Origin of the sequence: Streptomyces flaveus (genome assembly GCF_014647675.1) — a bacterium.
Taxonomy (GTDB): Bacteria; Actinomycetota; Actinomycetes; order Streptomycetales; family Streptomycetaceae; genus Streptomyces; species Streptomyces flaveus.
This window is the reverse complement of the sequence record NZ_BMPQ01000049.1, coordinates 1-48679: the sequence shown is the minus strand read 5'-3', so window position 1 is coordinate 48679 and position 48679 is coordinate 1. Positions and strand designations below refer to the sequence as shown.

The 48679-nt window shown below is 69.8% G+C and carries 37 protein-coding genes and 2 pseudogenes; 24 read left to right on the top strand and 15 right to left on the bottom strand.

The window, feature by feature from the left end:
* Nucleotides 1-1012: 1012 nt before the first annotated feature.
* The 3 genes from IEZ21_RS44160 to IEZ21_RS44150 are packed head-to-tail and all read right to left on the bottom strand — an operon-like array spanning nt 1013 to nt 1877.
* A complete protein-coding gene (locus IEZ21_RS44160; protein WP_033327906.1) occupies nt 1013-1225 on the bottom strand; it encodes a helix-turn-helix transcriptional regulator in 213 nt (70 codons plus the stop codon).
* Nucleotides 1222-1641 carry a hypothetical protein gene (locus tag IEZ21_RS44155; protein ID WP_051745383.1) on the bottom strand — a complete coding sequence of 140 codons (420 nt, stop codon included), beginning with the start codon at nt 1639-1641 and terminating at the stop codon, nt 1222-1224. The genes IEZ21_RS44160 and IEZ21_RS44155 overlap by 4 nt, the downstream gene beginning before the upstream one ends.
* A 44-nt stretch (nt 1642-1685) precedes the next feature.
* Entirely contained in the window at nt 1686-1877 is a 192-nt protein-coding gene (locus IEZ21_RS44150; protein ID WP_189327448.1) for a hypothetical protein, read from the bottom strand.
* A gap of 157 nt (nt 1878-2034) precedes the next feature.
* Here IEZ21_RS44150 and IEZ21_RS44145 point away from each other — a divergent pair, with 157 nt between their 5' ends.
* Nucleotides 2035-3099 (top strand): LacI family DNA-binding transcriptional regulator, encoded by a 1065-nt coding sequence (locus tag IEZ21_RS44145; protein WP_189327444.1) that lies wholly within the window; start codon nt 2035-2037, stop codon nt 3097-3099.
* Here IEZ21_RS44145 and IEZ21_RS44140 read toward each other — a convergent pair.
* Genes IEZ21_RS44140 through IEZ21_RS44125 form a run of 4 tightly spaced genes read right to left on the bottom strand, consistent with a single transcriptional unit; the run spans nt 3062 to nt 7783 of the window.
* The gene (locus IEZ21_RS44140; RefSeq protein WP_189327447.1) at nt 3062-4462 is read right to left on the bottom strand and encodes a glycoside hydrolase family 32 protein; all 1401 of its coding nucleotides are present in this window, start codon (nt 4460-4462) and stop codon (nt 3062-3064) included. The two genes, IEZ21_RS44145 and IEZ21_RS44140, sit on opposite strands and share 38 nt — an antisense overlap.
* 5 nt (nt 4463-4467) lie before the next feature.
* Nucleotides 4468-5328 (bottom strand): carbohydrate ABC transporter permease, encoded by an 861-nt coding sequence (locus IEZ21_RS44135; protein ID WP_033327945.1) that lies wholly within the window; start codon nt 5326-5328, stop codon nt 4468-4470.
* Nucleotides 5329-5381: 53 nt separating this feature from the next.
* Complete coding sequence (locus IEZ21_RS44130; RefSeq protein ID WP_189327443.1) at nt 5382-6377, bottom strand: carbohydrate ABC transporter permease; 996 nt, start codon at nt 6375-6377, stop codon at nt 5382-5384.
* Nucleotides 6374-7783: an extracellular solute-binding protein gene (locus tag IEZ21_RS44125; RefSeq protein ID WP_189327442.1), complete on the bottom strand. Its 1410-nt coding sequence runs from the start codon at nt 7781-7783 to the stop codon at nt 6374-6376. Before IEZ21_RS44125 ends, IEZ21_RS44130 begins: the two co-directional genes overlap by 4 nt.
* A 209-nt stretch (nt 7784-7992) precedes the next feature.
* Here IEZ21_RS44125 and IEZ21_RS44120 point away from each other — a divergent pair, with 209 nt between their 5' ends.
* From IEZ21_RS44120 to IEZ21_RS44050, 15 genes are all read left to right on the top strand, one after another.
* Nucleotides 7993-9570, top strand: coding sequence for a glycoside hydrolase family 32 protein (locus IEZ21_RS44120; protein ID WP_189327441.1), 1578 nt, complete (start codon nt 7993-7995; stop codon nt 9568-9570).
* A 1468-nt stretch (nt 9571-11038) separates the two neighbouring features.
* Nucleotides 11039-11722 (top strand): TetR/AcrR family transcriptional regulator, encoded by a 684-nt coding sequence (locus IEZ21_RS44115; protein ID WP_246568849.1) that lies wholly within the window; start codon nt 11039-11041, stop codon nt 11720-11722.
* Between the two features lie 264 nt (nt 11723-11986).
* On the top strand, nt 11987-13567 hold the full coding sequence (locus IEZ21_RS44110) for an ABC transporter substrate-binding protein (RefSeq protein ID WP_189327440.1): 1581 nt from the start codon (nt 11987-11989) through the stop codon (nt 13565-13567).
* 126 nt (nt 13568-13693) lie between these two features.
* The gene (locus tag IEZ21_RS44105; protein WP_189327439.1) at nt 13694-15121 is read left to right on the top strand and encodes an amidase; all 1428 of its coding nucleotides are present in this window, start codon (nt 13694-13696) and stop codon (nt 15119-15121) included.
* Nucleotides 15118-16149 (top strand): ABC transporter permease, encoded by a 1032-nt coding sequence (locus IEZ21_RS44100; RefSeq protein WP_189327438.1) that lies wholly within the window; start codon nt 15118-15120, stop codon nt 16147-16149. Before IEZ21_RS44105 ends, IEZ21_RS44100 begins: the two co-directional genes overlap by 4 nt.
* Entirely contained in the window at nt 16139-17995 is a 1857-nt protein-coding gene (locus IEZ21_RS44095; protein ID WP_189327437.1) for an ATP-binding cassette domain-containing protein, read from the top strand. The genes IEZ21_RS44100 and IEZ21_RS44095 overlap by 11 nt, the downstream gene beginning before the upstream one ends.
* Entirely contained in the window at nt 17995-18819 is an 825-nt protein-coding gene (locus IEZ21_RS44090) for an ABC transporter ATP-binding protein (RefSeq protein WP_189327436.1), read from the top strand. Before IEZ21_RS44095 ends, IEZ21_RS44090 begins: the two co-directional genes overlap by 1 nt.
* 89 nt (nt 18820-18908) lie before the next feature.
* Complete coding sequence (locus IEZ21_RS44085; protein ID WP_189327435.1) at nt 18909-19127, top strand: hypothetical protein; 219 nt, start codon at nt 18909-18911, stop codon at nt 19125-19127.
* Nucleotides 19128-19266: 139 nt separating this feature from the next.
* Nucleotides 19267-19971 carry an urease subunit gamma gene (gene ureA, locus IEZ21_RS44080; protein ID WP_189327434.1) on the top strand — a complete coding sequence of 235 codons (705 nt, stop codon included), beginning with the start codon at nt 19267-19269 and terminating at the stop codon, nt 19969-19971.
* A complete protein-coding gene (locus IEZ21_RS44075; protein ID WP_189327433.1) occupies nt 19968-21677 on the top strand; it encodes an urease subunit alpha in 1710 nt (569 codons plus the stop codon). The genes ureA and IEZ21_RS44075 overlap by 4 nt, the downstream gene beginning before the upstream one ends.
* 25 nt (nt 21678-21702) lie before the next feature.
* Entirely contained in the window at nt 21703-22752 is a 1050-nt protein-coding gene (locus IEZ21_RS44070; RefSeq protein WP_189327432.1) for an agmatine deiminase family protein, read from the top strand.
* 9 nt (nt 22753-22761) lie between these two features.
* Nucleotides 22762-23031: a hypothetical protein gene (locus IEZ21_RS44065; protein WP_189327431.1), complete on the top strand. Its 270-nt coding sequence runs from the start codon at nt 22762-22764 to the stop codon at nt 23029-23031.
* Nucleotides 23028-23639: a TetR/AcrR family transcriptional regulator gene (locus IEZ21_RS44060; protein WP_189327430.1), complete on the top strand. Its 612-nt coding sequence runs from the start codon at nt 23028-23030 to the stop codon at nt 23637-23639. Before IEZ21_RS44065 ends, IEZ21_RS44060 begins: the two co-directional genes overlap by 4 nt.
* A gap of 543 nt (nt 23640-24182) precedes the next feature.
* The gene (locus tag IEZ21_RS44055) at nt 24183-24623 is read left to right on the top strand and encodes an Lrp/AsnC family transcriptional regulator (protein ID WP_189327429.1); all 441 of its coding nucleotides are present in this window, start codon (nt 24183-24185) and stop codon (nt 24621-24623) included.
* 50 nt (nt 24624-24673) lie between these two features.
* The gene (locus IEZ21_RS44050) at nt 24674-27643 is read left to right on the top strand and encodes an aminotransferase (RefSeq protein WP_189327428.1); all 2970 of its coding nucleotides are present in this window, start codon (nt 24674-24676) and stop codon (nt 27641-27643) included.
* Between the two features lie 155 nt (nt 27644-27798).
* Here the strand turns inward: IEZ21_RS44050 and IEZ21_RS44045 are convergent, their stop codons facing one another.
* Nucleotides 27799-29133 (bottom strand): pyridoxal phosphate-dependent decarboxylase family protein, encoded by a 1335-nt coding sequence (locus tag IEZ21_RS44045; RefSeq protein ID WP_246568847.1) that lies wholly within the window; start codon nt 29131-29133, stop codon nt 27799-27801.
* Between the two features lie 149 nt (nt 29134-29282).
* Between IEZ21_RS44045 and IEZ21_RS44040 the strand changes: the two genes are divergently transcribed.
* Nucleotides 29283-29753, top strand: a complete 471-nt coding sequence (locus IEZ21_RS44040; protein ID WP_119104742.1) for an Lrp/AsnC family transcriptional regulator — start codon at nt 29283-29285, stop codon at nt 29751-29753.
* Nucleotides 29754-29842: 89 nt separating this feature from the next.
* Here the strand turns inward: IEZ21_RS44040 and IEZ21_RS49045 are convergent, their stop codons facing one another.
* Both IEZ21_RS49045 and IEZ21_RS44030 read right to left on the bottom strand, forming a co-directional pair.
* Nucleotides 29843-30031: a helix-turn-helix domain-containing protein gene (locus tag IEZ21_RS49045; protein ID WP_444544984.1), complete on the bottom strand. Its 189-nt coding sequence runs from the start codon at nt 30029-30031 to the stop codon at nt 29843-29845.
* Between the two features lie 595 nt (nt 30032-30626).
* Nucleotides 30627-31259 carry a TetR/AcrR family transcriptional regulator gene (locus IEZ21_RS44030; protein ID WP_165343704.1) on the bottom strand — a complete coding sequence of 211 codons (633 nt, stop codon included), beginning with the start codon at nt 31257-31259 and terminating at the stop codon, nt 30627-30629.
* Nucleotides 31260-31434: 175 nt separating this feature from the next.
* Between IEZ21_RS44030 and IEZ21_RS44025 the strand changes: the two genes are divergently transcribed.
* The 4 genes from IEZ21_RS44025 to uidA all read left to right on the top strand — a co-directional run bounded on the left by IEZ21_RS44025 (nt 31435) and on the right by uidA (nt 36500).
* Nucleotides 31435-32727 (top strand): sugar ABC transporter substrate-binding protein, encoded by a 1293-nt coding sequence (locus tag IEZ21_RS44025; RefSeq protein ID WP_189327425.1) that lies wholly within the window; start codon nt 31435-31437, stop codon nt 32725-32727.
* The gene (locus IEZ21_RS44020) at nt 32724-33677 is read left to right on the top strand and encodes a carbohydrate ABC transporter permease (protein WP_189327424.1); all 954 of its coding nucleotides are present in this window, start codon (nt 32724-32726) and stop codon (nt 33675-33677) included. Before IEZ21_RS44025 ends, IEZ21_RS44020 begins: the two co-directional genes overlap by 4 nt.
* 1 nt (nt 33678) lies before the next feature.
* Entirely contained in the window at nt 33679-34554 is an 876-nt protein-coding gene (locus IEZ21_RS44015; RefSeq protein ID WP_189327423.1) for a carbohydrate ABC transporter permease, read from the top strand.
* Nucleotides 34555-34709: 155 nt separating this feature from the next.
* Nucleotides 34710-36500, top strand: a complete 1791-nt coding sequence (gene uidA, locus IEZ21_RS44010) for a beta-glucuronidase (RefSeq protein ID WP_189327422.1) — start codon at nt 34710-34712, stop codon at nt 36498-36500.
* Nucleotides 36501-37422: 922 nt separating this feature from the next.
* On the opposite strand, the gene IEZ21_RS44005 is transcribed toward uidA, so the two are convergent.
* From IEZ21_RS44005 to IEZ21_RS43990, 4 genes and pseudogenes are all read right to left on the bottom strand, one after another.
* Nucleotides 37423-37884: a hypothetical protein gene (locus IEZ21_RS44005; RefSeq protein WP_246568845.1), complete on the bottom strand. Its 462-nt coding sequence runs from the start codon at nt 37882-37884 to the stop codon at nt 37423-37425.
* On the bottom strand, nt 37881-38147 hold the full coding sequence (locus tag IEZ21_RS44000; protein ID WP_189327421.1) for a hypothetical protein: 267 nt from the start codon (nt 38145-38147) through the stop codon (nt 37881-37883). Before IEZ21_RS44000 ends, IEZ21_RS44005 begins: the two co-directional genes overlap by 4 nt.
* A gap of 592 nt (nt 38148-38739) precedes the next feature.
* Nucleotides 38740-38889 (bottom strand): annotated as a pseudogene (locus tag IEZ21_RS43995) (IS5/IS1182 family transposase); the annotation flags it as partial.
* 92 nt (nt 38890-38981) lie between these two features.
* Complete coding sequence (locus IEZ21_RS43990; protein ID WP_189327420.1) at nt 38982-39431, bottom strand: DUF2690 domain-containing protein; 450 nt, start codon at nt 39429-39431, stop codon at nt 38982-38984.
* A 266-nt stretch (nt 39432-39697) separates the two neighbouring features.
* Here IEZ21_RS43990 and IEZ21_RS43985 point away from each other — a divergent pair, with 266 nt between their 5' ends.
* The gene (locus IEZ21_RS43985) at nt 39698-42844 is read left to right on the top strand and encodes an AfsR/SARP family transcriptional regulator (protein ID WP_189327419.1); all 3147 of its coding nucleotides are present in this window, start codon (nt 39698-39700) and stop codon (nt 42842-42844) included.
* 105 nt (nt 42845-42949) lie between these two features.
* Here IEZ21_RS43985 and IEZ21_RS43980 read toward each other — a convergent pair whose 3' ends face one another.
* Nucleotides 42950-43753, bottom strand: coding sequence for a GOLPH3/VPS74 family protein (locus IEZ21_RS43980; protein WP_189327418.1), 804 nt, complete (start codon nt 43751-43753; stop codon nt 42950-42952).
* Nucleotides 43754-44582: 829 nt separating this feature from the next.
* Here IEZ21_RS43980 and IEZ21_RS43975 point away from each other — a divergent pair.
* Entirely contained in the window at nt 44583-46019 is a 1437-nt protein-coding gene (locus IEZ21_RS43975; protein WP_189327417.1) for an alpha/beta hydrolase, read from the top strand.
* Nucleotides 46016-48679, top strand: a pseudogene (locus IEZ21_RS43970) (tetratricopeptide repeat protein); the annotation flags it as partial. The gene IEZ21_RS43975 and the pseudogene IEZ21_RS43970, both read left to right, overlap by 4 nt.

The window sequence follows — 48679 nt, the reverse complement described above, 5'->3', positions numbered from 1 at the left end:
CAGAAGCACCTCCGGCGCGCGCCACGGCATTTACCACGCCCCCGGCGCGCACCGAAGGTGCGCTGAGTCGCTGACCTGCGGAAACGTTCATTTTTGGGTGCCGGAGCGTCAACTTTGCCTGAACGGACTGAATCCGCTGCTCGCGAGTTTGACGCCAGGTTGGTCTGTGTCGGCTGATGTTGCTCTGACCTGCATGTATGCGCCCGGGTACGTAGCCGGTGAGGCGTGTTCTGGTCGGCTCTGCTGCGGCGTTGAGGCCATTCTGAGGCCGAAGGTATGGGGAAGTACCCGGGAGACTGGGCTCTGACGAGTCGTCTGGGTATGGCTCAGGGCTTTGGAGGGTGTGTCTCGTACATGGCGGACGGCGACGATCAGGCCGGAGGCGGCGGTGAGGGCGGCGACGGTCCAGATCGCGGTGGTGATGTCGTAGGCGTCGGCGAGGAAGCCGGAGAGGAGGGCGCGACGGCGAAGCCGCCGTCGCGCCACAGGCGGTAGACCCCGACGGTGCGGGCGTGCCTTCCCGGTCCCGTCTCCGGTGCGCACTTCAACCCTCAGCACGTCGAGCGCCCGCCGGTCCGGCGTCAGCATGCGGTCGAAGAGTTCGATGGGGGGCCTCTGGGTTGTGGACCGCCCGGGATGTGCCTTGGCCGTGGCCGGTAAGTGGTGAGGAAACGGCCCCGAGAGAAAGCGGCCTCGCAGGGAGCCCTCGACGGTTGTCGAGGGCGGTCGAGGCCGAGTCTCGTTGAGGCATGCTGACAGCCGCGAGGGACGGCGGTTGGACGTCCACGGTCGCACGGCGACCTGCACCCCGGCGTGCCGAGGTCAGCGGCTGTTCCACCGCGGTGTCCCATTCGTGCCCTTTGGCAGCGAAGTCAGTCGCTCGGGTCGCACTGCCCTGCATCGACTGGATTGGATGGCAAACGATCACATGGGGGTTGCTGGTGTTCCTGAGGGACGTGTCAGGAGCCGCAGACCGCAGCCTCAGCTGCCCGGGTTGCACGCGTCCCGGCGTTCACGGCTTGGAGTCCGTGTCCTCGTCCGGGGAGAAAAGATCCTCGATCGGTTCGCCGAACACGGCGGCGATCTTGAACGCGAGCGGCAGGCTCGGGTCGTAGCGGCCCGTTTCGATGGCGTAGACCGTTTGCCGGGAGACGCCGAGGCGGTCGGCGAGGTCGGCCTGGCTCCAACGACGCATCGCCCGCAGTTCCCTGAGCCGGTTCTTCATCGGGTTCGCGGGGTCTTGAACAGCAGGGCTGCGATCCAGATCAGGATGCTCACGATGAAGCTGATCTGGACCAGCTGCCGCAGGTCGCCCACGCCGGCTGCCTGGAGAAGCCCGACGGTGTGGATCGACATGACCAGCACGCCGAACCCGATCGCCAGGGCCTCGAGTTGGCAACGGCGCTGGTACTCGTCGGCGCGGCGCAGGCTCCTGATCACGGCCCGGACGACCCACAGCGCCGGCGCGAGATTCAGCAGCGACCAGAACAGTTTCCACGAGCCCGCCGAACCGAAGAGGCCGAACTCCGAGATCAGGCTGAGCAACACGAGGCCGATGACCGCCGGCAACCAGTCGACGAACCAGGCGCGGGCGCGGACTATGTCGCTTCGGCTCTGGCGGTTCTCCTGCGATTTCTCCATGCGGCAAACGTAAAGGTGACTTGTCTTAACGTCAAGGACCCTTGTCACGCGGCGGTGGACGTGAGCATCGACCACCGCCCCTGAGGCTCCGCGCGCCGCACGAAATAGCCCGGAGCGTGCCGACGCTCTCGCTCACCGTCGTGCCAGTGCAGCCACGCCTGGTCGTTGCCGACCAGTACCAGCCCGGGAAGTGCGCAGTCGCTGCGGCCACCCAGCACCCCCCGGGTGCTCCTCACGCGACTAGGTTCGCTGGCAAGGAGGCCGAAACGACTGGGTTCGCTGTCAAACGACTCGATTGGATGGCAGCGGACAATTCGGTCTGCGGCGGCGGGCTCTGCAACATCTCCCGCGGGTAGGCTTTGCCTGATCAGGCAAAGTCGGCGGGGACGAGGCATGGGCGGGGTCGAGAAGACGCGGGGTGGCGGGGCTGAGCGGGCGACCTCGCGGGATGTCGCCCGGCTTGCCGGGGTGTCGCACACTGCCGTGTCCTTCGTCTTCAACGGGCATGCCCAGGGCAACCTCTCCGCCGAGACGCAGGAGAAGATCCGCAAGGCGGCCGAACGGCTCGGCTACCGGCCGAACGCGGTCGCCCGTGGCCTGCGCCGGAGTCGTACCGCCGTGATCGGTCTGGTCACGGACGAGATCGCCACCTCGCCGTTCGCCGGGCGGCTGCTGCGCGGGGCCATGGACATGGCGTGGAGCAGTGAGCACCTGGTACTCACCGTCGACTCCGGGCAGGACCCGGTCGCCGAGGACGCGGCCGTCGCCGAACTGCTCGACCGGAGGGTCGACGGGATTATCTACGCCGCGCTGTCGCTGCGCCGCGCCCGAGTCCCGGAAGGGCTGCACCGCACGTTCGCCGTGTTCGCCAACTGCCTCCCCGAGGACGGCTCCCTCCCGGCCGTCATCCCCGCCGAGCGGGCCGGCGGCCGCAGCGCCGCGCGCGTCCTTCTCGACGCGGGCCACCGCCGTGTCGCCCTGGTGGGCGGCCTGGACGACATCGCGACCGCGGAACGGCTGCGCGGCTTCCGGGACGCGCTGCGGACGGTGGGGCTGACCGCCGAGAAGGACTGGATCATGCGGACGGGAGGGGAGATCGCCGCCGGGTACCAGGGCGCGCTGCGGCTGCTGGACGGTGTGCCCGCCCACCGGCGGCCCACGGGGATCGTCTGTTACAACGACCGGGTCGCCGCGGGCGTCCTCCACGCCGCCGCGCGCCTGGGCCTCGACGTGCCCGCCGAGCTGTCCGTCGTCGGCTATGACGACCAGGAACACATGGCGGCTTTCCTCAGCCCGCCCCTCACCACGGTCGCTCTGCCCCATCGCGCGATGGGAGAGACGGCCGTCCGCCTGCTCCTGGACGCCATCGACAGCGGGACCGCGCCGCCGGTCACCACCCGGCGGCTGGAGTGCCCCGTCGTCACGCGGGGTTCGGTGGGACCAGCTCCCAGCCCGTGACCTCGACGTCCATCCCCGTCACGGTCAGCTCCGCGATGTCGTCGTCCCGTCGGTACACCCGTTCCGTGGCCGTCGCCCGGTCACCCGCGAACAGTTCCAGCAGGGAGCCGTCCACGAGGATCCGTACGGTGAGGGTCTCGCCCGGCGGGGTCGGCAGGACCAGGGGGGCCGTGCCGTCCGGGCGGGAGCGTGGCCAGGCCGTGCGGTCCAGGGTCACCGTGCCGGACGCCGGGTCGAGTCGCACGGTCAGTTCGGCCCCGGACGTGGCCCGCAGCAGACTCACGGTCGCCGCTGAACGGGCAGTCACCAGCAGGTCGTACGCGAGGGGGAGTGGCCGGTGCGGTCCTGGTGCGGCCGTGAACGGGACGGCCGCTCGCAGCAGTTCGAGCTCCGGAGCCGGTACGACCCGTAGCGTGCCGTCCTCGTGGGTGTCCATCACCCGGGGTGCCGTGAGGACGCCGGACCAGCCCGCGCGGTCCACCTCCTCGGGCGGGCGTGACTCCCAGGACCAGCCCCAGAGCAGGGCGCGGCCGGGCTCCGTGTCCTGGAGGACGGAGGGGGCGTAGAAGTCACGGCCGAGGTCCAGCGGGCCGCCGCCCGTACCGGCCGCGAACCTCGGTCCACCGTCCGCCTGCTCCACCAGACGGCCCGTGACGTACGCGGTGCTCAGCGGGTCGCCGTCCCACAGGGCCACCGCCAGCACCCAGTCGCCCCCGGGGGTCGCCCACAACTGCGGGCACTCCCAGCCGATCGCCCGCTTGCCGAAGGCGCGGGCCGCCGCCGGGTCCCGGCCGTCCAGCAGGACCCCGGCGAACCGCCAGTCGTACAGGTCCTCACAGTCGTACACCAGGACGGACGGGGTGCCGTCGGCGTGGCCGGCGCCCATCAGCGCCCAGCGGCGTCCGGTGAAGCGGAAGACGAAAGGGTCCCGGAACATCGTCACGTCCAGGCCGGGTGGTGGGCCGGCGACCACCGGCACCGGCAGTTGCTTCCACTTCTGGAGGCCGTCGTCCTCGGTCACGGCGAGACAGATCGCGCTCAGGCCCTGGTGGTCGTGGTCGATCCCGGAGTACACCGCTGTCGGTACACCACCGTCGTCCACCACGCAGCCGGACCAGCAGCCCGCCTCGTCCGGGCCGTCGGGCGTGGGGCGCAGGGCGATCCCGTGGTCGTCCCAGTGGGCGAGGTCGGGGCTGGAGGCGTGGCCCCAGTGAACGTTCGTGTGCACGGGGGCGTCGGGGTTGTGCTGGTAGAAGAGGTGGTATCGATCGCCCCAGCGGAACGGGCCGTTCGGGTCGTTCATCCAGTTGGCCGGCGGGCGGACCCTGAAACGCGGGCTGTTGGCGTCGGTCGACCGGCTCACGGAACTCAACGATTGACTCCTGCGGATGTGATGCCCTCGCGCAGAGGGCGCTGGCCGACGACGAACACGACGACGGCGGGGATCATGGAGAGGACGACTCCGGCGAGGACGACGGAGATCGAGCCGGTGCCGAGGTTGCCCTGGAGGGAGACCAGGCCCAGGGGCAGCGTGAGGTTCTCGGTGGAGGTTTCGAGGATCAGCGGCCGGAAGAACTCGTTCCAGTGGTAGTTGAAGGCCAGCACGCCGACGATGGCGAGACCGGGGGCCGCCAAGGGGGCGTACACCGACCGGAAGACGCGCCACGGACCCGCGCCGTCGATCATCGCCGCCTCGCCCAGGTCCTTCGGCATGCCCAGGAAGTACTGGCGCATCAGGAAGGTGCCGAAGGCCGTCGGGAAGGCCGGGACGATGAGGCCGAGCAGGGTGTCGGTCAGACCCATCGTCTTCAGTTCCAGGAAGACCGGGACCATCGTGACCTGCAACGGCACCATCATCGTGGCCAGGACCAGCGCGAACAGCGGCTTCTTGAAGCGGAATTCGAGGCGGGCGAAGGCATAGCCCGCCAGGCCCGCGGTGATCATCTGGCCGGCCGCGATCAGCGCGGTCACCAGGGTGGAGTTCAGTGCGTACAGCCAGACGTCGATCTGGTCGAAGACCCCGCGGTAGGCGTCGACGGTGGGGTCCGTGGGGATGATCTTCGGCGGCAGGTCGAAGGACTCCGCCGGCGTGCGCAGTGACGTCGACACCGTCCAGATGACCGGGCCGAGCGTCAACAGGGCGCACAGTGCCAGGCCTGCGATCCGGCCCCAGGGCGCCAGGCCGTGCCGTACGCGTGACGCGGTGGGGCTCGTGCGGGGACCCGGCATCGAACCCGATGCCGAACCCGAGAGGGAACTCGTACTCATCTGACTCACCCGGCTCACTGGTAGTGGACGTAACGCCGGCTGAGCCGGAACTGGAGTGCGGTGACCGCCATGATCAGGGCGAAGAGCAGGACGCCCACGGCGGACGCCTCGCCGAAGCGGAGCTGCTCGAAGGCCGTCTCGTAGATGACCATCACGACCGTGCGCGTCGAGTCGCCGGGACCGCCCGCCGTGAGGACGTACGGCTGCTCGAAGACCTGGAGGGCGTTGATGATGCCGACCACGGACGCCACCAGCAGCGTGGGCGACAGCAGCGGCAGGGTGATGGCGAGGTGTTTGCGCACCCCGCTCGCGCCGTCCAGCGAAGCCGCCTCGTGCACCTCTTTCGGGATGTTGTTCAGGCCGCCGACGAACAGCAGGAACGAGAAGCCGAACTGCTGCCAGACGTACGCCAGGACCACGGCCGCCATCGCCCCGTTCTCCGAGGTCAGCCAGGGGACCGAGGGGATACCGACCGTGCCGAGCAGCCAGTTCACGGGGCCGAAGTCCTGGTTGAACAGGTACTTCATCACCACCGAGATGGACGCGGCGGACAGCACCAGCGGGAAGAAGAACGCCGAACGGAACACGGACCGCAGCCACTTGGGCATCCGGCCGTTCACCGCGATCGCCAGCACGAGCGCGATCAGCAACTGGAGTGCGACCGCGAGCACCATGAAGACGAGCGTGTTGCGGAAGGAGACGAGGACCGTCGAATCGGTCAGGATCTCCCGGTAGTTGGCCGCTCCGGTCCACCGCGGGTCGTCGATCACGTCCCACTGGAAGAGGCTGAGGACGACCGAGCCGACGATCGGTACGACCGTGAAGACGACGATGCCGACGACGGTGGGCGCGAGGAACAGTACGGCCAGGAGGCGGGTGCCCCGGGTGCGGATGGTGGTGGCGGCCGTGGACTCGGATGCCTTACGGGTCTGACCGGTCCTGCGGTTCCTGCGGCTCTTGCGGGTGCGGGCGGGCTCCGGCCCCACGGGCCTGATCTCGGTGTTCGTCACACTTCACGCTCCATGGCCTGCTCCAGGTCCCCCTGCAGCCGGCGCAGCGCGGGACGCACCGCGCCGGGGCTCGCAAGGGCGGTTCCGGTGTGCTTGATCAGCAGCTGCTCGACCTCGTTGACCTGCGGCGGGGCCGGGATCGGGCCGGTGGTGGGGATCTTGTCGAGGGTGTCGTAGAAGACCTGCCAGTGGGCCGGTCCTGTCTCCCGGTAGCGGGCCTCGTCGACCATGGAGCGGCGGGCCGGAGTGGTCTGGTTGGCCGCGAAGAGCTGGGTCATCACGTCCTTGCGGGCGGTGTACTTGATGAACTCCCAGGCCTCGTCCCGCATCTTCGACGTGCGCAGCATCGCGTACCCGGCGGCGCCGAACTGGTGACGCCGGGTACGCCAGCGCGGGAAGTACCGCACGTCGTAGTCGGCCGGTTTCATGCCCGCCTGATGCAGGCCGCCCGCCCAGAAGCCGCCCGCGGGCGTGACACCGACGCGGCCGGTGGAGAAGACGCCGACGAGGTTGCGGCCGTCGCCGCCCTCCGGCCGGGTGCACAGGTCCTCCTGGACGAGGGAGGAGAGGTAGTCGTAGACCTCTGCGACGCGGTCGGAGTCGGCCAGGGGTGTCGTCCACCGGTAGCCGCCGCCCCGGCCGCGCCGCTGTGCCTCGGGATAGAAGGAGTTCCAGAGCCAGTCGCCGCCGGGGGCCTTGGACTCGGTGAGGAGGTTGGTGTCGTTGGCGAAGAGCCAGGGGACCACTCCGCCCCACAGCCGGTTGGTCCAGAAGTACGGGGTGAACCGGTCGCCGTTGCTGCGTTTCATCGCCCGCAGCAGCGTGGTGAAGTCGTCGTGGGTCCAGTCGTCGTCGGGGAGGTCGGCACCCGCGCGTTCGAGGACCCGGCTGTTGAGGTACATGTCGGCCGCGTTGAACTCGACCGGCAGCTGGTAGAGGCTCCCCTCGTACATCATCGACTCGACCAGCGAGGGATGGACGTCGGCGAAGTACGTGCGCAGCTCGGCCGCGTCCCGCTTCGCCCACCTGTCCAGCGGTACGCCGAGCCGCTGGGCGAAGAGCTGCACGCCCTCGGTGGCGACGTACACGAGGTCGGGTGCCGTGCCCGCGGCGATCTGGGTGAGGATCTTGGAGAAGAAGTCCGACCAGTCGTAGGCCTGTACGGGGTTGATGCGGATCCTGATGTCGGGGTGGACCTCGCGGAATCCGTCGCGCAGGGCGCGCTGCGCCTCGGGGTTGAAGGCGGAGCCCAGGGTGGCGATGACGAGCGAGCCGTCGTCGCGGCCGGGGATGTCGGCGGCGGTGAGGCGGTCCCAGCCGGCCGCGACACCGGCGAGAGCGGCGGCTCCGGCGCCGTATGCGCCGTAGCGCATCAGGGCCCGTCGGGAGAGGAGCGAGTCGGTCATCGGCGAGCCTAACTCGTGTTAGCCGAAGTTTGATTTCATGATGATGAGAACCCCGCTGCGGCTCTGTCAAGGGATGTGCGCGGATGGGAAGTTGGGGAACGGTCGGGTGTGCGAGGGCTTGACCTTTAACGAGTTAGGTATACGGTTCCGGTCCCATGAGCCGCGTCCCGACGACGACGTCGGGGGAAGGGAGCCGCACGATGCGTGGCATGAAGAGGAGTTCGCTCGGCCCGGGGGAGACACTGTCCAGGCGGTCGCTGCTGACGGCCTCGGCCTTCGGTGCCGCCGGTGTTCTGCTGCCGGACCTCGTGGGACCGGCGGTGGCGGCGGCCCGCGAGGCGACGGCCGTGTGCACGGGCAGCTACCGCGCCGAGTACCACTTCACGGTCCCCGACCAGTGGATGAACGACCCGCAGCGCCCGGTCTGGATCGACGGCGAGTACCACTACTACTACCTCTACAACCCCGACTACTCGACGGGCGGCACGACGGCCGGGACCGCCTGGCGCCTGGCCACCAGCACCGACCTCGTCTCCTTCACCGACCGGGGCATCGCCGTGCCGAAGGACACGACTCCCAACGGTGATGTCTGGTCGGGCTCGGCGGTGGTCGACACTGGCAACACCGCGGGCTTCGGCGCGGGCGCGGTGATCGTCCTCGCCACCATGGCGCCCGACGACGTCACCCAGGCCCAGTACCTGTACTACTCGACGGACGACGGCCGCACCTTCACGAACCACGGCACCGCCCCGGTCCTCCCCAACCCCGGCGTACGGGACTTCCGCGACCCCAAGGTGATCCGCGACGAGGAGCGCGGGCGGTGGGTGATGCTGCTCGCCGAGAACGACAAAGTCGGCTTCTACCACTCCGCCGACCTCAAGGCGTGGACGTACGTCGGCGGCTTCGTCAAGGGCGGCATCGGCGTCCTGGAGTGCCCCGACCTGTTCCGGATCAGGGCGGACGACGGGACCTGGAAGTGGGTGCTGGGCGTCAGCGCCAACGGCAAGGGCTCCGGGCTGCCGAGCACGTTCGCGTACTGGACGGGTTCCTTCGACGGTACGACCTTCACCGCCGACGCGTCCGATCCCCAGTGGCTGGACCACGGCTGGGACTGGTACGCGGCGGTCACCTTCGACAAACGTGACGCGAGCGGGGTCGTGGACCCGGACGCGCGGTATGCGATCGGCTGGATGAACCACTGGGACTACGCGAACACCACGCCCACCATCGAGTGCGACGGCTTCAACGGCACCGACTCGATCGTCCGCGAGGTACGGCTGAAGCACGTGTCGGGTACGTATTACCTGGCGTCCCAGCCGGTGGCGGCCCTGGACGACCATGTGTCGCGCACGGTGGACCTCGGCGACATCGCGGTCGACGGCACACGACCGCTCGACTACACGGGTACCGCGTACGAGCTGACCTGTGAGATCACCTGGGACCAACTGGTGGGCGCCGGCCTCCAGTTGCGGCGGTCGTCGGACGGTGGGCGGCACATCGACGCGGGAGTCTACGGCGACTACGCCTTCGTCAACCGCGGTTACACCGTGAGCCCCGACACCTCCGGCCGCTGGCAGGAGAGCCGCACGCCGTTCGACCTGTCCGCCGGCACGGTCCGCCTGCGGATCCTCGTCGACCGCACGTCCGTCGAGATGTTCGTCGGCGACGGCCGGTACGTGCACTCGACCGAGGCCTTCCCCGACCCGTCCGACACCGCACTGGCGCTGTTCACGATCGACGGGCAGGCGGTGTTCCGGAACGTGGTGATCCGGGAGTTCACGGTCTGATCCGACGGGGAGGCGGCCGGGGTGGGCCGAGAGGCTGCCGACGACCGGCGCGCCAGGGCTCTCTATCCCGAGGCAAGCTAGACATCGGCACCGCGGAAACGGGCACGAGATTCCACGCCCGCACATGTGATGGAGCCTCGCCCGTCGGTAGGGGAATCCGCCGCGTGCGAGTTCGAGAGGTCCTATCCAGCTGGCGAGATCACTCTCGACGCCGTCGGTCTTGCCCCTTGCGGCCTCATTGAGGCCGCGTTGAGGCCACAAGGAAGGGAACAGACCGACAAGTGTTGACGAGCACCGACACCACTCACCTCGCCTGACCTGCTGAAACGTCATGGATGAGCACTGATCGGCAAGAGCCGCCAAGATCCCGAATGGACTCATAATCCGTCGGCCGTGGGTTCGAGTCCCACCCGCCCCGCTGTGCCGGTCTGTGACCTGCGGAAACGTCTCATCAAGGGCGCGGATTCAGTCTGTTGGGTCAACGGACAGAATCCGCTGCTCGCGAGTTCAACTCCGTTGCCATCAGCGTTAGTTCGAACCGCTCTGACCTGCGCAGATGTGGTGGTCCGGCGTTGGGGTAGGTCTCCGCGGGTGGCGTGTACAAGGCCTTGGACGCCGGATTCGGGACGCTGGCAGGACACGACGATCCGGAAGTGCTGTCTGGTGATCTTCGAGTACGCCCCTTTGTCGGGGTCGGCGGGTGAGTACGGCCGTCCGCCCGAGCGCGTCGCGCCCCGAGCTGAATGCGGGGGAAGCAGCTCAGTCCGTGGGGCGGGTGCCAGTACGGGGAACGAGGGCCCTTCGTCGGTGGGTGTTGCCGCGATATCACTGTGGCGTGTGCGGCCGACCAGAGGCTTGGTGCCCGTCCGCGCGTCCGTGAGGGCTCTACTGTCTGAGGCCGATCATGCGGACGGGTTGCCCTGGGGTGCGGGCGATGGTTTCGAAGTCGTGGTCGTAGGTGTCGCCTTCGCGCGGGGCGATCCGCGGTGAACCGTCCCGGGTTCGGTAGAGATCTCTCCATTCGAGCCGGAGCGGTTCAGTGCCGAGCGGCTGTCCTCCCTGGAGGACCCGGAGGCGCGGGCAGCCGAGCGGGGCGCGCGGGCCACGCCGACGGCCATAGAGCTGTTGCTGATCGGTCCGGAGTGCGTGCTTCCTGGGCGGATGGTCCGAAATCGACGGGCGGTTTTTCGCCGACCGCGCTGTGGCGCCGTTCGGTGTCGTGAAAGTCCGTGATCCACGTGGCGGTTTCCGGACGGGCCCGCGCCCGCGTGGGGGAGACGGCGCTGAGCTTCCCCTTCTCCTGTGGAGACCGTGACCGGCGGGGTATGTGGGGGTCATGGCCACCCCGGTGACCGAGCCCAGGACGATCCGCTCAACACCAGTCGCTTAGGCTGGTTTCCTTGTCGCCGGTAAGGAGGCGCAGGCCGCGGCAGCGTGTGCTCGCCGTCCGTCCGAGGGAGGCGTTCGCGTGGCAGTTGCCGGAGGCCGGTCGACGAAGCGGCTCCAGCGGGGAACTCTTTCCCGGGGGCTCATCGTGGGGACCGCGCTGCGGATCCTCGACGAGGACGGGCCGGACGCGCTGACCTTCCAGCGACTTGGCAAGGAGCTGTCCTCCTCCGCGACCGCGGTCTACCGGTACTTCGCGAGTCGCGACCACATCATGGTCGCCGTCGCGGATGAGCTCGACAGGATCTCCCTGGAGGGGTACGAGCCGCACGAGTCGTGGGCCGAGTCGCTGCGGGACCTGGCGACCCGTGCCTGGAACACCGCGCTGGACCACCCGGCCGCCGCCGCGCTCTGCATGGGGAGAGTCACCCGGGGCGTTCACGAGTTGCGTGCCGTCGACGCCGTCCTGGAAGCGTTCCACCGCGGCGGCTGGCGCGGCCGGGCGGCCGTCCTGCACTACCAGGCGTTCTCGAACTTCATCCTCGCCGTCGCCAGCAACAACGCCTGGCGACTGGTCAACCAGCGGTTCGGCGCCGAGGTGAACTGGGTGCAGGAGTACCAGCCGGCGGATCCTGACGCGTACCCCTACGCCGAGGCGGCGAAGGAGCACCTGCGCAGCATCGACATGACCGACGTCTTCCACCGGCAGACGGACCTCCTCCTCGCGGCCCTTGAGGCGGAGGCGGCGACGCTCCCGCACGACTGACACGCGTCAGTCTTCGCGGTCACCGTCCAGCAGCGTTTTCGCGGCCGAAATCGGCGGCAAGGGTGGCGTGCGCAAAGATAGTTAACGCTATTGACTATGCCGTTCACTGGCTGCATCCTCTCCACACCGAGTACTCCACGGCTCGCTCCCAAGCGGCGTCCACCGAGCGCCGCGCGCACCGCCTCCACCCCGAACTGCTCGCGCTCGTCCCGCCCGATTCCGTGCGACCTGCGCAGAGCGAGACATCCCTCTCCAGGAGCACCCATGCGCCAGACCCGTACCCGCGCGGTCCCTGTGACCGCAGCCGTCGCCATGACGGCCGTACTCGCCGGCTGTACCACCACGGGATCGACGTCCGGAGACCCGAGCGGCGGCGATGCCGCCACGGCGACGAAGATCCGGACGACGATCGACGTGCCGGCCGGCTTCGACCCGGCCAAGGCTCTGTCCCTGCCGGATTACCTGCTCGCCCGGAACAGTTACGACACCCTCGTGCGCAAGGACGACGGCGGGCTCGTCGGCGGGCTGGCCACCAAGTGGAAGAACACGCCGACCTCGGCCACGTTCACCCTGCGCGCCGACGCGACCTGCGCCGACGGGACGCCGATCACGCCGACGGTCGTCAAGGACTCCCTCGACCGCTACATCGACCCGAAGACGGCGGCGCCCGATCTCCCCACGGTCTTCGGCCCCGGCAACACGGTGAAAGTGACCGCCGACGACGCGGCGCGGACGGTGACGATCACGCTCGCCAGGCCGTGGGGCGACATGGTCACCGGCCTGTCGGTCGCGAGCACGGGCATCGTCTGCCCGGCGGGACTCAAGGACCTCAAGGCCCTTGCCGCCGGTAAGGCCAAGGGTTCCCAGTCCGGCCCGTACCTTCTTGAGAAGTCCCAGTCCGGCGTCTCGTACTCCTACACGCTTCGCCCGGAGTACAAGGCATGGCCGGCCTGGCGCACGAAGATTTCCGGCAAGGTCGCCGCGACGATGGAGTACCTGGTCTCGCCCGACCCGACGGCGACCGGCAACCTCGTGACGAGCGGCCAGCTCGACATCGGCAAGATCGACGCCTCCGGCATCCCGCGCTTCGACGGCGTGGGCGGCCACAGCGTGAGCATCAGCCGGTTCTCCGACTTCTACCTGCTCTTCAACGAACGCCCCGGCACGGTCTTCGCGGACGTCGCCACTCGCCGGGCGGTCGCCCAGGCCGTCGACCGCGCCGCCTTCACCAAGGTCGTCTCGAAGGACACGGGTGAGCCGTCGACGATGTTCGTGCAGAAGGGCGTCCCCTGCAACGAACCCGGCTCCTCCTTCCTCGTACCGACGGACAAAGCCGCCGCGGCAGACGTGCTCAAGGGCAAGAAGATCCGCCTCGTCGGCCCCCAGGTCGTCGGGCCCGCCGGCGCCGGAAACCAGTACATCCAGGAGGCGCTGCGGGCCGCGGGCGCGGACGTCACCCTCGCCAACGTCGACGTCGGGGCCTGGGTCGGGACCGTGTTCGGCAAGCCTGACGCCTGGGACCTCACGGTCTTCGCCGACCTCAACTTCCTCGGCAGCCTCGCCAACCCGCTCGCCCACTTCGTGGGCCCGACCGTCCCCGAAGGCGGCGGCAACCTCGGCGCGGTGAAGAACCCCGTGGTGAACAAGGCCTTCGCCCAGGGCGCCGAGGCGACGACCGACAAGGCCCGCTGCGCCGCCTACCAGACGGCTGCCAAGGCCCTGATCTCGCAGGTGGACGCGGTGCCGCTGGTCAACGACCCGTTCATCTACGCGCTGCGCAAGGGATTCAGCGCACAGATGCTCGGCGGCTCGCTCGACGACCCCATCCTGCGCATCACCGGCTGACGGACAGGCCGTCCGCACGCGGCGGAGACCCACGCGTGCCGGACCGGCCGTCCGGCACGCGGAATCCCCGCGCTGAATCCGGCGCCCCGCACCGAGCCCCTCGCACTTTCCGACAGGAGCCTCCTGGTGATCGACCCTTTCAGCACCGCCCAGCAGATCGCCGACCTCGTGCGCACCAAAGAGGTCAGCCCGGTGGAGGTGGCCGAGACCTACCTCGACCGCATCGAGCGGATCAACCCCGCCGTCAACGCCGTCGTCTGGCTCGACACCGACGCCGTGCGCGCGGCGGCCGTCAAGGCCGAGCGCGCGGTGCTGAGCGGCGAACCGCTCGGCCCGCTGCACGGCGTCCCCGTCCCCATCAAGGACCTCAGCTCCCTCGCGGGACAACCCAACACGATGTCCTCACTGGCGATCCGGGACACCCCGCAGACGGTCACGGACCCCGACATCCAGCTCCTCCTCGACGCCGGCGCGATCCCCCTCGGCCGGACGAACTCGCCGGAGTTCGGCGCGCTGACCGTCTCCGAGAACGCCCGGCACGGCAAGACGCGCAACCCGTGGAACCTGGCGCACACCTCCGGCGGGTCGAGCGGCGGCGCGTCGGCGGCCGTCGCGGCCGGGCTCGCCCCGGTGGCGCACGCCGGCGACGGCGGCGGATCGATCCGGGTCCCGGCGTCCGTCACCGGCCTCGTGGGCCTCAAGCCGAGCCGGGGACGCGTGCCCGCGTTCGTCCGAGGCTGGGAACACTCGACGACCGAAGGCGCGATCACCCGCACCGTGCGCGACGCGGCCCTCATGCTCGACGTCATGGGCCGTGCCGACCCGCTCGCCTGGTACAGCGCGCCCGAACCGGGTCGCCCGTACATCGAGGAGGTCGGTGCCGATCCCGGGCGGCTGCGGATCGGCCTGCTCCTCGACGCACCGACCGGGCTGCCGGTCGACGAGGAATGCCGCACAGCGGCGCTGACGGCCGCGCAGGCACTGCGCGACCTGGGACACGACGTCGTCGAGGCCCGCCCGAAGATGTTCTCGTACGAGGCGATCATGGGCTTCACCTGGACGATCATCAGTGCCTCCACCTACGCCATCGAGGTCGACGATCCCGACGCGGTGGACCCCTACATCCGGCGCCGCCGGGAGACCGCCCTCGAGGTCACCGCGGGCGACTACGCCCGGACGGCGGCGCGCCTGCAGGCCGAGTCACGTGACGTGGTCGCCCAGTGGGGCAGGGACTTCGACGTTCTCCTCACCCCGACCACGGCGGTCGTGGCGCCGCCGGTCGGCCCCGTGTACGACGAGGCGAACTCCGACCCGGACGGCCCGCGGGCCACCGAGACCCGGATGGTCTCGTTCACCGCGTTCGTCAACATCGCCGGGCTGCCCGCCATCTCGCTGCCCGTCCACACGACCGCGGACGGACTGCCGGTCGGTGCGCAACTCGTCGGCGCACCCTACGACGAGGCGACGCTGCTGCGCCTGTCCGCCCAGCTCGAACCGCGGTTCCGCTGGCACGAGCGGCACCCGGACGACGCGGCACTCGCGGGGGCGCTGTGAGCGCCGGATCCGCGGTCCCGACCGGACCGCTGCCCGCCGCACCCGTCCGGCGCGCTCCCCGGCTGCGGCTGGGCGGTGGCTGGGCCGGGTTCGCCGTCCGCCGGGCGGGCGGCCTGCTGATGTCCGTGCTGCTGCTCGTCCTCGTGACGTTCCTCATCGTGCCCCTGCTGCCCGGGGACCCGGCCCGCGCGATCGCCGGCACCAACTCGTCCCCGGCCACGCTCGCGGCGATACGCGAACGACTGGGCCTCGACGAGCCGATGGCGACGCGGTTCGTCCACTACCTCGGCGACATCGCGTCCGGGCGGCTCGGCACCTCGTTCCGGTTCGACACCCCGGTCGCGGACATCGTCGCGACCCGGTTGCCGTACACCGTCCAGCTCGTCATCCCGGCCGTCCTGCTCTCCCTTGTCATCGCCGTCCCGCTGGGCATGACCGTCGGTGTCCTCACCCGTGACGGACGCCGCCGCCGGCTCGGCGTCGGCTTCGGCACGGTCGCCGGGCTCCTCGCGTCGGCGCCGGTCTACGTCGTCGCGACCCTCCTCATCGTCCTGTTCTCGATCAGCCTCGGGCTGCTGCCGTCCGGCGGCGCCACGACACCGAGCGCGCTCGTCCTGCCGATCGCCGCGCTCTGCATCGGCCCGGCCTTCGCCATCGCCCGGGTCGTCCGGCAGGAGACGGCCTCGGTGCTCGCCCAGGACTACATGAGGACCGCCCGCGGCCACCGTCTGGGATCCGTGCGTCTCCACCTCCGCCACGCGCTGCCCAACCTCGTGACGAGTGTCCTCACCCTGAGCGGTCTCGTCCTCACGTCCCTGCTCGGCGGGACGATCATCCTGGAGAACGTCTTCACCTACCCAGGGCTCGGCACCGAGGTCGTCCAGGCGATCATCTACAAGGACTATCCGGTGATCCAGGGCATCATCCTCGTCGTCGGCATGCTCGCCCTGCTCGTCAACCTCCTCGTCGACGTCGTCCTCGGCATCGTCGACCCCCGCACTCTTGAGGGAGGTCGTCGTGGCCACTGACACGACCGTGCGCCGATGGCGCCGCAACCCGTCGCTGCTGTCCGGCGCGGTGATCCTCGGACTGCTCCTCGTCGTGGCCCTCGTGGCCCCGCCGCTGCTGAGCGGCTCCGCCGAGACCCTCACCGACGACGCCCGGCTGGGGCCCGGTGCCGAGCATCTCCTCGGCACCGACGCCTTCGGCCGTGACGTCCTCGCCCGGGCGCTCGTCGCGACCCGCCTCACCCTGCTCATGGCCGCCGCCGCCACCGCCGCCTCGTTCGTCGTCGGCGTCGCGATCGGCGCGCTGGTCCACCTGGCCCCCGGGTGGCTGCGCGAGACCTGTCTGCGGCTCATCGACTCGGCGGTGGCCTTCCCCTCGCTCGTGCTCGCCCTCGTCATCGCGGCGGTGCTCGGGCCGGGCATGGGGTCCGCGATCGTCGCGATCGCCGTCGCCGGCGTCCCCGGGTTCGCGCGGTTGACGGCGAATCTCGCTGCGACCGTCGCGGACAAGGACTACGTGCTCACCGCGCGCCTGCTCGGCGTTCCCGGCCTGCGCATCCTGGGCCGGCATGTCCTGCCGAACATCAGCGGGCCTCTGCTGGTGCTCCTCAGTTCGAGCTTCACCCTGTCCCTGCTCGACATCAGCAGTCTGTCGTTCGTCGGCCTCGGTGTGCAGAACCCGCAGTACGACTGGGGCCGGCTGCTCAACGAGGCGCTGCCGTCGATCTTCGCCCAGCCGTCGATCGTCCTCGCTCCGTCGATCATGCTCATCGTCACCGGTGTGGGCGCCATGCTCCTCGGAGACGGCGTGGCCTCACTCGTCGACCCGCGAACCCGCGGCACAGCGCCCGCACCGGCCAAGACGGCGGACGCGGCGGGACCGGCCGCCCCGGCACAGGACGGCGCGGCGCAGGCGCCTCAGGCGCTTCAGGCGTCGGGCAGTGCGGGGGCAGCGGCCGGCACGGAGCCGGACGGCCTGCTGACCGTCGCCGGGCTGACCGTGCGGGCCGGCGACCGGACACTCGTCGACGACGTGTCGTTCACCATCGGGGCCGGCCAGATCGTCGGCCTCGTCGGGGAGTCGGGCTCGGGCAAGTCCACCATCGCCATGGCGGTCGCGGGCCTGCTCCCCGAGGGCGTGCGGGCGAACGCGTCGCGCCTCGCCCTCGGCGACCTCGACCTGCTCGGAACACCGCCGGAGCGACGCCTCGCGACCGAGATCGGCATCGTCTACCAGGACCCGATCGGCACGTTCAACCCCGCGCTGAGGCTCGGCACCCAGCTCACCGAGGTGGCCAGGGTGCATCTGGGGACGCCCCGGCGTCAGGCCGCGCAGGACATGGTCCGCGCCCTGGCCGACATCCACGTCACAGAGCCGGACCGGCGGCTGCGTCAGCACCCGCACGAGCTGAGCGGCGGCATGCTCCAGCGCGCCTCGATCGCCTCCGCGATGACGACGAATCCGCGGCTGCTCATCGCCGACGAACCGACGACGGCCCTCGACGTCACCGTCCAGGCGGAGGTTCTGCGGCAGTTCCGGCGCATCAACCGCGAGCACGGCACGGCGATGCTGTTCATCTCGCACGACATCGGCGTGGTCGGTGTGCTCTGTGACACCGTCCTGGTGCTCCACGGCGGCCGGGTCGTCGACCGGACGACGGGCGGCGACCTGCGCCGGGGGACGGTCACCCACCCGTACACCCGCGCATTGCTCGCGGCGACGCCCGCCGCGGCCGAGGCCGGCGGAGCCCTCAGCGCCGTCCGGTGGACGGCCGGCGCGCATGCGGCGCAGCCGAGCGGGGCGCCGTCTGACGACCTTTCCGACAAAGCCGCGGACCGCCCCCCGGCCGCGGAAGGGAGCCGCTGATGTCCGCCACCGCCACCGCACCGGACCCGCAGACGGCCGCCCCGCTGCTGCGCGTCAACGACCTCACCGTCGAGCTCGGCCACGGCGCCGCGGCCCGCAGGGTGCTCAAGGGAGTCTCGTTCGACATCCCCCGGGGCAGCACCCTCGCACTCGTCGGCGAGTCCGGGTCGGGCAAGACGACGCTCGCGCGGACACTCGTCGGTGTCCACAGGCCGTCGAGCGGCCGGATCCTCGTGGACGGCGCCCCGCTGAGCACCTCGCGCGGACGGGCGGGAGCCGCGACGGTCCAGATGATTCCGCAGGACCCGTACTCCTCGTTCGACCCGCGGCGCACCGTCGCGCAGTCGCTCGCCGAGGCACTCGATCCGATCCGGGCCAGGGTCAAACCGGTCCGGACCCGGATCGCCGAGCTGCTCAGCCAGGTGAGCCTCGACCCGGACGCCATGGACCGCTACCCGCACGAGTTCTCCGGCGGTCAACGGCAGCGGCTGGCGATCGCACGGGCCCTCGCACCGCGTCCCCGGTTCGTCATCGCCGACGAGATCACCTCGGCCCTCGACCTGACGACCCAGGCCGAGATCCTCAACCTGCTCGCCGATCTGCGCCGTCGGCTCTCGCTGACGATGCTGTTCATCTCGCACGACCTGGCCGTCGTCCGGCACGTCAGCGACACGGTCGCGGTCCTGCTGCACGGGGACCTCGTCGAACTCGGCCCGACCGGAGCCACCTTCGCCGCGCCGAACCACCCGTACACCGCTCAACTCCTCGCGTCCGTACCGGGCGACCCGAGGTTCCGCCTCGACGACGAGCCCGCCAGAACGTGAATCGACCGGACGCGGTGCGGCTTCCAGCCCGCCGACCGGCCCATGCCGGTCGGCGGGTCGTGCGGCGCTGTCGGCCGGGACCTCGCCGCGTGCGGGGCGGCACCGCGGCACTGTCCCTCACCCAGAGCGAGGGCGAGGGTGAGGACGAGCGCGTGCGCGGCTTGCTGGTGACGACGGACAACGGCAAGCACTGGCGGACGCTCCTCGCCGGCGGCATTCGAGACCAGGTCCCGCGGGCCGCTCGTGCGTTCCTCGTCGGGGATGGTGTCGACTCCGCGCTGTTCCATGGGCATGCAGGTCTCCCTTGATCGGCCGCCTGAGGTGTCTCGAGAATTAGAGCGACGTGCAATGTGGGGGATCGGTTTGGCTGAGTCAACACTTCACCCCCAGGTATTCCATGCTTAGAGTGTTGCTCTAACGTGAGCGAAGCGAGGAGGTGCCCGCGGCATGAGACTGACTCCCACGGAGCGTGACCGGCTGCTGCTCTTCGGAGCCGCCGAGCTGGCCCGCGCCCGCCGCGCCCGCGGTCTGCGGCTCAACGTGCCGGAGGCGACCGCGCTGATCGCGGACACCGTCTGCGAGGCCGCCCGCGACGGTGCCCGGCTTGCGGAGGCCGTCGAGCGCGCCAGATCCGTGCTCGGCCCGGACGACGTGCTGCCGGGTGTCGCGGACGTCGTCACCGAGGTGCACGTCGAGGCGGTCTTCGACGACGGTTCGCGGCTCGCGGTCGTGAGCGACCCGATCGGCGGGAGTCTCGGTGAGCGGGCTCCGGGCGCGCTGCTGCCGGGTCCCGAGCACGCCGAGCCCGAGGCGGCCGTCCGGCTGACGGTCAGCAACACCGCCACCGTGCCGGTCTCCGTGACCTCCCACTTCCACTTCTTCGAGGCCAACCCGCGGCTCGACTTCGCACGGGAGTGGGCTTACGGGATGCGGCTCGCCGTACCCGCCGGGTCGTCCGTGCGGTTCGGGCCGGGGGAGAGCCTCGAGGTCGGGCTGGTGCCCATCGGGGGCGACCGGATCGCCATCGGGTTCGCCGGTCTGGTCGACGGGGCACTGGACGCACCCGGCGCCCGTGAGGAGGCACTGCGCCGCGCCGCCGCCTGCGGCTACCTCGGCGTACCGGAAATACCTGATCAGGAGGTCGAGCGATGAGCCGCCCAGGAGGCCACCCCGCAGAGGCCCGCCGCCCCAGCCCGTACGAGTACGCCGCCACCCACGGCCCGCGCGCGGGCGACCGGATACGGCTGGGCGACTCCGGCCTGACGATCCGCGTCGAGTCCGACTCCCAGCGCTACGGCGACGAGTTCCTCGCCGGGTTCGGCAAGACCGCCCGGGACGGACTGCACCTCAAGGCGGCCGCCGTCCGGGAGACCTGTGACGTGGTCATCAGCAACGTCGTCGTGATCGACGCGGCGCTGGGGATCCGCAAGGTCTCCATCGGCATCAGGGAAGGCCGGATCTGCTCGGTCGGGCGGGCCGGGAACCCCGACACCCTCGACGGGGTCGACGTCGTCGTGGGCACCGGGACCTCGATCGTGTCCGGCGAGGGGCTCATCGCGACCGCCGGAGCCGTCGACACCCACGTCCACCTGCTGTCGCCGCGGATCATGGAAGCCTCGCTCGCCTCCGGCGTCACCACGATCATCGGGCAGGAGTTCGGGCCCGTGTGGGGCGTCGGGGTCAACTCGCCGTGGGCGCTGCGGCACGCGTTCAACGCCTTCGACGCCTGGCCGGTCAACATCGGCTTCCTCGGGCGCGGTTCGTCGTCCTCCTCGGCGCCCTTGGTGGAGGCCCTCGCCGAGGGCGGCGCGTCCGGCTTCAAGGTGCACGAGGACATGGGCGCCCACACGCGTGCCCTGGACACCGCCTTGCGTGTCGCCGAGGAACACGACGTCCAAGTGGCCCTGCACAGCGACGGGTTGAACGAATGCCTGTCGGTCGAGGACACCCTGCGTGTGCTGGAGGGCCGGACCATCCACGCCTTCCACATCGAGGGCTGCGGCGGCGGACACGTCCCGAACGTGCTGAAGATGGCCGGCGTCCCGAACGTCATCGGCTCCTCCACCAACCCCACCCTCCCCTTCGGCCGGGACGCCGTCGCCGAGCACTACGACATGATCGTCTCTGTCCACGACCTCAAGACCGACCTGCCCGGCGACGCCGCCATGGCCCGCGACCGCATCCGCGCCGGGACCATGGGCGCCGAGGACGTGCTGCACGACCTGGGCGCGATCGGCATCACGTCGTCGGACGCGCAGGGGATGGGGCGGGCCGGCGAGACCGTCCGCCGTACGTTCGCGATGGCCGGGAAGATGAAGGCCGAGTTCGGCGCACCCGACGACCACGACAACGAGCGCGTCCTGCGCTACATGGCCAAGCTGACGATCAACCCGGCCATCGCGCACGGCCTCGCCCACGAGGTGGGGTCGATCGAGGTCGGCAAGCTCGCCGACATCGTGCTGTGGCGGCCGGAGTACTTCGGCGCCAAGCCGCAGCTGGTGCTCAAGGCCGGCTTCCCGGCGTACGGAGTGGTCGGTGACCCGGGCGCCGCCACCGACACCTGCGAACCCCTCGTCCTCGGCCCGCAGTTCGGGGCCCACGGCGCCACGCCCGCCGACATCTCGGTCGCCTTCGTCGCCCGGGCGGCCGTCGACCAGGGCAACGACTCGATGCCGACCCGGCGCCGCAGGGTCGCCGTACGGGGCACGCGCGGCATCGGGCCGGCCGACCTGCGCCTCAACTCCCGTACCGGAGCGGTCGATGTGGACCAGCGTACGGGGCTGGTCACGCTCGACGGAGAGCCGCTGCGCTCCGAACCGGCCGAGTCCGTCTCCCTCAACCGCCTGTATTTCTTTTGAATGTCACAGCCTGTAAGGATCACTCATGTCTGCTGCCGCCGACGGCTTCCGCATGCCCGCCGAGTGGACCCCGCACGAGCGCACCTGGATGGCGTGGCCGGGCCCGAACCCGACCTTCGACGACCCCGAGGACCTCGCCGCCGCGCGCATCGCCTGGGCCTCGGTCGCCCGCGCGGTGCGCCGCTTCGAGCCGGTGACGGTGGTGTGCGGCCCCGGACAGTCGGCCGAGGCGCGCGCTCTGCTCGGGCACGGCATCGACACGGTCGAGCGGGACCTCGACGACGCCTGGATGCGCGACATCGGGCCCACGTTCCTCACCGACGGCGCCGGTGAACTCGCCGCCGTGGACTGGACGTTCAACGGCTGGGGTGCCCAGGACTGGGCGCGCTGGGAGCACGACGTGAAGATCGCCGTGTACGTCTCCGACCTCGCGGGTTCGGCGAAGACGTACACCTCGGAACTCGTCAACGAAGGCGGTGCCATCCACGTCGACGGCGAGGGCACGGTTCTGCTGACGGAGACGGTCCAGCTCGGGCCGGAACGCAACCCGCACTGGACCCGCGAGCAGGTGGAGGCCGAGATCCACGCCCACCTCGGCACTCGCAAGGCGATCTGGTTGCCGCGCGGCCTCACCGGCGACTATCCGCCCGGCGGCTTCGGAACCCTCGGCCATGTGGACATCGTCGCCGCGTTCGCCCGTCCCGGTGTGGTCGTGGCCCATGTGCAGCCGGACCCGGCCCACCCCGACCACGAGGTGACGCAGGAGGTCGTCGGCCTGCTGAAGGCGCAGACCGACGCGCGCGGCCGCCGCCTGGAGGTCGTCGAGGTGCCCGCCCCGACCGTCCTGGAGGCCGACGGCCACTGGGCCGACTACTCCTACATCAACCACTATCTCTGCAACGGCGGCGTCGTCCTGTGCGGCTTCGACGACCCCCGGGACGAGATCGCGGCCGGCGTCTTCCGCCGGCTGTTCCCGCAGCGGACGGTGACGCTGGTGGACGCGCGGACGATCTTCGCGGGCGGTGGCGGCATCCACTGCGTCACGCAGCAGCAGCCGAGGGCCGTGGTCAGGTAGAACTTACGGGTGAATGTGCTGACCTGCGTCACCCGCGGAACACGGCTGACCCGGCCGCTGCGGCTGCGGCTCCTGCCCGAGGTGCCGACCCGCCCGGAGCACGGCGGCCGCAAGAACCCCGACGGCGCCGTGGGGGACCCCGACGGGCAGGGGTTCATGACGACCGCCGGGCCGCGTGACACCTTGGTGGTCCACCCCGAGGACACCCGCGGCCGTCTCCGCGCCGACCCCGCCTCGCAGGAGATCGTCTGTTGCGGTGCGCCGGGGCGTGCGGCATGACCGCCCCGGGAGCCCGCCGCCGCACCCCCGCTCCGCCCCGCGAGGACGTGCTCGCCGCCGCCATGGACATGATCGCCGAGCGCGGTCTGGAGAAGCTCACCATGGCGGCGCTCGGCCGTGAGGTCGGGATGAGCAGCGGCCATCTCCTCTACTACTTCCACTCCAAGGACGAACTGCTGCTCCAGGCCCTGGAGTGGAGCGAGGGTCGGCTCGGCGCCGAGCGCGGCCGGCTGCTGACCCGCACCACGTCCGCCCGTGAGCGGCTTGACGCGTACGTCGACCTGTACGTGCCCGACGGCCACCGGGACCCGCACTGGACGCTGTGGCTGGAGGTCTGGAACCGCTCGCAGAACGCCGACGACGCGGCCCGCGACCGCCAGGCCGCGATCGAGGGCGCCTGGCACCGCGACCTGGTGGCACTGCTGGCGGAGGGGGTGTCGAGGGGCGAGTTCCGGCCGGTCGACCCGGACCGTTTCGCCGCCCGGCTGCGGGCGCTGCTCGACGGGTTCTCCATCCATGTGGCGATAGGGCTGCGGGGCACGGACCGGGCGCAAGTCCTGTGCCACGTAAGGGAGTTCCTGGACGACAGCCTCCTCGCGGACTCCTGAGTCCACATCCAGGTTGTACGCGATACTGCGGATTGCCCTGTAGCGCGTGGTGCGTTCAGGCGTCTCCTCAGAGGCGGCGCTGCTGCTCGCGCTCACCGGAACGGCCGTGGCCGCCGCGCCGCACCCCTGCGCTGCACATCAGCAGCCCACCGACTCCCACCGGCACCCCCGGCCGCACACACCTGCCCGGTCTGTCAGGGCATCTTCACCGCCAACCCCCGCCTGCGGCAGGTCTATTGCTCGCCCGACTGCCGACGCGACGCCGAGCGGCCCGGCCCTCCATCACCAACCGGGTTCCCGACATCACCCTTCTCCGTCGGACTCCGTGATGGACTCCGTCTGACCGTCACCGATCAACAGGACTCGGAGACCTTCGGTCGCCGGGTCCTCACACAACGTCAGGACTCTTGAGCGCGCACTGGAACCCGCCCACGCGATTCGCTCGATTCCATCGTCATCACACTTGAATCGAGCACACGGATCCGACATTGTGCTTGAAACAAGCGCAATGTCTGCCGTTCACGCAGGAGAGAGAGGTGCTGCATGGACGACATCGACCGGGCCATCCTGCGGGAGCTGCAGGTCGACGGCCGGATTCCTTACGCCGATCTGGGTCCGAAGGTGGGGTTGTCACCCTCGGCCGCGAGGCTCCGGCTGCAGCGGCTGATCGACACCAAGGCGGTCCAGGTCGTCGGAGTGACCGACCCGATGACGATGGGCCAGCAGTCGATGGCACTCCTGGGCTTGCGCATCGACGGCGATTCCCGGGCGGTCGCCGATGAACTGTCCCGGCACGACGAAGTCGTGTACACGGTCCTGACGGCCGGCGGCTTCGACCTGTTCGCGGAGGTGGTGTGCCCTCAGCCTCGGGATCTTCTGGACTTCATCAACGACGTCGTGCGGCCCGTCGAGGGTGTCGCATCCGTGGAGAACTTCCCCTACTTCGCGATTCACACTCACCGCTTCTTGTGGCACGTCGACTGAGGGATCCGAGCGTCCGAGCCCTGTTTGCCCGCACCAGCGGAGGAACCTGCATGCTGCCCGACGAGTACCGCACGATCGACTTCTTCACCAAGGACGCCCTTCCCGCACCCCGCATGGCGTCGGCCGAGGCTGAGCTCATCGCTGCCGAACACCTCGGCATCACTGCTCGCGCGCAGGCGCTGGGCAGCCAGCAGGACGCCAACTTCCTACTGCACGCCGACGACGGGACGCCCGCGGCGATTCTGAAGATCGCCAACCCCGCCTTCGGCACGGTGGAGATCGAAGCCCAGGACGCGGCAGCCGACCTGATCGCCTCGGCCCGCCCGGAACTGCGCATCGCCACGGTCCTGCGCCGCCCTGACGGCACCCCGCGGCGCACGACGGTGGACACCGAGAACGGTCCGGCTGTCGCGCGCCTGCTGCGCTACCTGCCCGGCGGCACGCTCTCGGGACCACGGCACCTGTCCCCCGGCAGCGTGGCGGGCATGGGCACGATCGCCGCAAAGGTCAGTACCGCCCTGCGCGACTTCCGGCACCCGGGCCTCGACCGCGTGCTCCAGTGGGACCCGCAGCACGCCGATCGCGTCGTCGCCAAGCTCGCCGGGCACATCGACGAACCCGACCGGCGCACCGCTGTCCGGACCGCGACCGCCGAGGCCTGGGCGCATGTCCAGAAGATCGCCGCCACGCTGCCGTCGCAGGCCGTGCACCTGGACCTCACCGACGACAACCTGATCCGCTGTCCCGACAGCCGTCCGCCCATGCCGGACGGGGTCATCGACTTCGGTGACGTGACCACAAGCTGGGCGGTCGGCGAACTCGCCGTGTCACTGTCCTCGATGCTCCACCACGACGGTATTGAGCCTCACCACGTGCTGCCGGCCGTCCGCGCCTTCCACGCCGTTCGGCCGCTCTCCCCCGAGGAAGCCGATGCGGTATGGCCGCTTGTGGTCCTGCGCGCCGCCGTCCTGGTGGCCAGCGGGCGGCACCAGGCCGCCGTCGACGAGGACAACGTCTACGCCAAGGCCGCGCTCGACCGCGAATGGCGCATATTCGAACAGGCCACCTGGCTGCCCCTGCCGGTGATGATCCGCCTCATCAGGGACGCGACCGGCATGGCCGACGTGCCTGCCCGGACCGCGCAGGCCGATGCGCCGGTGCGCCCTCTCCTGCGGGACCTCGTCGCCGACGACATCACCCTCCTCGACCTGTCCACCGAAGCCGATTCCATGGACCACGGAGCCTGGATGGACGCCGGCACCGAGGCCCGGCTGGTGACCTCCGCGCTCGCGGACGGAGCGGCCGCCGTCGCCACCCGGTACGCCCAGGCGCGACTCACTCGGACACCGGCGCTGTCGGCGGTGTCCACCGCCACGGTGCCCACCGGAATCGACCTCTGGCTCGGCCGGGATGCCGTGGTGCAGGCGCCCGCCGCGGGGAAGGTCCTCGCTGCGGCGCCGGGCCACGTGGAACTCACCTACGGCGCGCAGGCGCTGTCGCTGTCCTTCCCCCGCGCGGTCCAGCCCGTGGTCACCACCGGTGCGACGGTGCAGGCGGGCGAGGACATCATCCACCTCAGCTCCGGTGCCTCGGTCCACGTTGCGCTGCGCGACGCCGACGGCCCCGCTGCCCCGCGCCTGGTCCGTCCCGAGTACGCCGCCGGCTGGCTCGCGCTCACCGCCGACCCCGCCCCGCTCCTCGGCCTCCCGGCCGACTCCGACCGTACGCGCGAGAGGGACCTGCTCGACCGGCGTGACGCCGCGTTCGCCACCGTGCAGGAGCACTACTACGCCAACCCTCCGCGTATCGAACGTGGTTGGCGACACCATCTGCTGTCCACCGACGGCCGGTCGTACCTCGACATCGTCAACAACGTCAGTCCATTGGGCCACGCCCACCCCCGTGTCGAGCAGGCGGTCTCCCGGCAGTTGCGGCGGCTCAACACCAACTCGCGCTTCCACTACGCGTCCGTGGTGGAGTTCACCGAGCGCCTCGCCAACCTCCTCCCCGACCCTCTGGACACGGTGTTCCTCGTCAACTCCGGTTCAGAAGCGGTGGATCTGGGCCTTCGCCTGGCCATCGGGGCCTCCGGCCGGCACGACGTCGTCGCGCTGCGCGAGGCGTACCACGGCTGGACGTACGCCTCCGACGCGGTCTCCACCTCGCTCCAGGACAACCCGAACGCCCTGGCCACCCGCCCGAGCTGGGTGCACACCGTGGACTCGCCCAACTCCTACCGCGGCTGCCACCGCGGGTCGGATGCCGTGCGCTACGCACCCGAGGCCGTCGCGGTGATCGACGAACTGGCCGCTGCCGGCCGCCCGGCGGGAGCATTCATCGGCGAGACCTTCTACGGCAACGCCGGAGGAGTCGCCCTTCCCGACGGCTATCTCGCCCAGGTGTACGCGGCGGTACGGCGTCACGGCGGCCTGGCCGTCGCCGACGAGGTCCAGGTCGGATACGGCCGCCTGGGACACTGGTTCTGGGGCTTCGAGCAGCAGCAGGTCGTCCCCGACATCGTCTGTGTCGCCAAGGCCATGGGCAACGGACACCCCCTCGGCGCCGTCATCACGTCGAAGGCGGTCGCGGACCGGTACCGCGACCAGGGCTACTTCTTCTCCTCCACCGGCGGAAGCCCCGTCTCCAGCATCGTGGGCCTCACCGTCCTGGACACCCTGCGCGACGAAGACCTCCAGGGCAACGCGGCGCGCGTCGGCGGCCATCTGAAAAGCCGGCTCGAGGCACTGGCCGACCGCTACGGCATCATCGGCGCCGTCCACGGCTCGGGCCTCTACCTCGGCCTCGAACTCGTCCGGGACCGCGCCGGCCTGGAACCCGCCACAGAAGAGACCGCCGAACTCTGCGACCGCATGCTCGACCTCGGCGTGATCCTCCAGCCAACCGGGGACCACCTCAACATCCTCAAGATCAAGCCACCGCTGTGCATCGACGCCACCGCAGCCGACTTCTTCGCCGACATGCTCGACCTGGCCCTCACCCAACTCGGCCACTCCCGCTGACGCCGCACATCCGGAGGCCCGGGGCCCGGCGGCGTGTACGGCATCCATCCCAGCCGCTGGACGCCCAGGCCCCGGCCCACCGATGACCGGAATCGCATACAGGCGTGAGCGGCAACTCCCCCTCGCGCCCGCAGCCTGACCAACCCGGTCACTCACTAGCGGAGCGTGTCGATGATGTCGCCGGCACAGGTGTCCGGGTTGACGAAGGCCATGCGCAGAACCGTTGCGCCGTTCCACTGTGTCGGCACGCACAGCATGGCGCCCGTTTCGGCCGCCCGGGCGGACCATGACGCGTAGTCCTGCGGGCCCCAGCCAGGGCGTTCGAAGAGGACGACGGACAGCTTGGGATCGATCGTCAGGCGTAGATGGTCACTGGCGCGTATGGCGTCGGCGACCAGTCGGCTGGTGGTCAGTGTCTGTTCCACGGCATTCGAGTACCGCTCGGTTCCGTGGACGGCCAGGCTGAACCAGAGCGGCAGACCGCGGGCGCGGCGGCTGAGGTGGAGGGCCAGGTCCGACGGATTGTGGACGTCGCGGTCGATGGCGTCGAGATAGTGCGCCGACTGACTGTGCGCGGCGCGTGCCGCTGCGGGGTCCCGGTAGAGCAGTGCGCAGCAGTCGTAGGGGGCGAAGAGCCATTTGTGGGGATCGACGATGAAGCTGTCGGCGCGTTCGATGCCGGAGTAGAGGTGCCGAACGCTGGGTGCCGCCAGGCCCGCTCCGCCGTAGGCACCGTCGACGTGCAGCCACACGTTGTGCCGTTCGCACGCGTCGGCGATGTCATCGAGGTCGTCGATGAGACCGGCATTGGTGGTTCCGGCGGTCGCCACCACGGCGAACACGCCGGTCGTGGAGTCCAGGACCGCGTTCACGGCGGCTCCGGTGAGGTGTCCCCGCTGGTCCACGGGTGCGGTAACGACTTCGATGTCCATCGCTTGTGCTGCGGACCTGATCGAGGAGTGGGCGCTGTCGGCACACACGATTTTCCAGCCGTCCGTCGGCCGGGTGCGGGATGCGGCGGCAGCGGCGCGGGCCGTGATGAGAGCCGAGAGGTTGCCCATGGTGCCGCCGCTGACGAAGCATCCTGCTGCGGTGCCGGGCCATCCGAGCAACTGGGTGAGCCAGGCCAGCGCCTCGTTCTCGGCGTGGATGGCGCCGGCTCCCGACTCCCAGGTGCCCGCGAAGATGTTCGCCGCGCTGGTGACCGCGTCGAAGGCGAGTGCGGCACGGGTGGGGGCCGCGGGGATGTACGCGAGGTTCATCGAGCCGTTCTGGGCGCGGGTGGCGGGTGCGAGGACTCGGTCGAAGAGTTTGAGGGCCGCGGCGCCGCCGATTCCCCAGGGGGTGATAGCCGTACCGGCCGCGAGGGCGAGGTCGGCGGCGGGGCGGGCGCCGGTCACCGGATCCGGAGCCTGCGTGATGCGCCGCCGCGCGTAGTCGAGGGCGGCCGCCACGATCTCGTCCTCGTCACCCCACACCCGGCGGTCCACGCGGGGGGCTCTGGTCGTTGATGTGTTGTCGCATCGCGCTTTTTGCATGGCGAGAACCTAGAAAGACGCATCGGAATGCGCAATAAGTGGCAGAAATTATGAGCAGAATGCTCAATGTGGCACGCCCGTGCTGTGCCACACTGGGCACCATGCGAAACGTCGACGCCCTCGACGCCCGGATCCTCCTGGCGCTCGACGCGGACCCACGGGCCACGACGGTTGCCCTGGCCGACCGACTCGGTCTGGCCCGCAACACCGTGCAGGCACGTCTGAAGCGACTGGAAGAAAGCGGTCAACTGAGGGAGCACAGTCGGCGCGTGGCACCCGCGGGTCTCGGCTATCCGCTGCTGGCACTCATCACGATGTCGATCAGCCAGCGCGTGGGGCAGCCCACCCGCGAGGCGATCCTGCGCATTCCCGAGGTGGTCGAGTTGCTCGTCACCACCGGCGACGGCGACCTGCTCGCCCGCGTTGTCGCCCGGGACACCGAAGACCTGCACCGCATCACGAACCTGTTGCTGGAAGCGCCTGGGGTTGTCCGGTCCAACACCACCATCGTCCTGCTCGAGGTGCAGCCCTTCAGTGTCCGGTCCCTGCTGGAGCGACACGCCGGCCCCTGACGCGGAGCGGGTGGCTCGAGCTGCGGAACGGTCGGCTTTCCCATCCGGTGGCCCTCGACTCCGGACAGCGGCAGACATCGGCAGATCGCTCACGGTAGCTGGTCCGCCTCTCTGACGTTTCGGCCAAGCACGATGGTCATAGAGGCTCCGACCTCTGGAGCGGGCGCGGCGTACGGCGGCTCGCCGCTGGGCCTGGAACGGGTGGTACTTGCCGGGTCGCGGTTGCGGCGCACCTCGCGACTGATCATTGCCGGGTCCCGGCCGAGCTCGCGGGCGATGGCACGCAGGACCTCTTGGCCCGCAGTAGGTCGGCGATGACGATCCCCTCGTCCTCCGACAGGTACCGCGGCGAATTCGCGCAGGTGTCCCGCTCCTCGGTGATGGGCGGGTAAACGTGCTCACGGCCTGAACGATCAACGACCTTCCGCCCGTATCGCCAGCGGTTCCCCGTTTTGCGGGCGATGCCCACCTCACGGCACGCGGCCGAGTTACTCAATCCCTGCGCCACGAGCCGAAGGTATTGGTCACGTTTCTCCGCCAACGGGGCAGGTCCAAGCTTCTTGTAGGTCCGCCGCGGCTTGGTCAATGCAACACCCCTCAGGGTCTGGTGTTGCGACCACCTCTGGAACCCAAGCAGTGCACCTCTGTTCGTCCCGCACACGTGTCGCCACCCTGCGCGCTCAAGGGGAAGCGATGCATCTGTACGGAGATACGTAGCCGACGCGCCAGTCGCAGTGCTTGAGAGAAGCACTCGCCCATCCGTATCCCGGTCTCGTTCGCAGTCGCGAACAGCGGCCGGTCGCGTGCCGATCCCGACCGGTGAAACAAGACGGGCGGGCGCGGCGGTCTGCTCGGGAAGGGCGCCTGGTGCTGCTACGGGTGCCGGTCGCCGACGGCAGGATCGCCCAGCAGATCCTCCAAGCCGGCCGATATCCCGGCCAAGAGATCACGCCGCGGGTCGATGAGCCACTGGAGCTGGAGGCCGTCCCACATCGCGACAAGGGCCGCCGCGATCAGCTCGGGGTCCCTCCGGTTCGAGATACGACCCAGGTCCTGGTCCCTGCGTACCGCGGTTGTGAAAGCGGTGATGACCAGCTCGTACCTGTCACGGAACCACTCGTGCGCCGGGTGGTCGGGAGCCGAGGCCTCCGCGGCCATCAGGGCGAGGAGCCGCAGCATCTCCTGTCGTTCCAGGTTGCGGCGGACGTACCGCAGGACCGCGTAGGCCACACCCTTTCCCCGGCTGTCCGACTCGAAGGAGTCGATGCTTGCGTAATCGGCGTTCTCGAGGACGGCCACGAGGAGCGCGCTCTTGCTGGGAAAGTGGTGCACGACGCTGGTCAGGCTGAGGTCGAGCTGCTTGGCGATCTCCCTCAGGGACCCTCCACGGTAACCGCGAGCCGCGAACACGGCGGTCGCCGAGGCGACGATCTCGGCCCTGCGCTGTGCGCTCTTGGCATACGGGCCTCGGCGAGTGGCCGGACGGGCCGCCGTCTTCTCGGTCATGCCCCCAACCCTAAGCGGGCGGCGCGGGGCAGTGTCCGGCCGATATTCCGCCAACATCACCCTTGCTGAAAGTGTGGCACCTGTTCGGTTTTCGCTGTACGGTCTCGCTGACCCACACCACGACGTGCGGCAGAGCCGCTCACGCATCCACCGGGTGGAGAGGAGACGGACAAGGATGTCCACCTCACATGTGTCGAAAGCGCTCATCGGCGGTCTGGCCGCCACACTGGTTCTGGCCGGTTGCGGCCGATCCGATACACAAGGCGGTGGGGGCGCCGCGGGCGCTCCCGTCGGCAACTCACCTGCCAAGGGCGAGATCAACGTATGGGCCATGGGCACCGAGGGAGAGCGCCTGCCCGAGTTGGCCGCGCGCTTCCGGAAGGCCAACCCGGACGCGAAGGTGAAGGTCACGGCCATCCCGTGGCAGGACTACGCCAAGAAGGTCGAAACGGCGATCGCCTCCCAGGACACGCCTGACGCCACGCTCGTCGGATCCGCCGACCTGACGAACTTCGCCTCGACGGGCGGACTCGAGCAGGTGCCGGCCGGCCTCGTCGACACCTCGTCCTTCTACCGAGGCGCCGCTCAGAGCACCACCTACGACGGGGGCACGTACGGCGTCCCCTGGTACGTGGACACACGCGTCCTGTTCTACCGCAAGGACCTGGCACAGGCTGCCGGAGTCTCCGCGCCGAAGACCTGGAAGGAGTACGGCCCGTTCCTCAAGGCCCTCCAGAAGGAGGGCGCGAAGTGGGGCCTGGCGCTGCCCACCGGCGTGGCGGCGAGCTGGCAGGGTGTCCTGCCCTTCATGTGGCAGGCCGGTGCGCGTCTCATGAACGAGAACAGCGCCGAATTCACCTTCGACACACCCGAGGCGCTCAAGGGGCTGGAGTTCTACCAGTCGTTCTTCACATCGAAGACCTCGACCCGCAATGGGGCGGTGAGTCTCGGGGAGATCGAGCCGCAGTTCGTCGCCGGTTCCACCGCCGCACTGATCTCCGGCCCCTGGGAAACGGCACTGCTGAAGGGCGCGGGCGGAGCGGACTTCGTCAAGGACAAGGTGGGGGTCGCCCCGCTCCCCAAGGGGGCGAAGTCCAACGCCAGCTTCATCGGCGGAGGGCACTGGACGGTGTTCAAGAACGCGAAGAACCGCGACGGTGCCTGGAAGTTCATCCGGTGGCTCTCCCGGCCCGACGTCCAGCAGGACTGGTACGAACTGTCCGGAGACCTTCCCGCCGTGCAGCCGGCCTGGAGTGAGGGAGAGCTCAAGTCGGATCCGACGCTGGCCGTCTTCCGATCCCAGCTTCAGACCGCGCTACCCGGCCCGAACGTCACCACGTGGAAGCAGATCGCCGCGGTCATCGATGCCGAGATCGAGAAGGTGGCCAAGGGAGTCTCGTCACCTAAGGCGGCGCTGGAACGGATTCAGGTGAAAGCGTCCGCGATCGGAACGGGGCAGACCCGATGACCACGGCCACCTCCCTGAAGCCCGTACGCGAGAAGTCTTCCACCAGGCAGCCGGCTCAACGGTCGAGGCGCGGTTCCGGACACCTGCGGCGCACACTGATCGCCTGGGCCTTCTGCTCACCCTTCGTCCTGCTGTTCGCCACGTTCGGCATCTGGCCGGTCTTCTCGTCACTGTCGATGAGCGTCACCGACATCACCAGCAGGGACGTGCAGACGCCCTTCAGCGTCAACTTCGTCGGCCTGGAGAACTACACCGCGCTCTTCGACGATCCCACCTTCGTCCGCTCCGCTTTGAACACGCTCTATTTCGTCGCCGTGGGCATACCACTGACGATGGTGCTCTCGCTCGCCGTCGCCGTCGCACTCAACTCCGGGATCCAGCGTGCGAAGGGCTTCTTCCGGGTCGCCTACTTCGCCCCGGTCGTGACGAGCATCGTGGCGGTGGCGGTCGTGTGGAGGTACCTCTACAAGCCCGACGGGATGATCAACTCGGTCCTGTCCGTAGTGGGAATCTCCGGGCCGGACTGGCTGAACGATCCCAACTGGTCCATGCCCGCCCTCATACTGATGGCGGTCTGGCGGCACTTCGGAATCCCCATGGTGATCTTCCTGGCGGGACTGCAGTCGATACCGCCCGAACTGCACGAGGCGGCCGTTGTGGACGGCGCGTCCCGCTGGCGGGCCTTCCGCAGCGTGACCTTGCCGCTGCTCCGGCCCACCACGCTGGTGGTCGCCATCCTGCTCAGCATCAGCTACCTCCAGTTCTTCGAGGAACCGTTCGTCATGACGAGCGGCGGCCCCTTGGACAGCACGACGTCGATCAGCTACTACGCCTACCAGCAATTCGGCTTCGGGAACTACGGACTGGCATCGGCCGCGTCCTATGTGCTGGTCACCGCGATCGCTCTACTGAGCCTTCTTCAGTTCCGCATCTTCCGAGCGAAGGCCTGACATGACCGCCACCACCACAACGACAGGACCAGCCATCCGGGAACGGCGTCCGTCCCGGCGAGTCCCCACGGCCCGTCTTGTTCTCTACGGCGCCCTCGTGCTCGGACTCCTCGCCACCTTGGCGCCCTTTGCCTGGATGTTCCTCGGCTCGGTGAAACCGACGGGTGAGATCGTCGCCCACCCGAGTTCCTGGCTCCCCCGGTCCCCGACCTTCGCCAATTTCGAACAACTGCTGTCGAAGCAGAACTTCGGGCTGTACTTCCTGAACAGCACGCTCGTCGCGGTGGCTTGTGTGCTGGGAAACCTGCTGTTCTGCTCGATGGCCGGATACGCCTTCGCGAAGATCGAGTTCGCGGGGAAGCGTCTGCTGTTCGGCCTCGTCCTCACCATGCTGATCATCCCCGGCGTCACCACCTTCGTCCCACTGTTCGTGCTCGTCAGCAACATGGGCCTGGGCAACTCCTATCTCGGGCTCATCCTGCCCTTCCTCGTGACACCGTTCGGCGTGTTCATCATGCGGCAGTTCATCCGGGACATCCCGGACGCCCTCGTCGAGGCGGCGCGCCTCGACGGTGCGGGCGAATCCCGGATCTTCCTCAGGGTGATCCTGCCGTTGACACGGCCGGCGCTGGCGACACTGGCGATCCTCACCTTCCTCGCGCAGTGGAACAACTTCCTGTGGCCGCTCGTCATCGCGCAGACCGAGGACCACTACACACTGCCCGTCGCCCTCGCCCTCTTCTCCACGGGAGCCAACGGCACCAACTACGGCCTGCTGCTGGCCGGGGCGGTCACGGTCGTCACACCGATCATCCTGCTCTTCCTCGCCCTGCAACGACACTTCATCCAGGGCATCGCCAACACCGGCATCAAATAGACCGGACCGCCGCCCGCCCCCGCCTCGACAGGACCGCCGCCCGCCCCGACCGGCCCCCGGGAGTGCTGACCGTCCCCTGGGCGCCCTTCATCCCCGCCTATTCGACCTATTCGACCGCCGCGTCGACAGGCGTAAACAGAACAGGAGAACCAACCATGCTTCGTCCCCAGGACGGCCCCACTCGTGAACGCCGCTCTCTTGGCGGCCTGTGGAGCTTCCGCCTGGACGCGGAGGGGGCCGGCCGTGCCGAGGGCTGGTGGCGCTCGCAGCTCGCGGGCGCCGTGGACATCCCTGTGCCGGCCAGCTACAACGACATCTTCCCGGACACGACCGTCCGTGACCATGTCGGCGACGTCTGGTACCAGACGCAGGTATGGGTTCCTGCCGGGTGGGCGGGGAAACGGACAGTACTCCGCTTCGACGCCGCGACGCATCGCGCCACCGCCTGGGTCAACGATGTCGAGGTCGCCCGGCACGAAGGCGGTTACACCCCCTTCGAGGCCGACGTCACGGCGCACTTGCGGCCGGGTGCCGAGAACCGTGTCACCGTCGTGGTCAACAACGAACTGACCTGGGAGTCGATACCACCCGGCCGAGTGGAGGAACGCGAGGACGGCCGCCGGGTGCAGCACTACTTCTTCGACTTCTTCAACTACGCGGGCCTGCACCGGCCCGTGTGGCTGTACACCACGCCCCCCGTCCACATCACCGACATCACCGTGACCACCAGCCTGAAGGACACGACCGGCCTCGTCGCCTACCGCGTGGACAGCACCGCTCAAGCCGAAGAGCACGTGGTGCGTGTCTCGCTGCGCGATGCCTCCGGGGTCGAGGTCCATGCCGCCACCGGGGCGGTGGGGACCCTCAGGATCGAGGACGTGCATCCCTGGGCGCCCGGAGACGGCTACCTCTACGAACTCGAGGCCACGCTGTGGAGCACCTCCGGCGACCTCGTCGACAGTTACCGGCAGTCCGTGGGGGTGCGCACTGTAGAGGTACGGGGCAAGGAATTCCTGATCAACGGAGTCCCGTTCTATTTCAAGGGTTTCGGCAAGCACGAGGACGCCGCCGTGCGCGGCAGGGCTCACGACGACACCCTGATGGTGCATGACTTCGCCCTGCTGGAGTGGACCGGCGCGAACTCGTTCCGCACCTCGCACTACCCCTATGCCGAGGAGGTGCTGGACTACGCGGACCGACAAGGTGTGGTGGTCATCGACGAGACGGCGGCCGTCGGCCTGAACCTGAACATCGCGGGAGGTGTTTTCGGCTCCGGCCGGAAGGCGTCCACGTTCTCGCCCGACACCGTGGGTGAGAGCACACTTCGCACGCACCTGCAGGCGGTGAGGGAGCTCGTGGCGCGCGACAAGAACCATCCGAGTGTCGTGCTGTGGTCCATCGCCAACGAGCCGGACAACGTCCAACCGGAGGCGCGCGACTACTTCGCACCACTGGCTGCCGAGGCACGCCGACTGGATCCCTCACGGCCCGTCGCCTATGTCAACGCGCTCATGGGGAAACCGGACGAGTGCGTGGTCACCGACCTGTTCGACGTCGTGCTCCTCAACCGTTACTACGGCTGGTACTTCGGCCCCGACGACCTGGCGGCGGCCGAGACGGATTTGGAGGCGGAACTCCGGCAGTGGGCCGCGCACGACAAGCCCATCGTCATCACCGAGTACGGAGCGGACACTTACCCCGGACTGCGCAGCGTCGTACCCAGCCCGTGGACCGAGGAGTACCAGACCGAACTGCTCGACGTGTATCACCGGGTGTTCGACCGTGTCGACGCGGTCGTCGGCGAGCAGGTCTGGAACTTCGCCGACTTCGCCACGGCGCCTGGTGTCTTCCGTGTCGACGGCAACAAGAAGGGAGTGTTCACCCGAGAACGTCGGCCGAAGGGCGCGGCGTTCAGTCTGCGCGCCCGCTGGCGGAAGGCCGACTAGGGTCAATGCCGTGACTCTGTTGGTGATGTTGATGGGGTCATGCGGTCGCTGTGCACAGAGCACGGAAGTGGCTTGCTCGGCGGCGGGCTGTGGGTGGGGTGCACGAGGGCAAGGTGTTCTACCGCGTGAGTGTCGAGCCGTAGCGCCTGCGAGGCCTGACCCCGGGCACGACAAAGGCGCCCCCTGCACGGCCACTGTGGACCGTACAGGGGGCGCTCCTATCGATCGTCCTCGACATACCCCGGCACGTCACACATGCCGCGCCAGTCGACTGTGTCATCCCCTACGCCCTCATAGCTTTCGCGGCAAGTGTCCCGGTCCTCTCGGGGATTTGACGAGTCGGAACCGCTGCCGGCCCCGTAGCCGACTGCGGCGACGAGGGCTACGACGGCTATTGAGACCTTGGCCCACCCTGGCATGCTGGCGTTTCTCCGTGGCCCAGATGCGGAGGCGCGGGTACGGGAGGGGGGCGAGGAACTGGCTCGGGCCTCCAGTGAAGCGGTGGGGTGCCTGGCACTCCTGGCGTGAAAGGCTGCTGCACCGGCTTCTCGTCCAACCACTGCGGGGACTGGTGATCCACAGCCCTCGTGGGTGCAGTACAGCGTTCTGACGGTCTCCGACACGACGGTCTCCTCGACGGCTCGGGCGGGCAGCCGTTCCCCCCTGGGAACGTCACAGCATGACACGACAAAGGTGCCCCCAACTACGGCCGTGGTGACCGTGGTTGGGGGCACCGTTGTGGCTCTACGGGTACTGGCGTCGGGTGGGGGCGAGGGCTGCGGCCTGCGGGTTGTTGCCGTTCCCGGGCTCCGGGTCGGGGGCGACGTCGCGGCGGCAGACCAGTGCGTCCGGGTCGTCGGCTGGCGGCTGAAGCGAATACCCGTCGGGGCACGAAGGTCCGGCTGGCCCTCGGTCGCCGGTATCACCTTTCTCGCCCTGCTTCACCTTGGGGTCCTGGAACGGTCGAGTCCGCTCCTGGCTGGCCAGGAGCGCCTGACGGTCCGGGCACTGTGGAGTCGCGGCCGGGTGCACCGGACGTGCCGGGCGACGGGGTGATGGTGGGGGCCGGCTTCCCCGGATCGCCCTTCTCGCCCTTCTCCCCGGGGACAGGGATCGGCACGGGGACCCGCTCGTGGGCGGGCAGGTCCTCCACCGCCCTACTCGGATCAGGCGCCTTCGGTACCTCGCCCGCCTGGACCTGCGCCCGCAGGACGCGGACGTCGCCGGCGAGCGTGCCGACGGCCACGCCCCGCTTGTCGACCTCGTCGGCCAGCTGGCTGTACCAGGACCATCCGATGACAGCTGCGCCGGAGAGCGCCAGTAGCCAGCACAGGACGGCGATCGAGCGCCAGTGACCGGCGAGCGCCCGCTCTGTACGGGTCACGGCTCTCCTCCGAGTTGGATGACCTTGATCTGCAGGCGGGCGATCTCGATGAGATCGTCCTTGCGCTGCTGCTGCAGGACGGCGAGCTCCGCGCGTGCCGTGTCTCGTTCGGTCTTGGCGCGGGCGAGTTCTTCCTGGACTTGGTCCGTCACCGAGTTGAAGCGGGCGGTGGCGTTCTCGCCGCGCTTGCCGAGGTACGCCACCGCCGAACCGGACAGCACCCCGACGAGCGCAAGTACCGCGCCGATGGTGGCGGCGTCCAAGATGGCTCCCTACTGAGGGCGCGGGGGGTCGGCCGCCTGCCGGTTGGGCACCGCCCACGTGGCGACGGCCGCGGTGACGACGGCGATGAGGATCGTTGACGCCTCCGCCGACGTGGGGGTGTTCCGCTCTTCTCGCAGTTCTTCGGCGCATTCCCCAGGTTCTCCCCTCCTGCGCGGGAGTTGCCGATCCGATGAAGATCCGGACCGTCGAGCGCCGCCTCGTCCCCGCCCGCGCAGGGGTTGCCCGTTGCACGAGGAGCGGACAGCCGCGAGAGTGCAGGCCGAATGGAGGGCTCGTCGGTGGGCAGGCCGAGATGTTCGTGCAGATCGTGGACGCGGAACACCTTCCCGGGGTGCTCGTTGAACGTGGTCACGATGCGCTGGTAGATGGTGGCGGTCTCCGCCGGGGCCGTTGCGTGGTCGGGAGGGGTGAGGCCGTCGATGACCTTGCGGGCGGCGGCGAGCTCGGCCAGGCGGGCTTCGGTCTCGGCGAGGTCGGTGGTGAGCCGCTCGATCTGCTCGCGCAGGTTGCCGGCGCGGGCTGCGGTCTCATCGTGTTCGCTCTGCAGCAGCCGCAGGAGTTCGCTGACGTTCACGTGGCCAGCTCCACGTCGTCCCGCCAGGTGGGGGCAGGGGTGGTGAGGCGGCGGAGCATGCCGGCGGTGGAGGCCCAGTAGACGCGGGAGGCCGCGTTGTCGGGTCGATGGTCGTAGTCGCGGGCGAGGCGCCGGTGCAGCACGAGGTGCTTACCCTCGCCTCGTGACGGTCAGCCAGAACGACGGGGGCAGGGCCCGCCGCGTGCGTCGCGGCGGGCCCTGCCGGGGTCGGTGCGTGTCAGTAGCTCGACGTGCGACCGTTGTAGGTCCGCGCGCCGCTGTCCCACTCACCCTTGGCGTACGAGGTCACGTTGATGTCGTTGACCATCCGGGTGTAGCAGCTCGTGGCGCCGCGCTGCACGGCGCAAGTGTACTCGCGCCCGTCGGAGTTGCGGTGGACGGTCGCGAACGGGGTGAACTGGCCGTTTCCGTAGCTCGCGCGGGAGATGCGCGCCCACGCAGCCCGGCAGCTCGGGCTGTAGCGCAGCTCCAGGTACGCCTGGCCGAGCTGCACCCCGCCTACGGGGGACGTGGCGTCGTCTGCGCAGTAGGTCTGGGGGTCCTTGCCCTCACAGGACGAGCCGTAGCAGCCCGCGGTCGGGGCCGCACTCGCGGGGGCGGCGACGGCGGTGCCCGCCCCGGCCATCATCAGGACGGACGCGGCCGCGGCCCAGCGCCGAAGGTTCATGTTCTGTCTCCTCTTGGGGTGTTTCTGCGTCCAGGTCGACCCGGGCCCCTGCCGAACCCCGTACGACAGGGGACCCGGCGGCGCCGATGTGACGCGCCGTCAGGATGCTGTCCCGTGAGGCTGGTTCGTGCGGCGGAACGCCTGACGACCTGCGCCGTGAGGATCTACGGTGGACCTTGCGAAAATCTTGTGACGTCCGGCGCAGTGCCGACCGGTCACGGAGCTGGCGGATCGATCGGAGTACCAGTGGAAGCACGGCGTCAACGGTGAGACTGCACTTGCTCGGCCCCCTGGAGCTGTGGGTCGGGGGGCGGCTGCGCGAGGTGGGGCAGCCGCGCCGGCGGGCGGTCCTCGCGGCGCTGGCGACGGACGCCGGGCGTCCCGTCCCCGTGGACACCCTGATCGACCGCGTGTGGGACGCCGATCCGCCCGACGGGGCCAGGTCGGTCCTGTACGCGCACATCAGCCGGCTGCGACGGCTCCTGGAGGACGCCGCGTCGACCGAATCAGAAGGCGCCCCGCGGGACGGGGAGGGCGGGGCGCTCCGTATCGTCAGGACCTCCGGCGGCTACGTCCTGGAAGCGGGCGAGAACGCCGTCGACCTGCTGCTTTTCCGCGCGCTCGTCGCCCGGGGCCGGGCGTGCCCCGCCGAGGCCGAGCGGGCCCGTGTGCTGGAGGAGGCGCTGCGGCTGTGGCGGGGTGCGCCGCTGCCGGAGCAGGCTGGGGCGTGGGCCGAGCGCATGCGGACCGTGTGGACCGGCGAGCGGATCGAGGCGGCGCTCGACTGGGCCGGGGCCCTCCTGCACGAGGGGAGGCCGCAGGAGGTGCCCGCCCTGCTCCGCCCCCTGGCGGCCGAGCACCCCCTGTCCGAACCTCTGGCCATGATGCTCGTCCGCGCCCTGGGCGAGGCCGGGCGGAAGGCGGAGGCGGTGCACGCCTACACCGGGATCCGGCAGCAGCTGGCCGACGAACTCGGTGTGCCTCCGGGGCGTGAACTCCGGGCCACGTACGAGGAGTTGCTGAGCGAGAGCGATGATGGGCAGCCGTCCGCCGAACCGCGCCCCGCGCCCGCCCCGGCTGCCGTCGCCCCCGCGCCAATCCCAGCCCAACTCCCCATGGACGTCTGTCCCTTCACCGGCCGTGACGAGCAACTCGCCGAACTGACAGGGCATCTGCTCGCCGGGGAGGACGTCCGCCGGACGGCGGCGGTGATCGTCTCCGCCGTCTCCGGCACCGCGGGCGTCGGCAAGACCGCGCTGGCCGTCCACTGGGCGCACCGGATGCGTGACGCCTTTCCCGACGGGCAGCTCTACGTCGATCTGCGGGGCTACGACCCGGAGGAGCCGGTGTCCGCGGCCCAGGCCCTCGCCGGGTTCCTCACCGCGCTCGGCGTCCCCGGGCCGGAGATCCCGCGGCGGCTCGACGACCGGGCGGCGCGCTACCGGACGGCCGTCGACGGACGGCGGCTGCTCGTCCTCCTCGACAACGCGGCCTCCGCCGCCCAGGTCAGACCGCTGCTGCCGGGCGGCCCGGACTGCCGGGTGCTGATCACGAGCCGGGACGCGCTGGCGTCGCTGGTGGCGGTGCACGGAGCGCACCGGGTGATCCTCGACGCGCTGTCCCCCGACGACGCGACAGCGCTGCTGCGTGCGCTGATCGGGCCGCGCGTGGACGCCGAGCAGGCCGAGGCCGCGGCCTTGGCGGAGCAGTGCGGGCGGCTGCCGCTGGCCCTGCGGGTGGCGGCCGAGCTGGTGCTGTCGCGTCCCGCCGAGTCGCTGGCCGGCCTGGTCGCCGAACTGCGGGACCGCCGACGGCGGCTCGACCTGCTGGACGGTGACGGAGATCCGCGGGCCGCGGTGCGCGCCGTGTTCTCCTGGTCCTACGACCGTCTCCCTGAGCTGCCCGCCCGGCTGTTCCGGCTGCTGGGCCTGCATCCCGGTCCCGAGGTCGACGTCCACTCCGCCGCCGCCCTGGCCGGCGAGTCCGCCGACCGCGCCCGGCGTGCGCTCGACGTGCTGGCCGGCGCGCACCTGGTGCAGCGGACCGGTCCCGGCCGGCACGGCATGCACGACCTGCTGCGGGCCTACGCCGGGGAGCTGGCCGCCCGGCACGACCCGGCGCAGGACCGGTACGCCGCCATGGCCCGGCTGCTGGACCACTGCCTGGCGGCGTCCGCGGCGGCCATGGACCTGCTCTACCCGGCCGAACGGCATCTGCGCCCCACCGTCGAGCTGCCGGCCACCGGACTGCCGCCGCTACGGACGGCCGAGGAGTGCCGCGCCTGGCTGGCCGCCGCCCAGCCCACCCTGGTGGCGCTGTGCTCGCGGACCGAGGAGCCCGGCCCGTCCGGGCACACCGTGCGCCTCGCCACCACCCTCCACCGGCACTACGAGCGGTCCGGGCACTACGCCGACGCCCTGGCCGTCCACACCCACGCGCTGCGGGCGGCCCGCTCGGTCGGCGACGCCCGCGGCGAGGCCGACGTGCTGGTCTGTCTGGGGGCGGTGCACCGGCGGCTCGGCGACTACGACAGCGCGCAACGGCACCACGACACCGCGCTCGCGCTGTGCCGGCGCGTCGGGTACCGGACCGGCGAGGCCCGGCACCTGACCAACGTCGGCGTGCTGCACGAACTGCGCGGGCAGTACCGGGAGGCCGCCGAGCACCATGAGCGGGCGGTCGGGCTGTTTCGCGCGGAGGGCGACGCGCACGGCGAGGCGGACGTGCTGAACAACCTGGGCATCGTGCACGAGTTGCTGGAGGACTACCAGGCGTCGATCAAGAAGTACCGCCGAGCACTGGAGCTCTACCGCTCGACGGGCCACCCGCTGGGCGAGGCCAGCGCGCTCGGCAACCTGGGCATCGTCGTGGCCCGGCTGGGCGACCACACGGCCGCGGCCGGGTACTTCGAGCGCGCGCTGACCCTGTTCCGACGGCTCGGTAACACCGGCGGGGAGGGGCACGCGCTGTCCAACCTGGGCAACGCGCTGCACGGTCTCGGCCGGGACGACGAGGCGGCCGCGCACCAGCGCCGGGCCCTGGACCTCTTCCGCCGGACCGGGGAGCGCTATGGCGAGGCCGGCGCCCTCAACGGCCTGGGCGAGGCGTTGCACGGAACCGGACGGCACACCGAGGCCCTCGACGCGCACGCCTCAGCGATGGACGTGGCGTCGGCGATCGAGGAACGGGAGGAACAGGCGCGCGCCCACCTCGGCATGGCCTTGGTCCGGCAGGCGCTGCGGGACCAGGAGCGGGCCGCGTACCACCTCCGGGCGGCGCTGGCGCTGTACACGGCGCTCGACTCGCCCCGCGTCGACGAGGTGCGCAAGGCGCTCCTGCTGCTGGACACACCGGCCCGGACGGCCGAGGGGACCGGGGCGGAGGAGGAGAGCCAACCGAGCGGTGCGTCATGAGTGGCACGTTCGGTATACGCCTTGTTGATTTCGGGATCGTAAAGGTCGGGGGTTTATCAACGCCGGTCTTCACGTTGTCGGGCACCAGTTGGCGTGGGACACCTCTCAGTCGAGCGAGCGCCGCGCCTCCTCGTCGGCCTCCCTGACGGAGCGGACGGCGGCGGCGATCGGATTGCCGCTGGTGATGTGCTCGATATGGCGGTGGGTGTTCAGGTACTCGTGGCCGGGGAAGAGGCGTCCGCTGAGGCCGGCAGCCCCGACCAGAGCGACGAGGTGCATCGCGCGCCGGGACGGCGCTTGGGACCGCTCAGTGTGGGTGACCGCTCGGACTGTCTCGTCGATCCTGGCAGTGGACTCCCGGGCGTATCCGGGCGACGCATTGTTCCAAGTGGTGCGGGGCACGATCCCGAGGATTCGGCGGCGGTGAGCGATCACCAGCCCGCGGGCCTCCATTGCTTCCAGGTAGCGCTCCTCGATGTCGCGGAAGCGATGCCAGGAGCTGATCCAGTCGCTGAGTGTCCAGTTCGGCAGGCCGGAGGCCAATGCGAAACGCATTCCGGCGGAGGCGCGAGCGGCGACGCCACGAGGGGGCACGACGTGGCGCAGGTTGCGGAAGCTGTCCGGCCCGCCGACCAGTCGCGACTGCTCATTGCCGAGTTGGCCGGGCGCAATATCGCTGTTGAGCTGCTCGAAGAGACGATCGATGACGGGCTCTCCCCGTGTAAGCGGCCGCAGTTCAACGATCTTGGACTGCTCGATGATGATCGCGCCGCGCAGCTCGAGCTCCGCGAGCACAGCCCCGGACAGTGCCCGGGCAAAGAAGTCCGGCGGTCGGATGCGGCCGGTTTCCGGGTCCCCGCAGGCCAGCAGAAGCTCTTCGGGCAATGTGAGGAACGGGCGGTCGTACATGGCGGCGCCTTTCCTGGTCGCACGGTGCTGGACACCTGAGCACAGTTCACGACGCCGTACCCGGCCGTGCGGTTGCAGCCACAGCGCCGACGACATCCTGCGCAAACAGATGGGGGCTGAACGCCTGGTGGTGGCGCGCGACAGCCGTGATGGCGTGGTGGGGCTGGGTATCCGGCAACTGGGCGCCGACCGTGGGAGGGCGACAGGAGGGCCATGCCCTCCAGCGGTTCCTCGTCCAGGGCGATTCCGAAGCGAGAAGAGTTTCAGGTGACTGCATGGGAAGCCGCACCAGCTCTACCGACCGGTCCACTGTTACGGAACGTCACAGATCACGGGTTCTGGCGCTGCGTGCCCTGCCCGGAAGTCCTGGCGACAACAGCCTGCCTTGGTGACAGCTATCGTGCTTCGGCTCAATTACTGACTTCGGCTCAATTACTGAGGCCCCCGCGGGCGGTGCCATTTTTGCTCTGCGACGGATTCGGGGCGCCTTCGGGTGGCCGGCGGACACCGCGTTGGACGGGAGCTGCAGTGCAGCAGCCGGACACCACCCGGTCCTCATCCCAGCCAACGAGTGTCCTGAGGTCACGTCTGTCGCTCCCGCCAGAATGTTTTCAGTTCTGACCATTTCCGGTCCGACATGCCCGTCAACTGACCATTGAGTTCCGGTCCTGCGGAAAACGCCCCCTCGAATCACCGAATGGCATTGGTCCCGATTCTCGATGCAGTGAAACCCTGCCGAACATGTGCGATCCGGCGCTATCTTCGTACCCCTGATTGGTCGTCACCCTGGTCCAGCGCCCCGGTGGCGAGCGTGAACGGGGGAACAGCGGTGGCTTCACTCAAGCATCTTGTCGTCGTAGTGCCCGGAATCGGCGGAAGTGTCCTGCAGACGACGGAGGGGGCTGCCCGCTGGGATGGGCACCGACGGCGGTTTGTCGCCGCCGCCACCCGGCCGCACCGGCTGGGCCTGGATACGCACCCGGACCTGGTCCCGGTCGGTCTGATGCCGGACATCACCTTGATCGGCCCCTTCGTCGTCCCGGGCTATGACGGCCTGGTACGCAAGATCCGCAACCACTTCGATGACGTGCAGGTGGATGTCTCCCTGCCTGGGCGTGAGCCAAACAATCGTGCTGACCTGGTCCTCTTCCCGTACGACTTCCGGCACAGCATCCGGCATGCGGCCGAGCGCCTCGCCTCCGATGTCGCTGCCCGTCTGGGCGGTGAACACTCCGGGGCACGCCGACGGCGCGTGATCGTGGTCGCGCACTCCATGGGCGGCCTGGTCGCCCGCTACTGGCTGGGCCCCCTGGGCGGCGCGGTCGACTGCGCGGCGCTGATCACCCTCGGTACCCCGCACCGTGGCGCTCCCAAGGCGCTGAGTGTCCTGGCGAACGGGCTGAAGGTGGGCCCCAAACGGTTGGCCGGACTCACCGAAGTGCTGCGTCAGTGGCCGTCGGCCTACGAACTCCTGCCGCGTTACCCGGCGGTGGCACAGTTGGGCAGCGCGGAACGGCTCAGGCCCTACGAGTTGGGGGAAGGGGCCACTGTCGACGCGTCGTTCGTCTCGCGGGCGAAGGCCGCCTTCGGCGTTCACCAGGATATCGAGGCGGCCTGGACCGAGCTGTCCGGCAGCCCCAACTGCCCTGAGCTGACAGCCGTGTTCGGCCGGGGCCACGCCACCCTTCAGCAGGCCCTGCTCTCGCCTTCCGGTCTGTCGGTGACGAAGGGCGCACCGGGCTGGCTGCCCAACCCCGACTGGCTCGGCGACGGTACGGTCCCCGCGATCTCGGCCATCCCCATCGAGCAGCAGGACATGCGCGCCCGCAGGGCGGTGGCGGAGCGTCATATGGTGCTCGCTTCCTCGTCGGTGGTGGTCGACATCCTGGCCGAGTACGCCGGTGAATCGCTCGAGTCCGTACGAGGGGACAAGCCCGACCGCCCCTGGCTCGGACTCGACCTGGACGACACCGCCCTGTCCGGTGACCCGGTTGCGGTCGGTGTCGTTCTTCACGGCGCGCAGGCCGACGAGCGGACGCAAGTACGGATACGGGTCCGTGCTCGCGACGGCCAGGAGAAGGCCGGCGCGCCATGGCTGCCATGCGCCAGGTCCGGTGACAACCAGTGGCAGGCGCAACTCTTGCCACCGGGCGCCGGGGCGTACTCGGTGGAGGTCGCGGCCACCGGTGTGCCGACGGTGGATCGCCTTCGGGCCGAGGATGTACTGGGCGTGGTCGAGGCGGGGTACGAGGGAGCGGGCTCGTGAGTACGGCATGGCGCCGGTGGGCTACCAGCGATCCCAGGGCCTTGATCGAGTACGTCCAGCGCGGACGTCCGGGCGAGCGTGCGAGCGGGGCACCGGCCGACCTCCTCGGCACCGGCATGCCCGCCCCCGGGGACGGCCCTCCCGCAGCTCGCGCACGTGCCTTGTACGAGGCCTTCGCCGCCCTCCGTATCCAGTACGCCGATGAGCCGACCACCAGTGATCCCGGCCGCCAGACCATCCGGCCGCCGGACCAGGTGCTCCGCCGGCCACGCCATGGCACCTGCCTGGACCTCGCGGTCACCTTCGCCGGAGCGTGCCTGGACGCCGGGCTCCACCCACTGATCATCGTCCTGGCCGGCGCCAAGCCGGGTGATCCGGCGCACGCGCTGGTCGCTGTCTGGCTTGACGGCAACTGGTCCAACCGCGCGCACCGGGACTACCGCTGGGACGAACAGGACCCCGACTGGCAGACCCTTCCACCTGACTTCATCGACCAGCTCGCCGAGAGCGAGGACTCTCCAGGCACATTCCTCGCCATCGACATCACCGGCGTCGCCTCCCGTGCCGACACGGCCGACCCGCGACGGCGGGAACAGCAGTCCTGGGCTCAGTCGGTCGCATACGGCGCCGCGCTCCTGCGGGAAGCCGCCGAGGACCGTTGGAGCGTGACGATCGACGTCGGTCTCGGCTACGAGCACAGTGAGCCACACCCCTTGCCCTACCGGCCCACCACCGATGTCCTTGCACCGCCCTATCTGCCGGTGCCGGAGTCGGTGGCGGTGGACGGCGACACCCACAGCGGGCCGCTCAAGTTCCTGTGGGCACGCCACGACGCCATCCGCTTCCATCCACGGGACGAACTCGACTTTCTCCAGGACTGGTTCCAGGCCCCCGATCCCCTGGGGCCGCGCACTCGGATCGCCCTGCTGCACGGTGTCGGCGGAGCGGGAAAGACCCGCCTGGCGGCGGAACTCGCCCACCGGCTCTCCGCCACCGGCTGGTACGCCGGATTCCTCGTCCGCGACCCCGACCCCCAGGACCGGGCCTGGCTGAGCGAGGTCGCCTCCCCGCTGCTGGTCGTCGTCGACTACGTCGAGGACCGCAAGTCCGCGGACGTCATCAATGTGCTGCGCACCCTGCGGGAGCGCGAAGCGCCCACCTGCCTGCTGTTGACCGCGCGAACAGTCAGCGGCTGGTGGGAGGAGGAGATCGCGGTGGCACTCAGGGAAGAAGTCCTTCCCTACGCTCTGCACGACAGCGCTCTGGAAGCCCGTCACCCCCGACAGGCGGGCGTCTACCGGGCGGCAGTGCGCTCCTTCGGCGGGTCGGAAACCATCGCCATGGGCAGCAGCCCGCCTCCTGACCCCGACTCCGGCAGGTGGACCACGCTGGATCTGGTCATGCTCGCCTGGCTCGCCGCCCGATCGGACGGTACAGGGAGGACCCCCGGGTCGGAGGAGGAGCTGTACGAGAAGATCCTCGACCACGAACTGGGCTACTGGGTGCGGGCGTACAAGTCCCAGATCGGCAAACCCTCGAAGCGAACGAAAGGGATACTCCGCGAAGCAGGAGCCTGCCTCAGCCTCCTCGCCCCACGGGAGAATCGGCTCGACCACACCCTCAAGGCGATCGAAGAACTGACCAATGACAGTGGGCGGCGCGATGAGATAGCCGCGCTGCTCGCGGACCTTCTGCCCGCCGCTCCCGAAGACGGCACACTGGCGGTCCGGCCGGACCCGCTCGGCACCCACCTGGCATCCAGCGTGTTCGGGCCGGATCGCGCACTACTCCGCGAGTGCTTGAAGGAAGCAAACGAGGAAGAGCAACTCAACGCGTGCGTGGGCGTCTCGCGGTTCGCCTGGTCGAGCGACGAATCCACCACGGCGGACATCGCTCAGGCCGCCTTGGACGCGGCCCCCGGTCTATGGCAGTCGGCGCTCTCGGTGGCCGCGACGCAGGGTGGCGTCTTCGTCAAGGCATTGGAACGGTTCGCCGAAGCCGAGGAAACACCACTGCCACTGGCCGAACTGGCTGCGACGGTACCGACCGGACACAGCACCCTGCGCGGCCTCGCACTGATCGCCGCCAGGCGCTCCGAACCCGACGACGCCGTCGGTATGTCCGAGGAAGCACGAGCAGCTCGCGCCTTGTGGCTCAACAACCTCTCGGTTCGGCAGAGCGAGGTAGGCGACCGTGAGGCGGCACTCGTCTCCATCACCGAAGCCGTCGAGCTCTACCGCACTCTCGCCCAGGCGAACCGCGCCGCCTTCCTCCCCGACCTCGCTTCCTCCCTCAACAACCTCTCCAACCGGCAGAGCGACGCCGGGGACCGTGAGGCGGCACTCGTCTCCATCACCGAAGCCGTCGAGCTCTACCGCACTCTCGCCCAGGCGAACCGCGCCGCCTTCCTCCCCGACCTCGCCGGAGCCCTCAACAATCTCTCGGTTCGGCAGAGCGGCGCTGGGGACCGCGAGGCGGCGCTCACTTCCATCACCGAAGCCGTCGAGCTCTACCGCACTCTCGCCCAGGCGAACCGCGCCGCCTTCCTCCCCAACCTCGCCGGAGCCCTCAACAACCTCTCCAACCAGCAGAGCGGCGCTGGGGATCGTGAGGCGGCGCTCACTTCCATCACCGAAGCCGTCGAGCTCTACCGCACTCTC

Bases quoted from the DNA above. Each gene is read 5' to 3' on its own strand.
- IEZ21_RS44160 (WP_033327906.1), bottom strand. From the start codon at position 1,225: ATGAAGAACCGGCTCAGGGAACTGCGGGCGATGCGTCGTTGGAGCCAG.
- IEZ21_RS44155 (WP_051745383.1), bottom strand. From the start codon at position 1,641: ATGGAGAAATCGCAGGAGAACCGCCAGAGCCGAAGCGACATAGTCCGC.
- IEZ21_RS44145 (WP_189327444.1), top strand. From the start codon at position 2,035: ATGGGCGGGGTCGAGAAGACGCGGGGTGGCGGGGCTGAGCGGGCGACC.
- IEZ21_RS44135 (WP_033327945.1), bottom strand. From the start codon at position 5,328: ATGCCGGGTCCCCGCACGAGCCCCACCGCGTCACGCGTACGGCACGGC.
- IEZ21_RS44125 (WP_189327442.1), bottom strand. From the start codon at position 7,783: ATGACCGACTCGCTCCTCTCCCGACGGGCCCTGATGCGCTACGGCGCA.
- IEZ21_RS44120 (WP_189327441.1), top strand. From the start codon at position 7,993: ATGAAGAGGAGTTCGCTCGGCCCGGGGGAGACACTGTCCAGGCGGTCG.
- IEZ21_RS44110 (WP_189327440.1), top strand. From the start codon at position 11,987: ATGCGCCAGACCCGTACCCGCGCGGTCCCTGTGACCGCAGCCGTCGCC.
- IEZ21_RS44090 (WP_189327436.1), top strand. From the start codon at position 17,995: ATGTCCGCCACCGCCACCGCACCGGACCCGCAGACGGCCGCCCCGCTG.
- ureA (WP_189327434.1), top strand. From the start codon at position 19,267: ATGAGACTGACTCCCACGGAGCGTGACCGGCTGCTGCTCTTCGGAGCC.
- IEZ21_RS44075 (WP_189327433.1), top strand. From the start codon at position 19,968: ATGAGCCGCCCAGGAGGCCACCCCGCAGAGGCCCGCCGCCCCAGCCCG.
- IEZ21_RS44070 (WP_189327432.1), top strand. From the start codon at position 21,703: ATGTCTGCTGCCGCCGACGGCTTCCGCATGCCCGCCGAGTGGACCCCG.
- IEZ21_RS44060 (WP_189327430.1), top strand. From the start codon at position 23,028: ATGACCGCCCCGGGAGCCCGCCGCCGCACCCCCGCTCCGCCCCGCGAG.
- IEZ21_RS44055 (WP_189327429.1), top strand. From the start codon at position 24,183: ATGGACGACATCGACCGGGCCATCCTGCGGGAGCTGCAGGTCGACGGC.
- IEZ21_RS44050 (WP_189327428.1), top strand. From the start codon at position 24,674: ATGCTGCCCGACGAGTACCGCACGATCGACTTCTTCACCAAGGACGCC.
- IEZ21_RS44040 (WP_119104742.1), top strand. From the start codon at position 29,283: ATGCGAAACGTCGACGCCCTCGACGCCCGGATCCTCCTGGCGCTCGAC.
- IEZ21_RS44030 (WP_165343704.1), bottom strand. From the start codon at position 31,259: ATGACCGAGAAGACGGCGGCCCGTCCGGCCACTCGCCGAGGCCCGTAT.
- IEZ21_RS44025 (WP_189327425.1), top strand. From the start codon at position 31,435: ATGTCCACCTCACATGTGTCGAAAGCGCTCATCGGCGGTCTGGCCGCC.
- IEZ21_RS44020 (WP_189327424.1), top strand. From the start codon at position 32,724: ATGACCACGGCCACCTCCCTGAAGCCCGTACGCGAGAAGTCTTCCACC.
- IEZ21_RS44015 (WP_189327423.1), top strand. From the start codon at position 33,679: ATGACCGCCACCACCACAACGACAGGACCAGCCATCCGGGAACGGCGT.
- uidA (WP_189327422.1), top strand. From the start codon at position 34,710: ATGCTTCGTCCCCAGGACGGCCCCACTCGTGAACGCCGCTCTCTTGGC.
- IEZ21_RS43990 (WP_189327420.1), bottom strand. From the start codon at position 39,431: ATGAACCTTCGGCGCTGGGCCGCGGCCGCGTCCGTCCTGATGATGGCC.
- IEZ21_RS43980 (WP_189327418.1), bottom strand. From the start codon at position 43,753: ATGTACGACCGCCCGTTCCTCACATTGCCCGAAGAGCTTCTGCTGGCC.